58 protein-coding genes, 1 pseudogene and 1 riboswitch (1 of these 60 only partly in view) are annotated in these 56256 nt (G+C 70.9%); of the genes and pseudogenes, 37 read left to right on the forward strand and 22 right to left on the reverse strand.

Going from position 1 to position 56256, the window contains the following annotated elements:
- From IE325_RS44260 to IE325_RS44360, 22 genes are all read left to right on the forward strand, one after another.
- A partial coding sequence (locus IE325_RS44260) for an ATP-binding protein (protein WP_190075881.1) occupies window positions 1-1007 on the forward strand: 1007 nt, incomplete at its 5' end.
- Window positions 1008-1265: 258 nt separating this feature from the next.
- Window positions 1266-2738 carry an FAD-dependent monooxygenase gene (locus tag IE325_RS44265; protein WP_190075882.1) on the forward strand — a complete coding sequence of 491 codons (1473 nt, stop codon included), beginning with the start codon at window positions 1266-1268 and terminating at the stop codon, window positions 2736-2738.
- A 47-nt stretch (window positions 2739-2785) separates the two neighbouring features.
- Window positions 2786-3130, forward strand: a complete 345-nt coding sequence (locus IE325_RS44270) for a TcmI family type II polyketide cyclase (protein ID WP_190075883.1) — start codon at window positions 2786-2788, stop codon at window positions 3128-3130.
- Window positions 3097-4398: a beta-ketoacyl-[acyl-carrier-protein] synthase family protein gene (locus IE325_RS44275; protein ID WP_308437723.1), complete on the forward strand. Its 1302-nt coding sequence runs from the start codon at window positions 3097-3099 to the stop codon at window positions 4396-4398. The genes IE325_RS44270 and IE325_RS44275 overlap by 34 nt, the downstream gene beginning before the upstream one ends.
- Complete coding sequence (locus IE325_RS44280) at window positions 4395-5618, forward strand: ketosynthase chain-length factor (RefSeq protein ID WP_190075885.1); 1224 nt, start codon at window positions 4395-4397, stop codon at window positions 5616-5618. The genes IE325_RS44275 and IE325_RS44280 overlap by 4 nt, the downstream gene beginning before the upstream one ends.
- 44 nt (window positions 5619-5662) lie before the next feature.
- Window positions 5663-5938, forward strand: coding sequence for an acyl carrier protein (locus IE325_RS44285; protein ID WP_190075886.1), 276 nt, complete (start codon window positions 5663-5665; stop codon window positions 5936-5938).
- A gap of 36 nt (window positions 5939-5974) precedes the next feature.
- The gene (fabG, locus tag IE325_RS44290; protein ID WP_190075887.1) at window positions 5975-6760 is read left to right on the forward strand and encodes a 3-oxoacyl-ACP reductase FabG; all 786 of its coding nucleotides are present in this window, start codon (window positions 5975-5977) and stop codon (window positions 6758-6760) included.
- Between the two features lie 33 nt (window positions 6761-6793).
- Window positions 6794-7738: an aromatase/cyclase gene (locus IE325_RS44295; RefSeq protein ID WP_190075888.1), complete on the forward strand. Its 945-nt coding sequence runs from the start codon at window positions 6794-6796 to the stop codon at window positions 7736-7738.
- 2 nt (window positions 7739-7740) lie between these two features.
- A complete protein-coding gene (locus IE325_RS44300) occupies window positions 7741-9969 on the forward strand; it encodes an SDR family oxidoreductase (protein WP_190075889.1) in 2229 nt (742 codons plus the stop codon).
- Between the two features lie 64 nt (window positions 9970-10033).
- A complete protein-coding gene (locus tag IE325_RS44305; RefSeq protein ID WP_190075890.1) occupies window positions 10034-11431 on the forward strand; it encodes an MFS transporter in 1398 nt (465 codons plus the stop codon).
- Window positions 11428-12228: a 4'-phosphopantetheinyl transferase family protein gene (locus IE325_RS44310; RefSeq protein ID WP_190075891.1), complete on the forward strand. Its 801-nt coding sequence runs from the start codon at window positions 11428-11430 to the stop codon at window positions 12226-12228. Before IE325_RS44305 ends, IE325_RS44310 begins: the two co-directional genes overlap by 4 nt.
- A gap of 20 nt (window positions 12229-12248) precedes the next feature.
- Window positions 12249-13790, forward strand: coding sequence for an acyl-CoA carboxylase subunit beta (locus tag IE325_RS44315; RefSeq protein WP_229912531.1), 1542 nt, complete (start codon window positions 12249-12251; stop codon window positions 13788-13790).
- Window positions 13791-13819: 29 nt separating this feature from the next.
- The gene (locus IE325_RS44320; RefSeq protein WP_190075893.1) at window positions 13820-14722 is read left to right on the forward strand and encodes an SCO6745 family protein; all 903 of its coding nucleotides are present in this window, start codon (window positions 13820-13822) and stop codon (window positions 14720-14722) included.
- A 134-nt stretch (window positions 14723-14856) separates the two neighbouring features.
- Entirely contained in the window at window positions 14857-15657 is an 801-nt protein-coding gene (locus IE325_RS44325) for a class I SAM-dependent methyltransferase (RefSeq protein WP_190075894.1), read from the forward strand.
- Window positions 15658-15704: 47 nt separating this feature from the next.
- The gene (locus IE325_RS44330; RefSeq protein WP_190075895.1) at window positions 15705-16625 is read left to right on the forward strand and encodes an NAD(P)H-binding protein; all 921 of its coding nucleotides are present in this window, start codon (window positions 15705-15707) and stop codon (window positions 16623-16625) included.
- 31 nt (window positions 16626-16656) lie between these two features.
- Window positions 16657-17286: an NIPSNAP family protein gene (locus tag IE325_RS44335; protein ID WP_190075896.1), complete on the forward strand. Its 630-nt coding sequence runs from the start codon at window positions 16657-16659 to the stop codon at window positions 17284-17286.
- A gap of 120 nt (window positions 17287-17406) precedes the next feature.
- Window positions 17407-18039, forward strand: coding sequence for a DsbA family oxidoreductase (locus IE325_RS44340; protein ID WP_190075897.1), 633 nt, complete (start codon window positions 17407-17409; stop codon window positions 18037-18039).
- 41 nt (window positions 18040-18080) lie between these two features.
- Window positions 18081-19016 (forward strand): hypothetical protein, encoded by a 936-nt coding sequence (locus IE325_RS44345; RefSeq protein WP_190075898.1) that lies wholly within the window; start codon window positions 18081-18083, stop codon window positions 19014-19016.
- A 29-nt stretch (window positions 19017-19045) separates the two neighbouring features.
- Window positions 19046-19261, forward strand: a complete 216-nt coding sequence (locus tag IE325_RS44350; protein ID WP_190075899.1) for an acyl-CoA carboxylase epsilon subunit — start codon at window positions 19046-19048, stop codon at window positions 19259-19261.
- Complete coding sequence (locus IE325_RS44355) at window positions 19249-20163, forward strand: alpha/beta hydrolase (protein ID WP_190075900.1); 915 nt, start codon at window positions 19249-19251, stop codon at window positions 20161-20163. Before IE325_RS44350 ends, IE325_RS44355 begins: the two co-directional genes overlap by 13 nt.
- Before the next feature lie 28 nt (window positions 20164-20191).
- Entirely contained in the window at window positions 20192-20317 is a 126-nt protein-coding gene (locus tag IE325_RS46800) for a hypothetical protein (RefSeq protein WP_268256405.1), read from the forward strand.
- Between the two features lie 9 nt (window positions 20318-20326).
- On the forward strand, window positions 20327-21583 hold the full coding sequence (locus IE325_RS44360; protein WP_190075901.1) for an MFS transporter: 1257 nt from the start codon (window positions 20327-20329) through the stop codon (window positions 21581-21583).
- A gap of 52 nt (window positions 21584-21635) precedes the next feature.
- On the opposite strand, the gene IE325_RS44365 is transcribed toward IE325_RS44360, so the two are convergent.
- Window positions 21636-22211, reverse strand: coding sequence for a TerD family protein (locus IE325_RS44365; protein ID WP_190075902.1), 576 nt, complete (start codon window positions 22209-22211; stop codon window positions 21636-21638).
- Window positions 22212-22371: 160 nt separating this feature from the next.
- On the opposite strand from IE325_RS44365, the gene arfB reads away from it, so the two are divergent.
- Both arfB and IE325_RS44375 read left to right on the forward strand, forming a co-directional pair.
- On the forward strand, window positions 22372-22806 hold the full coding sequence (arfB, locus tag IE325_RS44370) for an alternative ribosome rescue aminoacyl-tRNA hydrolase ArfB (RefSeq protein ID WP_190075903.1): 435 nt from the start codon (window positions 22372-22374) through the stop codon (window positions 22804-22806).
- Window positions 22807-23033: 227 nt separating this feature from the next.
- Window positions 23034-23915, forward strand: coding sequence for a sigma-70 family RNA polymerase sigma factor (locus tag IE325_RS44375; RefSeq protein WP_190075904.1), 882 nt, complete (start codon window positions 23034-23036; stop codon window positions 23913-23915).
- On the opposite strand, the gene IE325_RS44380 is transcribed toward IE325_RS44375, so the two are convergent.
- On the reverse strand, window positions 23912-24430 hold the full coding sequence (locus IE325_RS44380; protein ID WP_190075905.1) for a GNAT family N-acetyltransferase: 519 nt from the start codon (window positions 24428-24430) through the stop codon (window positions 23912-23914). The genes IE325_RS44375 and IE325_RS44380 overlap by 4 nt on opposite strands.
- Window positions 24431-24500: 70 nt before the next feature.
- Window positions 24501-25076 carry a flavin reductase family protein gene (locus IE325_RS44385; protein ID WP_190075906.1) on the reverse strand — a complete coding sequence of 192 codons (576 nt, stop codon included), beginning with the start codon at window positions 25074-25076 and terminating at the stop codon, window positions 24501-24503.
- Between the two features lie 329 nt (window positions 25077-25405).
- Between IE325_RS44385 and cdgB the strand changes: the two genes are divergently transcribed.
- Together cdgB and IE325_RS44395 are read left to right on the forward strand one after the other, a co-directional pair.
- A complete protein-coding gene (cdgB, locus tag IE325_RS44390; RefSeq protein ID WP_190075907.1) occupies window positions 25406-27061 on the forward strand; it encodes a diguanylate cyclase CdgB in 1656 nt (551 codons plus the stop codon).
- A gap of 120 nt (window positions 27062-27181) precedes the next feature.
- Complete coding sequence (locus IE325_RS44395) at window positions 27182-28120, forward strand: CBM35 domain-containing protein (protein ID WP_190075908.1); 939 nt, start codon at window positions 27182-27184, stop codon at window positions 28118-28120.
- A 6-nt stretch (window positions 28121-28126) separates the two neighbouring features.
- On the opposite strand, the gene IE325_RS44400 is transcribed toward IE325_RS44395, so the two are convergent.
- The 3 genes from IE325_RS44400 to IE325_RS44410 form a co-directional block, all read right to left on the reverse strand.
- Window positions 28127-29056 carry a 1-phosphofructokinase family hexose kinase gene (locus IE325_RS44400; RefSeq protein WP_190075909.1) on the reverse strand — a complete coding sequence of 310 codons (930 nt, stop codon included), beginning with the start codon at window positions 29054-29056 and terminating at the stop codon, window positions 28127-28129.
- A gap of 142 nt (window positions 29057-29198) precedes the next feature.
- Complete coding sequence (gene nagA / locus IE325_RS44405) at window positions 29199-30329, reverse strand: N-acetylglucosamine-6-phosphate deacetylase (protein WP_229912538.1); 1131 nt, start codon at window positions 30327-30329, stop codon at window positions 29199-29201.
- A gap of 104 nt (window positions 30330-30433) precedes the next feature.
- Complete coding sequence (locus IE325_RS44410; RefSeq protein WP_190075911.1) at window positions 30434-31378, reverse strand: ROK family protein; 945 nt, start codon at window positions 31376-31378, stop codon at window positions 30434-30436.
- Between the two features lie 137 nt (window positions 31379-31515).
- Here IE325_RS44410 and IE325_RS44415 point away from each other — a divergent pair, with 137 nt between their 5' ends.
- The 3 genes from IE325_RS44415 to otsB all read left to right on the forward strand — a co-directional run bounded on the left by IE325_RS44415 (window position 31516) and on the right by otsB (window position 34135).
- Window positions 31516-32787, forward strand: coding sequence for an ABC transporter substrate-binding protein (locus IE325_RS44415; protein WP_444546210.1), 1272 nt, complete (start codon window positions 31516-31518; stop codon window positions 32785-32787).
- A gap of 36 nt (window positions 32788-32823) precedes the next feature.
- Window positions 32824-33069 (forward strand): DUF3263 domain-containing protein, encoded by a 246-nt coding sequence (locus tag IE325_RS44420; protein WP_190075913.1) that lies wholly within the window; start codon window positions 32824-32826, stop codon window positions 33067-33069.
- Window positions 33070-33259: 190 nt separating this feature from the next.
- The gene (gene otsB, locus IE325_RS44425) at window positions 33260-34135 is read left to right on the forward strand and encodes a trehalose-phosphatase (protein WP_190075914.1); all 876 of its coding nucleotides are present in this window, start codon (window positions 33260-33262) and stop codon (window positions 34133-34135) included.
- Here otsB and IE325_RS44430 read toward each other — a convergent pair.
- Complete coding sequence (locus IE325_RS44430) at window positions 34078-35484, reverse strand: alpha,alpha-trehalose-phosphate synthase (UDP-forming) (RefSeq protein WP_190075915.1); 1407 nt, start codon at window positions 35482-35484, stop codon at window positions 34078-34080. The two genes, otsB and IE325_RS44430, sit on opposite strands and share 58 nt — an antisense overlap.
- Window positions 35485-35579: 95 nt before the next feature.
- On the reverse strand, window positions 35580-36524 hold the full coding sequence (locus tag IE325_RS44435; protein WP_190075916.1) for a glucosyl-3-phosphoglycerate synthase: 945 nt from the start codon (window positions 36522-36524) through the stop codon (window positions 35580-35582).
- 129 nt (window positions 36525-36653) lie between these two features.
- Window positions 36654-36800, forward strand: a riboswitch (SAM riboswitch).
- 18 nt (window positions 36801-36818) lie between these two features.
- Here IE325_RS44435 and thrC point away from each other — a divergent pair.
- From thrC to IE325_RS44465, 6 genes are all read left to right on the forward strand, one after another.
- Window positions 36819-38105, forward strand: coding sequence for a threonine synthase (gene thrC, locus IE325_RS44440; RefSeq protein WP_190075917.1), 1287 nt, complete (start codon window positions 36819-36821; stop codon window positions 38103-38105).
- Window positions 38102-38377: a MoaD/ThiS family protein gene (locus IE325_RS44445; RefSeq protein WP_190075918.1), complete on the forward strand. Its 276-nt coding sequence runs from the start codon at window positions 38102-38104 to the stop codon at window positions 38375-38377. The genes thrC and IE325_RS44445 overlap by 4 nt, the downstream gene beginning before the upstream one ends.
- Before the next feature lie 452 nt (window positions 38378-38829).
- Entirely contained in the window at window positions 38830-39036 is a 207-nt protein-coding gene (locus IE325_RS44450; protein WP_016436693.1) for a cold-shock protein, read from the forward strand.
- A gap of 358 nt (window positions 39037-39394) precedes the next feature.
- Window positions 39395-41017 carry a chaperonin GroEL gene (gene groL / locus IE325_RS44455; RefSeq protein ID WP_190075919.1) on the forward strand — a complete coding sequence of 541 codons (1623 nt, stop codon included), beginning with the start codon at window positions 39395-39397 and terminating at the stop codon, window positions 41015-41017.
- A 283-nt stretch (window positions 41018-41300) separates the two neighbouring features.
- Entirely contained in the window at window positions 41301-42431 is a 1131-nt protein-coding gene (locus IE325_RS44460) for an NADH:flavin oxidoreductase (RefSeq protein WP_190075920.1), read from the forward strand.
- 135 nt (window positions 42432-42566) lie between these two features.
- A complete protein-coding gene (locus IE325_RS44465) occupies window positions 42567-44012 on the forward strand; it encodes an MFS transporter (RefSeq protein WP_190075921.1) in 1446 nt (481 codons plus the stop codon).
- Between the two features lie 10 nt (window positions 44013-44022).
- On the opposite strand, the gene IE325_RS44470 is transcribed toward IE325_RS44465, so the two are convergent.
- From IE325_RS44470 to IE325_RS44490, 5 genes are all read right to left on the reverse strand, one after another.
- Window positions 44023-44592, reverse strand: coding sequence for a hypothetical protein (locus tag IE325_RS44470; protein ID WP_190075922.1), 570 nt, complete (start codon window positions 44590-44592; stop codon window positions 44023-44025).
- Window positions 44589-45551, reverse strand: a complete 963-nt coding sequence (locus tag IE325_RS44475) for a DUF6461 domain-containing protein (protein WP_190075923.1) — start codon at window positions 45549-45551, stop codon at window positions 44589-44591. Before IE325_RS44475 ends, IE325_RS44470 begins: the two co-directional genes overlap by 4 nt.
- Before the next feature lie 85 nt (window positions 45552-45636).
- Window positions 45637-46176 carry a DinB family protein gene (locus IE325_RS44480; RefSeq protein ID WP_190075924.1) on the reverse strand — a complete coding sequence of 180 codons (540 nt, stop codon included), beginning with the start codon at window positions 46174-46176 and terminating at the stop codon, window positions 45637-45639.
- Between the two features lie 26 nt (window positions 46177-46202).
- Entirely contained in the window at window positions 46203-46403 is a 201-nt protein-coding gene (locus tag IE325_RS44485; RefSeq protein ID WP_190075925.1) for a DUF397 domain-containing protein, read from the reverse strand.
- Entirely contained in the window at window positions 46387-47226 is an 840-nt protein-coding gene (locus IE325_RS44490) for a helix-turn-helix domain-containing protein (protein ID WP_190075926.1), read from the reverse strand. The genes IE325_RS44485 and IE325_RS44490 overlap by 17 nt, the downstream gene beginning before the upstream one ends.
- Before the next feature lie 115 nt (window positions 47227-47341).
- Here IE325_RS44490 and IE325_RS44495 point away from each other — a divergent pair.
- Window positions 47342-47524, forward strand: a pseudogene (locus IE325_RS44495) (hypothetical protein); the annotation flags it as partial.
- Between the two features lie 38 nt (window positions 47525-47562).
- On the opposite strand, the gene IE325_RS44500 reads toward IE325_RS44495, so the two are convergent.
- From IE325_RS44500 to IE325_RS44540, 9 genes are all read right to left on the reverse strand, one after another.
- Window positions 47563-48531 (reverse strand): hypothetical protein, encoded by a 969-nt coding sequence (locus tag IE325_RS44500; RefSeq protein ID WP_190075928.1) that lies wholly within the window; start codon window positions 48529-48531, stop codon window positions 47563-47565.
- Window positions 48532-48554: 23 nt separating this feature from the next.
- Entirely contained in the window at window positions 48555-49388 is an 834-nt protein-coding gene (locus IE325_RS44505; RefSeq protein WP_190075929.1) for an aldo/keto reductase, read from the reverse strand.
- A complete protein-coding gene (locus IE325_RS44510; protein WP_190075930.1) occupies window positions 49385-49987 on the reverse strand; it encodes a hypothetical protein in 603 nt (200 codons plus the stop codon). Before IE325_RS44510 ends, IE325_RS44505 begins: the two co-directional genes overlap by 4 nt.
- A 47-nt stretch (window positions 49988-50034) precedes the next feature.
- Window positions 50035-51573, reverse strand: coding sequence for a hypothetical protein (locus tag IE325_RS44515; protein WP_190075931.1), 1539 nt, complete (start codon window positions 51571-51573; stop codon window positions 50035-50037).
- Window positions 51570-52490: an ABC transporter ATP-binding protein gene (locus IE325_RS44520; protein ID WP_190075932.1), complete on the reverse strand. Its 921-nt coding sequence runs from the start codon at window positions 52488-52490 to the stop codon at window positions 51570-51572. The genes IE325_RS44515 and IE325_RS44520 overlap by 4 nt, the downstream gene beginning before the upstream one ends.
- Window positions 52490-53347 carry an anti-sigma factor family protein gene (locus IE325_RS44525; RefSeq protein ID WP_190075933.1) on the reverse strand — a complete coding sequence of 286 codons (858 nt, stop codon included), beginning with the start codon at window positions 53345-53347 and terminating at the stop codon, window positions 52490-52492. The genes IE325_RS44520 and IE325_RS44525 overlap by 1 nt, the downstream gene beginning before the upstream one ends.
- On the reverse strand, window positions 53344-53940 hold the full coding sequence (locus IE325_RS44530) for an RNA polymerase sigma factor (protein ID WP_190075934.1): 597 nt from the start codon (window positions 53938-53940) through the stop codon (window positions 53344-53346). Before IE325_RS44530 ends, IE325_RS44525 begins: the two co-directional genes overlap by 4 nt.
- 66 nt (window positions 53941-54006) lie before the next feature.
- Window positions 54007-54942, reverse strand: coding sequence for an N-acetylmuramic acid 6-phosphate etherase (gene murQ / locus IE325_RS44535; protein ID WP_190075935.1), 936 nt, complete (start codon window positions 54940-54942; stop codon window positions 54007-54009).
- Window positions 54943-54989: 47 nt separating this feature from the next.
- Window positions 54990-55892, reverse strand: coding sequence for a MurR/RpiR family transcriptional regulator (locus IE325_RS44540; protein ID WP_190075936.1), 903 nt, complete (start codon window positions 55890-55892; stop codon window positions 54990-54992).
- 54 nt (window positions 55893-55946) lie between these two features.
- Here IE325_RS44540 and IE325_RS44545 point away from each other — a divergent pair, with 54 nt between their 5' ends.
- A protein-coding gene (locus tag IE325_RS44545) for a DUF8819 family protein (protein ID WP_190075937.1) crosses the window boundary here: on the forward strand, window positions 55947-56256 show its 5' portion. The gene runs 77 nt beyond the window's last position; 310 of the gene's 387 nt are visible here — the first part of the coding sequence; it begins with the start codon at window positions 55947-55949; its stop codon lies beyond the right edge, outside the window.

Genomic DNA, 56256 nt, shown 5'->3' on the forward strand with positions numbered 1-56256 from the left:
AGGTCGCCGAGCTGTACTCGTCCTCGAAGGCGATCCTGAAGGAGGCCGGGTACGTCGGCGCCGGCACGGTGGAGTTCCTGGTCGGCCTGGACGGCACGATCTCCTTCCTGGAGGTCAACACCCGTCTGCAGGTGGAGCACCCGGTCACCGAGGAGATCGCCGGCATCGACCTGGTGCGGGAGATGTTCCGCATCGCCGACGGTGAGGAACTCGGCTACGGCGACCCGGTCCTGCGCGGGCATTCCTTCGAGTTCCGCATCAACGGCGAGGACCCCGGCCGAGGCTTCCTCCCCGCCCCCGGCACCGTCACGACCTTCGCCCCGCCGTCCGGGCCCGGTGTCCGCCTGGACGCCGGTGTCGAGTCCGGCAGCGTGATCGGCCCGGCCTGGGACTCCCTGCTCGCCAAGCTCATCGTCACCGGCGCGACCCGCGAACAGGCCCTCCAGCGCGCCGCCCGCGCCCTGGCCGAGTTCCAGGTCGAGGGCATGGCCACCGCCATCCCCTTCCACCGCGCCGTCGTCACCGACCCGGCGTTCACCGGCGAACCGTTCACCGTCCACACCCGGTGGATCGAGACCGAGTTCGCCAACACCATCAAGCCCTTCGCCGCTCCCGCCGACAACGACGCCGACGAGGAGACCGGCCGGGAGAGCGTCGTCGTGGAGGTCGGCGGCAAGCGCCTTGAGGTCTCCCTCCCGTCCTCCCTCGGCATGACCCTGGCCCGCACCGGCCTCGCCGCAGGGGCCAAGCCCAAGCGCCGGGCCGCCAAGAAGTCCGGCCCCGCCGCCTCCGGCGACACCCTCGCCTCCCCCATGCAGGGCACCATCGTCAAGGTCGCCGTCGAGGAAGGCCAGGAGGTCGAGGAAGGCGACCTCATCGTCGTACTCGAAGCCATGAAGATGGAACAGCCCCTCAACGCCCACAAATCCGGCACCATCAAGGGGCTCTCCGCCGAAATCGGTGCTTCCCTCACCTCCGGCGCCGGAATCTGCGAAATTATGGGCTGAGTCACCATGTAATTCCGTGCGCACATTTCAGGGATCCCCCGGCAGTCTGCCGGGGGATTTTTCTTTGTGGTGCTGAGCTGCGGGTTTTCCTGGCTCTGACGCTCGCCTCACCTGCTTTTTTCAGGGATGTAGTTGCGCGCTGAGATCTCACCGAGACCTGAATGGATGCGCATTGAATCCCCCTTGGTGAACGAAGAGGATTAGTACTGCTTCGCCGATCCGTGCTGAGCGGCACCTGAGATATCCGAGGAGAGGTAAATGGATGCTGCAGTGATTGTTGTCGGCGCGGGTCCCGCCGGGATGATGCTGGCCGGCGAACTGCGGCTCGGGGGAGTCGATGTCATCGTCCTGGAGCGGCTGACCGAGCGCACCGGGGAGTCGCGAGGGCTGGGATTCACCGCGCGCACCATGGAGGTCTTCGACCAGCGGGGGATGCTTCCCCGGTTCGGGGAGATCGAGACCAGCAACCAGGGCCACTTCGGCGGTCTGCCCGTCGACTTCGGTGTGCTGGAAGGGGCTTGGCAGGCGGCCAAGACCGTGCCCCAGTCGGTCACCGAGCAGCACCTGGAGGAGTGGGCGAGCAGCCTGGGCGCCGACATCCGGCGCGGTCATGAGTTCCTGTCCCTGAAGGACGAGGGCGACGCCGTCGAGGTCGAGGTGCGGGGCCCCGAGGGTGTGCACCGGCTGCGGGCCGCCTACCTGGTGGGCTGTGACGGCGGGCGCAGCGCCGTACGCAAGGCCGCCGGTTTCGACTTCCCCGGCACCGCGGCGACGATGGAGATGTTCCTCGCCGACCTCAAGGGCGTCGACATCCAGCCCCGCATGATCGGTGAGACCCTGCCCGGCGGCATGGTGATGGCGGGCCCGCTGCCCGGCGACGTCACCCGCATCATCGTCTGCGAGCGCGGCACCCCGCCCCAGCGCCGGGAGGTCCCGCCGTCCTTCGAGGAGGTCGCGGACGCCTGGAAGCGGCTCACCGGCGACGACATCTCGCACGCCGAGCCGGTCTGGGTCAGCTCCTTCGGGGACGCGACCCGCCAGGTCACCGAGTACCGGCGCGGGCGGGTCATCCTGGCCGGCGACTCCGCGCACATCCATCTCCCGGCCGGCGGCCAGGGCATGAACACCAGCATCCAGGACGCCGTCAACCTGGGCTGGAAGCTCGCCGCCGAGGTGCGGGGCTGGGCGCCCGCGGGGCTGCTGGACACGTATCACAGCGAGCGGCACGCCGTCGGCAAGCGACTGCTGATGAACACCCAGGCCCAGGGGCTGCTGTTCCTCAGCGGTCCCGAGGTGCAGCCGCTGCGCGATGTGCTGACCGAACTCATCGGCTACCGGAACGTCGCCCAGCATCTGGCCGCCATGGTGAGCGGCCTGGAGATCACCTACGACGTCGGCGGCGGCAGCCACCCGCTGCTCGGCAGGCGTATGCCGCAGCTGGAGCTGGCCGCCTCGGTGCGCGCGACCAGCAGCACCGAACTGCTGCACTCTGCCCGGGGGTTGCTGCTCGACCTGGAGGACAACCCGCGGCTGCGGGCCAGGGCCGCGGCCTGGGCCGACCGGGTGGACACCGTCACCGCCGAGCCCGGCGCGGTCACGGAGGCCGGCGGACTGCGGGGCACCTCGGCCGTGCTGGTCCGCCCCGACGGCCATGTCGCCTGGGCCGCGCCCGGCAGCCACCACGACCTGGGCATGGCCCTGGAGCGCTGGTTCGGCGCGCCCCGCACATGAGCACCGGCAGGCCCGGCCCCACCGTCGATCCACGGAAGAGAGAAGACATGCACAGCACCCTGATCGTGGCCCGGATGGACATCGAGTCGAGTGCCGAGGTCGGCAGGCTCTTCGCGGAGTTCGACAGGACCGAGATGCCGCATCGCATGGGCACCCGGCGCCGTCAGCTGTTCGCCTACAAGGGCCTGTACTTCCACCTCCAGGACTTCGACGCCGACAACGGCGGAGAACTGATCGAGGACGCCAAGACCGACCCGAGGTTCGTGCAGATCAGCGACGACCTCAAGCCGTTCATCGAGGCGTACGACCCCGCGACCTGGCGGTCCCCGGCCGATGCCATGGCCACCCGCTTCTACGACTGGACGGCCGACACGACGGGAGGCCACCGCTAGTGGCACGCCGGGTAGTGATCACAGGAGTCGGAGTGCTGGCGCCGGGCGGTATCGGTGCCAAGAACTTCTGGAGTCTGCTGAGCGAGGGCCGCACAGCAACCAGGGGGATCACCTTCTTCGACCCTTCCGCATTCCGTTCCAGGGTCGCGGCGGAGGTCGACTTCGACCCGTATCTGCAAGGGCTGAGCCCGCAGGAGATCCGCCGTATGGACCGCGCGGCCCAGTTCGCCGTGGTCACCGCCCGTGAGGCGCTCGCGGACAGCGGTCTCGACCTCGGCGGGTTCGACCCGCACCGCACCGGGGTCACCATCGGCAGCGCGGTCGGCGCGACCACCGGGCTCGACGACGAGTACCGGGTGGTCAGCGACGACGGCCGGCTGGACCTCGTCGACCACACCTATGCCCCGCAGCACCTGTACAACTACTTCGTCCCGAGCTCGTTCTCGGCCGAAGTGGCCTGGGCCGTGGGCGCCGAGGGCCCGGCCGCCGTGGTCTCCACCGGCTGCACCTCCGGCATCGACTCGGTCGGCCACGCCGTGGACCTGATCCGCGAGGGCACCGCCGACATCATGATCACCGGCGCGACGGACGCGCCGATCTCGCCGATCACCATGGCCTGCTTCGACGCGATCAAGGCGACCACCCCGCGCAATGACGACCCCGAGCACGCCTCGCGGCCCTTCGACGGCACCCGCAACGGCTTTGTGCTCGGCGAGGGTTCCGCCGCGTTCGTCCTGGAGGAGCTGGACAGCGCCCGCAGGCGCGGGGCGCACATCTACGCCGAGATAGCCGGGTACGCCTCCCGCTGCAACGCCTTCCACATGACGGGGCTGCGTCCCGACGGCCGGGAGATGGCCGAGGCCATCACGGTGGCGCTGGGCGAGGCGCGGATGAACCCCGAGGCCGTCGACTACATCAACGCGCACGGCTCGGGCACCAAGCAGAACGACCGGCACGAGACGGCCGCGTTCAAGCTGAGCCTCGGCGACCACGCCTATCGCAGGCCGGTGAGCTCCATCAAGTCGATGGTGGGCCACTCGCTGGGTGCCATCGGCTCCATCGAGATCGCCGCCTCCGTGCTGGCGATGGAGAACCACGTGGTGCCGCCCACCGCCAATCTGCACACCCCCGACCCCGAATGCGACCTCGACTACGTGCCGCTCACCGCGCGGGAGCACCGGACCGACACGGTGCTCACGGTCGGCAGCGGATTCGGCGGGTTCCAGAGCGCGATGGTGCTGGCCCGTCCCGACAGGAGCGTGTCATGAGCACCAGCACCAGGACCGTGATCACCGGCATCGGCGTGGCCACCCCCAGCGGGCTCGGCATCGACGACTTCTGGGCCGCGACCCGCGTCGGCAAGAACGCCATCGGCCGCGTCACCCACTTCGACCCGACGTCGTACCCGTCCCGACTGGCCGGTGAGATACGGCACTTCGCCGCCGAGGAACTGCTGCCCAGCAGGCTGATCCCGCAGACCGACCGGATGACCCGGCTCGCGCTGGTCGCCGCGGACTGGGCGTTCGCGGACGCGGGCATCAAGCCCGGCGACATCCCCGAGTTCGACATGGGCGTCGTCACCGCCTCGACCTCCGGCGGCTTCGAGTTCGGCCAGAACGAGCTGAAGAAACTGTGGAGCCAGGGCAGCCAGTACGTCAGCGCGTACCAGTCCTTCGCCTGGTTCTACGCCGTCAACAGCGGCCAGATCTCCATCCGCAACGGCATGCGCGGCCCCAGCGGTGTCGTCGTCAGCGACCACGCCGGCGGTCTCGACGCGATCGCCCAGGCCCGGCGGCAGATCCGCAAGGGCAGCAAGGTGATCTTCTCCGGCGGCTTCGACGCGTCGATCTGCACCTGGGGCTGGGTCGCGCAGATCGCCGGCGGCCGCATGTCCACCAGCGACGATCCCGACCGGGCCTTCCTGCCGTTCGACGCGGACGCCGACGGCTATGTGCCCGGTGAGGGCGGTGCCCTGCTCGTCCTGGAGGACGAACTGACGGCCCGTGAGCGCGGCGCGCGGACGGTCTACGGCGAGATCGCCGGCTACGGCTCGACCTTCGACCCGAAGCCCGGCAGCGGCCGTGAGCCCGGTCTGCGCCGCGCCATCGAGGTGGCGCTCGCGGACGCCGGCGTCGAGACCGGGGAGGTCGACGTGGTGTTCGCGGACGCCGCCGGCACCCCGCGACTGGACCGCGAGGAGGCCGACGCGATCAACGCCGTCTTCGGGCGGCACGGCGTCCCGGTCACCGCGCCCAAGACGATGACCGGCCGGCTCTACTCCGGTGCCGCCCCGGTGGACGTGGTCTCCGCCGTACTGGCCATCCGCGAGGGCCTGATCCCGCCCACCGTGAACGTCGAGCCGTCCCCCGAGTACGGCATCGACCTGGTGACCGCCCAGCCGCGCAGCGCCTCGGTGCGCACCGCGCTGGTCCTCGCCCGTGGCCACGGCGGCTACAACTCCGCCGTGGTGGTCCGGGCCGTGGACTGACCCCGGCTCACCGACACAACCGACCCACCGACGAAAGGACCCCCATGTCCGAGCGGAAATTCACCTTCGACGCCCTCAAGCGCATCCTGCGCGAGGGCGCGGGCGCCGACGAGGGCGTCGACCTCGACGGCGACATCCTCGACGCCGACTTCGAGGAGCTGGGCTACGAGTCGCTGGCGCTGCTGGAGACCGGCGGCCGGATCGAGCGCGAGTACGGCATCTCCCTCGACGACGACATCTTCACCGACCACCGCACCCCGCGCGCCCTCGTGGCCGCCGTCAACGAGCTGCTCAAGGACAACACCGTCAGCGCCGCCTGACCCCCGCGCCGTCACCGCTCAGCACTGGAGAGAGACATGTCGCAGCAGGACAAGCCGGTCGCCCTCGTCACCGGAGCGACCAGCGGAATCGGGCTCGCCGTCGCCCGCCTCCTGGCCTCCGGCGGCCACCGGGTGTTCATCGGCGCCCGCAACGCCGAGAACCTCGCCGCCACCGTCAAGCAACTGCAGGACGACGGCCTGGAGGCCGACGGAACCACCCTGGACGTGCGGTCGGTCGAGGACTGCCGGGCGTTCGTGCGGGCCGCCGTGGAGCGCTTCGGCACCGTGGACGTGCTGGTCAACAACGCGGGGCGCAGCGGGGGCGGGGTCACCGCCGACATCGCCGACGAGCTGTGGGAAGACGTCATCGACACCAACCTCAACAGCGTCTTCCGGATGACCCGAGAGGTGCTGGAGACCGGCGGGATGCGGCACAAGGACCGCGGCCGGATCATCAACATCGCCTCCACCGCGGGCAAGCAGGGCGTCGTCCTCGGGGCGCCGTACTCCGCGTCCAAGCACGGCGTCGTCGGCTTCACCAAGGCCCTCGGCAATGAGCTGGCCCCCACCGGCATCACCGTCAACGCCGTCTGCCCCGGCTATGTGGAGACCCCGATGGCGCAGCGCGTCCGGCAGGGCTACGCGGCCGCGTACGACACCAGCGAGGACGCGATCCTGGAGAAGTTCCAGGCGAAGATCCCGCTCGGCCGCTACTCCACCCCCGAAGAGGTGGCCGGACTCGTCGGCTATCTGACGTCCGACAGCGCCGCCTCGATCACCTCCCAGGCCCTCAACGTCTGCGGTGGCCTCGGCAACTTCTGAAACCGCCCGACCCCGAACCCGAGGAGTATGAGCATGCCGAAGCCCGGCCCGCGCGAGGTGGAGCACGAGATCACGGTCTCGGCGCCGGCCACCGCCGTCTACCGGCTGATCGCCGAGGTGGAGAACTGGCCGCGGATCTTCCCGCCGACCATCCACGTCGACCATGTCGAGAAGGGCGACCGCACCGAACGTATCCGGATCTGGGCCACCGCCAACGGCGAGGCGAAGAACTGGACCTCACGCCGCACCCTCGACCCCGAGGAGCTGCGGATCGGCTTCCGCCAGGAGGTCTCCGCGCCGCCGGTCGCCGAGATGGGCGGCACCTGGGTGATCGAGCCGGTCTCCGACACCGTCTCCCGGATACGGCTGCTGCACGACTACCGGGCCGTGGACGACGACCCGGCCGGGCTGGCGTGGATCGACGAGGCCGTCGACCGCAACTCCCGCAGCGAGCTCGCCGCACTCAAGGAGAACGTCGAACGCGCCGTCGCCAGCGAGGAGTTGACGTTCTCCTTCGAGGACACGGTGCAGATCGCCGGCTCCGCCAAGGATGTCTACGACTTCGTCAACGACGCCCATCTGTGGGCCGAGCGCCTCCCGCACGTGGCCAGCGTCCGGCTCGACGAGGACACCCCCGGCCTGCAGACGCTGGAGATGGACACCCGGGCCAAGGACGGCTCCACGCACACCACCAAGTCCTACCGGGTGACCTTCCCGCACCGGAAGATCGCCTACAAGCAGGTCACCCTGCCGGCGCTGATGACCCTGCACACCGGTTACTGGACGTTCGCCGAGAACGACGCCGGGGTGGCGGCGTCCTCGCAGCACACCGTCACCATCAACACCGAGAACATCACCCGCGTACTCGGCGCCGACGCCACCGTCGCCGACGCCCGCGAGTACGTCCAGGCCGCCCTGAGCACCAACAGCCGGGCCACCCTCGGGCACGCCCGGGACTACGCGGAAGCCAGGGCCTGACCATGGCCGGGGACCGTATCGCGACCGATGTGATCGTGGTCGGCGCGGGCCCCGTCGGGCTGATGCTCGCCGGGGAACTGCGCGGGGCCGGCGCGGACGTGGTGGTCCTCGAGAAGCTCACCGCGCCGACCACCGAGTCCAGGGCGTCCACTCTGCACGCCCGGACCATGGAGATCCTCGAGAGCCGCGGCCTGCTGGCGCCGCTCGGCGACATACCGAACGACCGCAGAGGCCACTTCGGCGGCATCCCCCTCGACCTCACCCTGCCCGGCCGCCACCCGGGCCAGTGGAAGGTCCCGCAGACCCGGATCGAGGAACTGCTCGGACAGTGGGCGCGCGGCCTGGGCGCGGACATCCGGCGCGGTCACGAGCTGACCGGGCTGACCATGACCGCCGACCACGTCGAGGCCGCCGTACGCCTCCCGGACGGGACGACGACGTCCCTGCGGGCCGGGTACGTCGTCGGCTGCGACGGTGAGCACAGTGCCGTACGCCGCCTGGGCGGCTTCGACTTCCCCGGGTCCGACGCCGAGCGTGAGCTGCTGCGGGCCGACGTGGCCGGGATCGACATCCCCGACCGCCGCTTCCAGCGGCTGGCGGGCGGACTCGCCATCGCCGCCCGGCGTCCCGACGGAGTGACCCGGGTGATGGTGCACGAGTTCGGGGCCCGGCCGCGCGGCGGGCAGCCCGGGTTCCAGGACATCACCGACAGCTGGAAGCGCGTCACCGGGGAGGACATCGGCCATGGCACCCCGCTGTGGGTGAACTCCTTCGGCGACGCCTCCCGGCAGGCCGCCCGCTACCGCGACCACCGGCTGCTCCTTGCCGGGGACGCGGCCCACCAGAAGATGCCCATCGGCGGACAGGCCCTCAACCTGGGCCTCCAGGACGCCGTCAACCTCGGCTGGAAACTGGCCGCCGAGGTCCGCGGGCGGGCCCCCGAGGGCCTGCTCGACAGCTACCACGACGAACGGCACGCCGTCGGCCGCCGGACGCTGAACAACATCCGGGCCCAGGCCCTGCTGCTGCTCGGCTCCGCCGAGGTCGAGGCGGTCCGGCGGATCTACGCCGAACTGGCCGCCGGAAGCGAGAACGTACGCACCCACCTGGCCGGAATGATCTCCGGCCTGGACATCCGCTACGACGTCGGAGGCGGCCGGCATCCCCTGCAGGGCCGCCGCCTGGCACAGCGGGACCTGTTCCGCGCGGGGCGCGGCCTGCTGCTGCTCACGCCGGGCGCGGAGGAGCTGCGCACGGTCGCCGCGCCCTGGGGAGACCTCGTGGACACGGCCGCCGCCCCGCCCGGGGACGTACCGCCGGACCTGGGCGCGGTCCTGGTCCGCCCGGACGGACACGTGGTGTGGACGGACGCCGAGGACACCGCCATCACGACAGCCCTGACCCGCTGGTTCGGCACGCCGAAGCGGCAGTCCGACAGGACGACGACGAGGAATCGGAGTACAGACATGAGCAGCAGGCTCACGGGCAGGACCGCGCTCGTCACCGGAGCGAGCCGCGGCATGGGACGGGCCACCGCCCTGCGCCTCGCACAGGAGGGCGCGCTCGTCGCCGTCCACTACAGCACCAGCGAGGAGGCGGCCGAGGAGGTCGTCGAGCTGATCGAGAAGGACGGCGGCCGGGCCTTCGCCGTACGCGCCGAACTGGGCGTCGCCGGTGATGTCCACGAGCTGTTCCTGGGCCTGGAGAACGGGCTCCGGGAGCGCACCGGGACCACGGACCTCGACATCCTGGTCAACAACGCCGGTGTCATGGGCGGCGTCAAGCCCGAGGACACCACGCCGGAACAGTTCGACCGGCTCTTCGCCGTCAACGCCAAGGCGCCGTTCTTCCTGATCCAGCGGGCCCTGAAGAACATGCGCGACGGTGGCCGCATCATCAACATCACCTCCGGCCTCACCCGCTTCGCGAACCCGGACGAGATCGCGTACGCCATGACCAAGGGCGCCGTGGACCAGCTCGCCCTGCACTTCGCGAAGCTCCTCGGCCCGCGCAACATCACCGTCAACAGCGTGGCGCCCGGCATCACGCGCAACGGCAACCCGGTGTTCGGCATACCGGAGGCGGTGGAGCAGATGGCGCAGCTGTCCGCGTTCAACCGGGTCGGCGAACCGGAGGACGTCGCCGACGTGGTGGCCTTCCTCGCCACCGACGAGGCCCGCTGGATCACCGGCTCCTTCGTCGACGCCACCGGGGGCACCCTGCTCGGCTGAGCCGGCGGGGGGCGTGCGCCGCCCCCCGCCCCGCTGTCACCGACCCCTACGGCGGAACGGGACCATGACCTCTTCGACGCCTTCCCCGACCCTCACGGCCGGCGAGCGCTTCAGCCCCGCGCTATGGGCGCTGCTCTTCGTGCTCGCGGGCAACATGCTCATCGACGCCCTGGAGGTGTCCGTCGCCCTGGTGGCGCTGCCCGCCGTGAGCGACGACCTCGCCCTGTCCGTGCCGCAGGCACAGTGGGTGGTCAGTGGATTCGCCGTCGGCTTCGGCGGGTTGCTGCTGTTCGGCTCCCGCCTGGTCACCCTCCTCGGCCGCCGCCGGGTCTATCTCGCCGCCCTGCTGCTCTTCGCCGTCGCGTCCCTCGCGGGCGCCGCCGCGGCGAGCGGGCCCCTGCTCATCGGCACCCGCCTGGTGAAGGGCTTCTGCGCCGCACTGACCGCGCCCACCGGGCTCGCCATCATCCTCGCGGTGTTTCCCGAGGGGCCCGTGCGCGCCAGGGCGGTGTCGGTGTACTCCTTCTTCGGGGCGGCCGGCTTCTCCGCCGGTCTGCTGCTGTCGGGGCTGCTCACCGAGACGAGCTGGCGCTGGGCGTTCGCGTTCCCCGCGCCGGTCGTGCTGCTGCTGTTCGTTGTCGGAATACGCCGCATTCCACGCGACGAGCCCGCCTGGGACACCGAGGGACGGTACGGCGTCCCGAGCGCGCTCGGCCTCATCGGCGCCACGCTGCTGCTGGTGTACGCGATCGTCTCGGTGCCCGCCACCGGCTGGACGCATCCGAGGACGCTCGGCGCGTTCGTCCTGGCGGCATTGTGCGCGGCGGTCCATGTCCGAGCCGAACTAACAGCAGCCAAGCCCCTGTTGAGCCTGGACCTGCTCCGTCACGCCGCCCTGGTCCGCTCCGCGCTGGGCGCCGCCGCGCTGAACGGCTCGTATCTGGGCCTGCTCCTGCTGAGCACGCTGCACCTTCAGCAGCGGGCGGGTTGGAGCCCGTTGCAGACCGGGCTCGCCTTCCTGCCGGCCAGCGTCCCGCTCGCCCTGACCGCCCTGCACTCCGGCCGCCTCGCCGCCCGCTTCGGCCCGGCAAGGCTGATCGCGGCCGGCGCCGCGGCGGCCCCGGCCGGCTATCTGCTCTACCCGCGCGACGCTCCCACGCAGGTGGACTACGTCATCGACGTACTGCCCACGATGCTGCTCGTGGGCACCGCGTTCGTCCTCGCCTTCGCGGCCTTCCATCTCCAGGCCACCAGCTCGGTCCCCGCACCCCGCCAGGCGGAGGCGAGCGGCCTCTACCAGACCGCCGTCCAACTGGGCGCCGCCCTCATGCTCGCCCTGACCTCAGCGCTGTACGGGGCGGGTTATGGCGCCGCGCTGACGCTGATCACGGCTGTCGGTGCGCTGGGCTTCGCGGTGGCTGTGAGCGGGTTGCTGCCGGGGCGACGGGGGGTGGGACGGTGAGCACTGCCGAACCCCGCCCTCCGCAGACCCAGTTCACCCTCGGCCCCGACCGGCTCGACCTCTACTTGGTGCGCACCCCGCAGGGCCGCGAGGCCGCGCTGCTCGACCGCTCCGAGCTCGATGACGCCGAACGACGCAGGGCGGGCTCCTTCCGGCACCCGGCGCACGCGCTGCTCTACACCACCGCCCACATCGCGCTGCGCCGGCTGCTCGGCCGTCAGCTGGGCGTCGCGCCACGCGACCTGCGGTTCCTCCGGGAGCCCTGTCCCGGCTGCGGTGCGCCACACGGGCGGCCCGCCGTCGCGATGGCCGGACCGCCCCTGCACTTCTCGCTCTCGCACAGCGGCGGCCTCGTCCTCATCGGCGTGGCGGCCGTCGCCGTCGGTGTGGACGTTCAGCGGCTGCCGCGCGAGGAGACCGTCGAGGTCGCCTCGGCTGCGCTGCATGCGGGGGAGCGGGCCGAACTCGGGCGGCGGGTGCGGGGTGCGGACAGGACAGGGCACTTCGGCCGGCTGTGGACCCGCAAGGAGGCGTACCTCAAAGCGATCGGCACGGGGCTCCACCGCTCCCCGGCCCGTGACTATCTCGGCGCCGACAGCGCCGTGCATCCGCCCGGATGGACGGTGCTCGACGTGGCCTGCCCCCCGACGCACTCCGCGGCGGCCGTCGTACGCGGGCGGCGTCCCCGGTTCGTCGACGTCCACCGGCTCGACGGGCGGTGGCTGTGCACCCCGGACACCCCGGACGCCCTGGCCATCGCCACCACCATCAGCACCCACGGAGAGGTCACCACCTGATGCTCACCGAAGACAGCCTCATGCATCGCACCGAAGAACTGACCGCGATCAAGGAGTCGGCGCGGGGCGGACCCGACCCGGCCGCCACCGAACGCCAGCACGCCAAGGGCAAGCTGACCGCCCACGAACGTATCGAACTGCTCCTGGACAAGGGGTCGTTCACCGAGGTCGAGCCTCTGCGGCGGCACCGGGCGAGTGGCTTCGGGCTTGAGCACAGGAAGCCGTACAGCGACGGTGTCGTCACCGGCTGGGGCACGGTCCACGGCCGTACCGTCTTCGTCTACGCGCATGACTTCCGGATCTTCGGAGGCGCGCTCGGCGAGGCGCACGCGCAGAAGATCCACAAGGTTCTGGATCTGGCCGAGGCGGCCGGTGCCCCCGTGGTCAGTCTCAACGACGGTGCCGGGGCCCGGATCCAGGAGGGCGTCACCGCGCTGGCCGGGTACGGCGGCATCTTCCAGCGCAACACCAGGTCCTCGGGCGTCATCCCGCAGATCTCGGTGATGCTCGGCCCCTGCGCGGGCGGCGCCGCCTACAGCCCCGCGCTCACCGACTTCGTGTTCATGGTCCGTGAGACCTCGCAGATGTTCATCACCGGCCCCGACGTCGTCAGGACCGTCACCGGCGAGGAGATCACCCAGAACGGCCTCGGCGGCGCCGACGTGCACGCCGCCGTCTCGGGCGTCGCGCACTTCGCCTACGACGACGAGGAGCACTGCCTGGAGGACGTGCGGTATCTGCTGTCGCTGCTGCCCGCCAACAACCGGGAGCTGTCACCCGTCGTGCCGTGCGCTGATCCGGCCGACCGGCCCGGCGACGTGCTGCTCGACCTCGTGCCCGCCGGATCGGGGCAGGCGTACGACATCCGCAAGGTCATCGAGGAGATCGTCGACGACGGCGAGTTCTTCGAGGTGCACCCGGCCTGGGCCACCAACCTCGTGTGCGCCCTGACCCGCCTCGACGGCCATGTCGTGGGCGTCGTCGCCAACCAGCCCGCTTCCATGGCGGGCGTGCTGGACATCGAGGCCTCCGAGAAGGGGGCGCGGTTCGTCCAGTTCTGCGACGCCTTCAACATTCCTCTGGTCACCCTCGTCGACGTACCGGGCTTCCTGCCGGGCGTGGACCAGGAGCACAACGGCATCATCCGGCGCGGCGCCAAGCTGCTGTACGCCTACTGCAACGCCACCGTGCCGAGGATCTCGCTGGTGCTGCGCAAGGCGTACGGCGGCGCCTACATCGTCATGGACTCCCGCTCCATCGGCGCCGACCTGACGCTGGCCTGGCCCACCAACGAGATCGCGGTGATGGGCGCGGAGGGCGCCGCGAACGTGGTCTTCCGGCGCGAGATCAACGCCGCCGACGACCCCGAGGCCGTACGGCAGGAGCGGATCGCGGAGTACAAGGCCGAGCTGATGCACCCGTACTACGCGGCCGAGCGCGGCCTGATCGACGACGTCATCGACCCGCGCGAGACCCGGTCGGTGCTGATCCGCTCGCTCGCCATGCTGCGCGCCAAGCACGCCGACCTGCCGTCCCGCAAGCACGGCAACCCCCCGCAGTAGGCAGCGCCAGGAAAGGGAGACCCGACACCGTGACCCCCTCGCTCGGGCCGGCGGCCCGGCAGTGCCAGAAGGCGCTGAACACCCTCCACTCCACCGTGTACTTCAGCCCCGACCTCGGCGGCGAACTGGCCGGCCGCGGTGTCGACGACCCGATGGCCTGCTATCTGGCGGGCCGGGCCGCGGCACTGGGCCGGGTGGGGCCCGGGGTGGTCACCGCCGTGTTCCACAACTTCCGGTACGACATGATCGCCGGCCATCTGCCCGCGCTCTGGGACCGGGTGGCCCCCGACCAGGCACTGGCCGCCCGGCTGCGCGCGGCCGACGCCACCCTGCGCCGGGCACTGGGCGCAGAGGCGCTCACCGCCCGCCCGATGCGGGACGCGGCCCGGCTCGCCCTGCGTGCCGTCGAGGGGTGCGGCCGACCGGGACGCCCGCTGTACGCGGCCCACGCCGACCAGCCCGTGCCCGAGGCACCGCATCTGGCGCTCTGGCACGTGGCGACCTTGCTGCGTGAGCATCGCGGTGACAGTCATGTCGGCGCGTTGAGCGCGGCGGGCCTGGACGGGATCGAGGCGCTGGTCTCGCACTGCGCGAGCGGGGAGGGCATGTCCCGCGAGGCCGTCATGGGCCCGCGCGGCTGGACCAAGGAGGACTGGGACGCCGCCGAGGAACGGCTGCGCGAGCGCGGGCTCATGGCCGCGGACGGGACGCTGACCCCGCGCGGTGTCCGGCTCCGGCAGGACCTGGAGGAGGAGACCGACCGCCGGGACCTCGATCCGTACCGGCACCTGGGCGAGGCGGGGGTCGCCGAACTCACCGACCTCGCCGAGGAATTCGTCCGGAACGTGGTCGCGTCCGGACTGTTCCCACCGGATGTCGAGGCCTTCTTCCTCCCACCGAACCGTGGGCCGCACACGACCCCTCACACATGACCCCGCACACGACTCCGTCTGCGGATTTGACACAGACGTGACAGAGCCGCAGACGCATTTGATACGGGACTTCTTGAACCCGATCGCGGCGCGGAAGAGGCTGAAATGGCATCCGAATCGGAAAGGCAGTGGACATGGCCGACGGTGCTCCGGAGCACTCGTACAGCACGGGATCGCTGACCCGGGGAACATTCTCCCAGCTTGACCAACTGCGGTTGTTCGAGAGCAAATACGACCCGGTGACCCGCGCCGTCATCGAGTCGCTCGACGTACGGCCGACCTGGCGCTGTCTGGAGCTGGGCGCCGGCGCCGGTTCGATGTCGTACTGGCTGGCGGGGCAGGTGCCCGAGGGCGGCGTGCTCGCGGTGGACATCGACGACAGCAGGCTGGACGCCGACCAGGCACCTCAACTGACCGTCCGGCAGGCAGACATCACCGCCACGGAGTTCGAGGAGGGTGGCTACGACCTGGTGCTCGCCCGGGCCGTGCTCGAACACCTCAAGGACCCCGACGAACTGCTGACCCGCGCGGCACGCTGGCTGGCGCCGGGCGGCTGGCTCGTCGTGGAGGACTTCTACTACCTGCCCGCCGAGCACGCCGCGACCGCCGTGGGACGCACCCTCGTCGCCGGATATGTGCGGCGCATGCGCGAACAGGGCGCGGACCTGGGATGGGCACGGCACCTGCCGGCCTCGCTGGCCCGGGCCGGGCTGGAGTCGGTCGGACTGCGGCTCACCCCCGCCGGTCCCGGCCAGACCCCCGCCGACGACGAGCTGATCGGCCTGCGGCTGAGGCAGGAGGGCCATGCGCTGGTCGACGCCGGTGTGGTCACCGAGGACGAACTCGCCGAGTTCATGGGCCTGCTCGGCCGCCCGGAGGGCCGGGACATGACGACGCTGATGGTCTCGGCATGGGCACGCCGCCCGGCCGAGTGAATGCCGGCCACCACCCTTACCGTCCCTTACCGCACGGGGGAGCACCCATGCCCGAACAGCCCGTACAGCCCGAACAGCCCGTACAGCCCGAACCGTCCGTACAGCCCGAGCAGCCCGTCGTCCTGATCACCGCCGCGACCGGAAACGTAGGCCCGCACGCGGCGGCCCATCTCCTCCAGGCCGGTGCCCGGGTCCGCGCGCTGGTCCTCCCGGACGACCCCAATATCGGCCGGCTGCCCGAGGGGGTCGAGATCCACCGCGGCGATCTCGGCGACCCGGACACCCTCGACGCCGCCCTGGACGGGGTCGACGGCGTCTTCCTGATGTGGCCGTTCTTCTCCCTCCCCGTCGACTCCGCGCCCACGGTGCTGCGGAAGATCGAGGCCACGGCCCGCCGGGTCGCCTTCGTCTCGTCCGTCGGCGTGCACATCGGCCTGGAGCCCGTCGACAACAACTGCCACGCCTACATCGAGAAGCTGCTGGAGGGCACGACGCTGGAGTGGACCTTCCTGCGCACCACCGGCTTCCACTGCAACTCCGCCATGACCTTCGCCGACCAGGTCCGCACCGGCGACATCGTGCGCTTCCCGTACGGCGCCGCCACCCGCACCTCCGTCCACGAGGGGGACCTCGCCGCGGTCGGGGCGAAGGCGCTCACCGCCGAGGGCCACGCCCGCAAGGCGTACCTCGTCTCCGGCCCCCAGGCACTGTCCCAGGCGGCGCAGTTGCAGGTCATCGCCGAGGTCACCGGGCGCGAGCTGACCTGGGAGGACATCGAGCACGACGCCGCCCGCAAGGCCATGGTCGACGCCGGCTGGCCGCCCTCGTACGCCGACGGTGCGCTCGACTACTTCGAGACGCTGACCAGGACGCCGGAGGTCGGCTCGAACGTCGTGGAAGAGGTCACCGGCAGGCCGGCCCGCACCTTCCGCGACTGGGTCGTCGAGCACACCCACCTCTTCCACTGACCCCCGTTCACGGAGGACCACGGAGCTTTCGATGACCCGAGCGCCCGAGCCCGGCTTCACCACCTTCGACACCCTGACGACCCAATCGCCCGACGCGGCCCGCGAGTTGGCCGAGGCCCTCATCACCGAGGCCGCCACACGACTGCGCCACAGCCCGGGATTCCTCTCCTCCCGCGTCCACGTCGGCGACGACCGCCGTACGGTGATCCACCGCGGCCTCTGGCGGGACGCCGCCGACCACCACGCCGCCGCCGACCGCCTCAAGGAACTCGCGGACCGGCCCGGGGTACAGACGGCGAAGACCTTCGCCGGCACCCCCGCCCCCGGACTGCACGGCCCACGGACCGGCGTGCTGCCGGGCCGCGTGGCCGTGGCCACCCGCCATCTGCGCGACCCCGAGTCCTACCCGGCCCTCATGGACCTGCTGAACCGCAGCGGTGACTGGAAGCGCCACCACCGCGGCTTCATCACGGCCACCCCGCACATCAGCCCGGACCAGCTGACCTTCGTCAACTACGCGACCTGGGAGGACGAGGACTCCTACCGCGCGTGGATGGCCGATCCGCGGATCTCCGAGGGGCAGGAGGAGATCGCCCGGCTGGAGGCCGCGCCCGCCGAGTACGTGCTCTGCGCGGTGGTCGCCGACATCCGAGCCGCGTAGTCCCGCACCACCGGACCCGCACCACCGGACCGGTACGACCCGACCCGACCACCGGACCCGTGCCACCGGACCCGCACCACCCGCCCCGTACACCTGAGAACCCGAAGGACCGCAGACACCATGACCGCCGTCGGCAGCAAGCCCCTGCGGGTCGAGATCGCGCTCGACCTCACCTGTGTCCACTCCTACCTCGGCTTCAACCGCTTCCAGCGGGTCGCCGCCCGGCACCGGGCGGCGGGCGGTGGACTCGACGTGGTGTTCCTGCCCTTCCAGGTGTCGCCCGAGGCACCGCCGGAGGGCCGCCCGCTGTCCGAGGTGCACCTCGCCTTCTTCGGCAGCGCCGAGCAGGCCGCCCGGGCCACCGCGGGCATGGCCGCCGTCGGCGCCCAGGACGGCCTGGAGCTGAACTTCGAGCGGGCCGTGCATGTGAACACCTTCGAGGCCCACCGCCTCCTCGCCACCGCGGCCCACCAGGGCCTGGGCGAACCGATGGCCGAGCGCCTGTTCCGGGCCTACCTGACCGAAGGGCTGAACATCGGCGACCGCGCCGTACTGGACCGCCTCGCCGCCGAGACCGGCGTACGGCCGACCCCGGACGGAGCCGAGGAACTGCGGGCCGAACTCACCCGGGTGCGGGCTCTCGGCATCAGCTCCGTACCGCAGTTCCGCTTCACCGACACGATCCTCCTGGCCGGCGCCCAGCCCGAGGAGGCCCTGCAGCGGGCCTTCGAGGCAGCCGCGGCCGGCAACTGAAATCAGCGCCTCCCCCCTTTCCTCCCCACCCTGGAGAACCCATGAGATCAGGACGTACCCGCCGCACCCTCGCCACCGCGGGCGTGCTGCTGGCCCTCAGCCTCACGACGGGGCTGAGCGGCGCCGCCGTCGCAGAGCCCCTGGCCACCGCCCGCCCCGCCGCGGTGGAAGAGGCGGCTCCGCAGACCCTGGAGCTCAAGTCCTCGACCGACGGACTGACGGCGCCGACCACCGCGCACCCCGGCCCGACCACGTTCCGGGTGTCCACCACCGACCCGGCGTCGGGCTGGATATCGCTGGTCCGTCCCAAGCCCGGCGTGACCTTCGAGAGTTTCCGCGCCTCCATCCTGAAGATGATCAACGCCGTGGGGCCCGACATCGTCGAGGGCAGTGCCGAGATGCGGCAGAAGGCGGAGCTGCTCGGCGGCACGGTGATCCACCCGAACCTCCCGGCCTCCTTCACCAGGACCCTCACCCCGGGCACGTACTGGTTCTTCGACTACCGGAACATCCGGGCCGAGAACCCCCGTCACAGCGTCCTCACGGTCGGCGGCACCACCGGCACCGGCACCGCACCGGCCCCCGCCGCCACGCTCACCGGCCGGATGACGGACGGTCAGCCGCGCTGGAACCTCGACGGCACCGTGCGCGCGGGCCGCCCGATCCTGTTCCGCAACGCCATGCCCGACGGCCAGTACATCGAGGCCATCTTCTTCCGCCTCGCCGCCGACGTCACCGAGCAGGACGTCCGGGACTACGTCGCCGACTTCGGCGACACCGGCCAGTTCCCGGACTACCCCGGGCCCCTGGACCTGGAGCAGGGCACCGGCGGACTGCCCATGGACTCCGGACAGAGCTCGCTGCTCGAACTGACGCTCCAGCCGGGCCGCTATGTCGTGGTCGATTTCTTCAGCGACGCCAAGGACGGCAGCAGCCTCATCAAGCGCGGCCATTGGAAGATCTTCGAAGTCAAGTGATCCCGCGCATCACGACGGAGGCCACGCCCATGAACCTGCGCATCGACTACGGCACCCCCGACGCCGACGAACTGGCCGCGCTCACCGCGGTCCTGCTGGCCCTGTCCGAGGCGCCGGCGCACGACACCGACACGGACGGGCGCCCTCACATCGCCCGCTGGCGGCGCCCGGAGCGCATGTCCGGCCACCGCACCCCACGCAGCTGGCGGAGCGCCACCGTACGCACCAGCGGATGGGCGGCGTGACCGAGCGGCGGGCGCCCGAGGTCCGGGACATCACCCTCGACGCCGACGGCGTCGAGGTCTCGGGCCTGGTCGCCGTCCCGCCCTCCGGGCCGTCGCGGGCCGTGGTGGTCGCCGTGCACGGCGGCGGCATGCGGGCCGGCTACTTCGACAGCCGGTCCCGCCCCGGGCTGTCCCTGCTGACGCTGGGCGCCGAACTCGGCTGCACCGTGCTGGCCCTGGACCGCCCCGGCTACGGACTGTCCGCCGCCCGTCTCCCCGAGGGCCAGACGGTCGAGGAACAGGCGGCCGGCCTGCACGCAGCCCTGGCCGACTTCGCGACCCGCCACGACACCGGTGCGGGCTTCTTCGTGGTGGCCCACTCCTACGGCGGCAAGATCGCCCTCGCCACCGCGGCGCGGGAGGGCGGCGACACCCTCATCGGCCTGGACATCTCCGGCCTGGGCAGCCGGTTCGCGGTCGCCCCGCACCAGTTGCCCGGCGCCGAGGGCGGCGGTGACTGGCGCCGGCACTGGGGTGCCCTGCGGCTCTATCCGCCGGACGCCTTCCTGCTCGGCCGGGCGCTGGTCGCCCCGGTGCCGGCCAGGGAGGCCGAGGAGGGGCCGCGATGGCCCGAACGGTATGCCGGGTTCGCCGCCCGGGTACGGGTGCCGGTCCGGTTCACCTTCGCCGAGCAGGAGCGGTGGTGGCGGTGCGACGACGAGGCGCTGGCCGCGCTACGGAGCCCGCTGGCCGCGCCCCGAGTGGTGATCGACCATCAGCCGGACGCCGGGCACAACATCAGCCTCGGCTGGGCGGCCCGTACGTATCACCTGCGGGCGCTGGCCTTCCTGGAGGAGTGCCTGCTGGCGCGGGACGTGATGTTCCCGGCGGCGACGGAGGAGCGCGATGCCGCGCTGCGCTGAGAGCCGGACGACAAACGGGGAGACGAGAGTGGACGAGAACCCGGATCACCAGGACCAGCGCGGCGAGCAGCGCACCCACCCCCCGAGGCCGGCGTTCCTCGCCGGTGAGGACGGGGAGCGGCCCGACCCCCACATCTTCCGCGGAACGGACTGAGCCGGCCTGATGAGGGCCACCCTCGCCGCCGCGTTCCAGTCCCTGACGATCCGTAACTTCCGGCTGTTCGCGGCGGGCCAGATCGTCTCGGTCGGCGGTACCTGGATGATGGTCGTGGCCCAGGACTGGCTCGTCCTGTCCCTGACCGGGGACTCGGCCTCGGCCCTGGGCATGATCACCGCCTTGCAGTTCGCGCCACTGTTGCTGTTCACCCTGCACGCCGGGGGCCTCGCCGACCGCTACGACAAGCGCCGGCTGCTGCTGGCCGCGAACCTCGCCTCCGCCCTGCTGGCCCTGCTGCTGGGCGCACTGGTACTGGCCGGAGCGGCGCGGCTGTGGCACGTCGCCCTGTTCGCGCTGGGGCTCGGCCTGGTCAACGCCGTAGAGGTGCCGGCGCGGATGTCGTTCGTCAGCGAACTCGTCGGCGCCGATCTGCTGCCCAACGCGTCCGCGTTGAGCGCCGCCTACTTCAACTCCGCCCGGGTGCTGGGCCCGGCGGTGGCCGGCCTGCTGATCGGCTGGTGCGGCACCGGCCCGGTGATGCTGCTGAACGCGGCGACCTACCTGGCGACGATCACCGCACTGTGCCTGATGCGCCCCGCCGAACTGCACCGCAGCGCCCACCGCCCGCCCCGCGCCCCGGTCACCGACGGCATCCGGCATGTCATGACCCGCCCGGACCTGCTCCTGCCGATAGCCCTGGCCGCGGTGGTGGGCATGTGGGGCTTCAACTTCCAGCTCACCCTCCCCCTGCTGGCCAAGACGGTCTTCCACGCGGACGCCACCGCCTTCGGCCTGCTGACCACGTCCCTGGCGGCCGGCTCCCTCCTCGCCGCCTTCGTCACGACACTCCGCCGGGGCAGACCCCCACTGCGCCGCGTCATCGCGACAGCCGCCGGATTCGGCGCACTGGAACTCCTGTCGGGCCTGGCACCGACCTTCACCACGGCCGCCATCCTGCTCTTCCTCACCGGCTTCGCCTCGGTGACCTTCGCCCAGTCCACCAACCACCGCATCCAACTGGGCGCGGACCCCGCCTACCGGGGCCGGGTACTGGCCCTCTACACCCTCGTCTTCCAGGGCACGACCCCGCTCGGGGCCCTCCTCCTGGGCGCGCTGACCGAATCCCTGGGAGCCCGAGCCGGCCTCCTGGCAGGCGGCGCGGTCACATTACTGGCGGCAGCGATCGCCCACACGATCCACCGCACCTCAGCAAAGGCACCGGCCCCGACACCCCACCCACCCCTGGACCGGAAGCCGTCCTAGACACGCCGGAACCCCCGGCCGAAGCCGGGGGTTCCAGTGGGGCAAGGCCAGATCAGACGTTGACGCCGAAGTCCTGGGCGATGCCCACGAGACCCGAGGCGTAGCCCTGACCGACAGCGCGGAACTTCCACTCCGCGCCATTGCGGTACAGCTCGCCGAAGACCATGGCGGTCTCGGTGGCCGCGTCCTCCGAGAGGTCGTAGCGGGCGATCTCGGCGCCGCCGGCCTGGTTGATAATGCGGATGTACGCGTTCCGCACCTGGCCGAAGTTCTGCGAGCGGTTCTCCGCGTCGTAGATCGAGACCGGGAAGACGATCTTGTCGACGTCGGCCGGGAGGCCGGCGAGGTTCACTTTGATCGCCTCGTCGTCGCCCGCGCCCTCGCCGGTGCGGTTGTCACCGGTGTGGACGATGGTCTGGTCCGGCGTCTGCTTGTTGTTGAAGAAGACGAAGTGACCGTCCGAGTAGACCTTGCCCGTGGGGTTGACCGCGATCGCCGAGGCGTCGAGGTCGAAGTCCGTGCCGGTGGTGGTGCGGACGTCCCAGCCGAGGCCCACGGTGACGGCGGTCAGGCCCGGAGCCTCCTTGGTGAGCGAGACGTTGCCACCCTTGGACAGGCTTACAGCCATTGTTTGGGAGTCCCTTCCCTCGTTGCGGTACGGCTAGAAGCTACAGCTACCCCTATGAACGCAGACAGGGGTACCTCAAGTTCCAGGTGTCTTTACTTTCTTTGCCAAAGAGCACCCGTAGGGGATATTCACGTGACGTGGACCGGACAGTCGCGCGACCATGTACGACATGTCTGGTCCCTACGTCATCCGCGGCTCCGTCTCCCTCCCCGAGGCCGAGCTCATGTGGCGTTTCTCCCGATCGAGCGGCCCGGGCGGCCAGCACGTCAACACCAGTGACTCCAAGGTGGAGCTGAGCTTCGACCTCGCGAAAACGGAGTCACTGCCCGAGGTCTGGAAGGCACGAGCACTCCAGCGCCTCTCCACCCGACTCACCGACGGCGTCCTCACGGTCCGGTCCTCGGACCACCGCTCCCAGTGGCGCAACCGCGAAACAGCAGCCGTACGCCTGGCAGCCCTCCTGGCCGAGGCAACGGCCCCACCCCCCAAGCCCCGCAAGCCCACCCGCATCCCCCGAGGCATCAACGAACGCCGCCTGAGGGAAAAGAAGCAGCGAGCACAAACCAAGCGGGGCCGAACGGGCAAGGACTGGTAGGCACGCACCGGCACCCGCGTATGCCGTCTGCGGGTGCGTGGGGGCTGGTCGCGCAGTTCCCCGCGCCCCTGGGGCGTTGCAGTCCCCGACCCACCCCACAACCGTCGGCGCTACGTGAACCCCCACCGAACCCGCGCGGGCCGCCGCAGGCGCACGACGTCACACCCGCACCTCGAAATCCGTCATCCCACTGACGACGGACCACGACGAGAGGCGGCGGCCACCCCATGCCCACCGACGACGACACCGACTACCTGGCCCACCGCTTCGAGGCCCACCGATCCCACCTCCGAGCCGTGGCGCACCGCATGCTCGGCTCGACCACCGAAGCAGAGGACGCGGTCCAGGAAACCTGGTTCCGAGTCAGCCGCACCGACACCAGCACGGTCGACAACCTCGCCGGCTGGCTCACCACCGTCACGGGCCGGGTCTGCCTGGACATGCTCCGCTCCCGAAAGTCCCGCGCGGAACAACCCCTCGACACAACGTCACCCCCTCCGACCCCCACCGCCCCCACCGACCCCGAACAGGACGCCCTCCTCGCCGACTCCATAGGCGTAGCCCTACTCGTCGTACTCGACACCCTCACCCCCGCCGAACGCCTCGCCTTCGTCCTGCACGACCTGTTCGCCGTGCCGTTCGAGGAGATAGCGACCGTCCTCGACCGCACCCCCGCCGCCGCCCGCCAGCTGGCCAGCCGCGCCCGACGCCGAGTGCAGGGCGCAGAGCCGCCCGAGCACGACCGGACCTGCACCCACAGGCAGCGCCAGGTCGTCGAGGCCTTCCTGGCCGCAGCACGGGAGGGCGACTTCGAGGGCCTGCTGGACGTCCTGGACCCGGACGTCGTCGCCCGCACCGAGGCCGGCGTGACGACCGGCGCCGCGGCGGTGGCACGGGGCGCGTCGACGTTCGGTTCGGCGGCGCTCGCCGCGAGGCCCGCCCTGACCGTCCGCCACGCCCTGATCGACGGCACGACGGCGGTCGTGGCCCTGGCCGACGGCCGACTGGAACGCGCCCTGAAGTTTGCGTTCGTACGGGATCGAATCACCGTGATCGACATCGTGACGGCCCCCGACCGCCTGGCCCGCCTCGACATCGACCTGATCTAGCGCCCGCCCGGCCCGGACCGCGTGTCCGATCGCCCCACCCGCCCGAGATCCAGCACGCCCACCACCTCGTCCTCCGCCGTCTCCCCGGTGTCCCGGAACCCGAGCCCGCCGTAGAACCCCTCCGGCCCGCCGGGCCCGGGATGCCAGGTGACGTACAGAAGATCCCCACCCCGGCGGCGGATCTCCGCGCCCACGGACTCCACGGCGAACCGCCCGTACCCCCGCCCCTGTTCCCGCGCGTCGATGTTCAGCCGCCAGAGCCCGGAGCGCCGCACGCTCCCGTCGCCGTGCCAGTCGATGTCGAAGAAGGCCATCAGGAACCCGACGGCACGGTCGCCGTCGACGATGAGCCGGGGCCAGGCGACCCCCGGAGGATGCACATACGCCTCGGCGAGGGACTGCATCACGGGGGAGGACACGCGTTCCTGATCGGGCCGGACCCGTATCCCGGTCGCGGTATCGAAATTCGCAGGTGTGATGATTTCAAGACGAAGATCAGAAGTGGTCGAAGTCACCCCGGAACGGTAAGCCGGAAGATCACTCAAGGGCCAAGGAATTACGCCCGCCCACCGCTCCGCACGGAAATCAGCCCAACTGCCGGTAGCGCCCCCGGAAATACGTCAGCGGCCCCCCGTCCGCACTCGGCAGCGAGGCCGACAGAACACGCCCGATCACCAGCGTGTGGTCACCGGCGGGCACCCGCTGCTCGGTCCGGCACTCCAGCGTCGCGAGCGCGCCCCCGACCAGCGGGGCCCCGCTCTCGGTGCCACGGACGTACGGAATGTCGGCGAACAGCAGCCGATCACTGACCCGCCCCTTCATCGCGAACCGCCCGGCGATGTGCCGCTGGCTCTCCGTGAGCACCGACACCGCCCACAGCGGCTGCTCGGCGAGCAGGTCGTCCATGCGGGAGCCCTCACGCAGGCTGACCAGCACCAACGGCGGATCCAGGGACACCGACATGAACGCCGTGGCTGTCATGCCGACGTCCTCACCGGCCGGGGCGTGCGGGTCGTCCGGGTCCAGGGGCGGCTCCAGCGCGGTCACCAGGACCACACCCGCGGCGAGCCGCGACATGGCGGCTCGAAACTCGTCGTTGCTCACTCCCTCAGCATGGAGGAGGGAGGTCGAGGGCTGCGCGGCAGGGGAAGTGTTCGGCACGCCGAAAACGCTAATGTCGCTTCCCTGCACCTCACATCGGGCCTGCGCCCGAGAACGGACCTAGGACTCCCGACGGACAACCGGCGGAGTCCGGTCGCACCGGGGTCACAGTTGTGCGGAACTTGGGTTCAGTAAACGCACAGGAAAAACGCAGAAACTCCGCTCAATTGTTCACGTTTAGCTGTGACTTGAGTCACAAGAGCCATTAATTGTTGACCCTGTGTACCGAGTGGGCAGCGCGCTGTGATTCAGTGGCGGGGAACTGGCAAGGGAAGTTACGCCGAAGTAGAACCCTTGATTCGCTGCGAGGTCTCGGGGGGAGGGCGAGCATGGAGACCGAGTCGGAGCCGTACGTCCGTCTTGCGACCCTGCGGCAACTTCACCAGGTCATGGCTGACATGAACACGGCCCGTAGCCTGGCGGACACACTTCAGACCGTCGCCGACGGCGTCGTCACCGGCCTCGGCTATGAACTCGCGTGCGTCAACCTCGTACGCCCCGACGGCGACCTCGTCGTCGCCGCCTTCGCCGGCAATCCCGCAGCCGAGGCCCTCATCACCGGCCGTGTCGGCTCGCGCGATTCCTGGGAGCGCCGGCTGAACATGGGCGAGCACTGGGGCGACCTGGTCTTCATCCCGCACACCGAGGGCTGGATCCTCGACGACGACGACGTACCGCAGTGGTACACCGACGGCCCCGCGCCCCGTTTCGAGGACGAGTGGCACCCGAGCGACCGGCTCTTCGCGCCGATGTACACGCCCGGTGTGCAGGGCGGGGCGTGCGGTGAGCTGATCGGCGTCCTGTCCGTGGACCGGCCGCGCAACGGCCGGCTGCCGGGCGCATGGGGCCGCGAGGCCCTGCAGATGTACGCGTTCCAGGCGGCCATCGCCATCAGCAACGCACGTCTACGCGCGAATATGCAGCGGGCATTGGTCAGGCTGGAGCGCGACCAGCAGGCCCTGCGCGCCAGCGAGGAAAGCTTCAGGCAGGCCTTCGAGTACGCCCCCTCCGGCATGGCCATCGCCGAGATGGGCGGCGACCAGCACGGCCGCATCCTGCGCACCAACGACGCGCTCTGCCGCCTCCTCGGCCGCCCCGCCTCCGCGATGCGCCGCTACTCCTTCTCCGACCTGGTCCACCCCGAGGACATCGGCACCCTGCTGCGGACCTCGGCGGAGGGCGGCCGCGCGGAACTCCGCCTCGGCCGGCGCGACGGCACCTACGTCTGGGTCTCCCTGCGCAACTCCGTCGTCGCCGACGCCGCCGACGGCCCCCGCTTCCTCCTCACCCACGTCGAGGACATCGAGGAGCGCAAGCGCCGCGAGCTCCAGCTCGCCCACCGCGCCTCCCACGACTCGCTCACCGGCCTGCCGAACTCCGCCGAGCTGCGCGCCCGCCTGTCCGCCCGGCTCTGCAGGCGCGCCGCCCACGCGGGCGCCCTGGAGTCCATGGACGCCGCCTACGGCCACCCGGCCGTCTTCGACGCCAACGGACACGGCTTCGACTTCCCGGGCGCGGCCGCGCTGGAGGCCTTCGACCACCATGTCCACACCGTCTCCCCGGACGAGGGCGAGCGCGACGACGGCACCAAGGGGCTCGCGGTCCTCTTCTGCGACCTCGACGGCTTCAAGTCGATCAACGACCGGTTCGGGCACAACGCGGGTGACGCGGTTCTCATCGAGGTCGCCCGGCGCCTGACCCGCCAGGTACGCGACGGCGACACCGTCGCCCGGCTCGGCGGCGACGAGTTCGTGATCCTCGCCGACGGACTCGGCCGCGCCGACGCCGCCGACCTCGCCGTACGCCTGCGCAACGAGATCATCCAGCCGATCCGCGCCGAGGGCCGCGCCGTACGGGTCGGGGCGAGCTTCGGCATCGGGTGGGCACACTGCGGGATGACCGCGGACGAAGTGTTGAAGTCCGCTGACGAGCGGATGTACGTAGAGAAACGATCTCGTCCCAAACAGCACAGACGCGCGGGATGATCCCCAGGTCAGCGAGCTGATGCGATCCGAGTCACCCGTTTGGGCCATCAGGAGCGGGTAGGCTCGCCATTCTGACCCCACGTATCGCATCTGCCCGCACCTGGTGAGGAGACCCAAGGGATGACGTCCGGCAACAACGGGGCGAGCACGCCCGAGGACGACGACCCGTTCGGCTACCTCTACGCCGATGGTCAGGCCAATGGCGCCCAGCCGCCCTCCGGCGGCGGGGGCTACGGCTACCCGGGCTCGGTCAACCGTGTACGCGCGGTCGGACAGCGCCAGTACGGCCAGCAGGCCCCGGCCCCGCAGATCCCCCAGCAACAGGGCACCTACGGCCAGCCGAACGCCCACTACGCCGCCCCGGAAACCCTCCCCGGCGGCGCCCCCACGACGGCCCAGCCGGCGTACAGCGGCGGCTCGGGGTCGGGCCGCGGTGGCGGCCCCAACACCAAGGGCCTGCTGATCGGCGCGATCGCGGTCGTGGCGGCGGTCGTCATCGGGATCAGCGTGGCGATGCTGGGCGGGGACGACGACAAGGGCAACGAGGCCGACGGTTCCGGCTCGACGCCGACGCAGAGCCAGAGCGCCGAGTCCAGCCCGTCGGCGAGCAGCAGTGCGGAGGAACAGGCCGAGCTGCCGAAGATCGACGCGAAGGCGCTGCGCTTGGAGGGCGGCGCCACCACGGCGTCGGAGTTCAAGGGCGCCAAGGCGGAGGGCGGCGTCTATGTGACCGGTTTCAACCAGGTCGGAGCCAAGGTCACCTGGACCGTCAACGGCATCGAGAAGGCCGGCACATACCGGCTGTACGTGCACTACGGCGTCCCGGGGAAGGACGCCGACGCGACGCTGGTGGTCAACGGCACGGCCCAGTCACGGGTCCTGAACATGGAGAACTTCGGCAACACCCCCGAGGGCGACTGGGAAAAGGGCTGGAAAGACACGTGGTCCAACGTGAACCTGAACAAGGGCACGAACACGATCACGCTTGCCTGTAACGACGGCAACCAGTGCGACGCGGTCCTTGACCAGATGTACCTCACCGGGGAAAGCGGCAACTGAGCAGAGTCAGGCCGCGCTGACCTCCCCGCTCACCGCCACCCGCCCCAGCAACTCCTCGTACGTCCCCCGGTCGAACTCCCCGGCCACCGGCGCCAGGACGCTCGCCGCGCTCAGTGCTGCCGCGCGGGCCAGTCGGTCCGGCCAGGGGAGCTTCTCCACCAGGCCCGACAGCAGGCCCGCGACCGCCGCGTCGCCGGCGCCTGTCGGGTTGCCGTGCAGGGAAGCGGGCGGGACGGCCCGCCAGCGGCCTTCCGGGGCCAGGGCCAGCAGGCCCGACCTGCCGAGGGAGGCGACCACGGCGCGGGCGCCCCGGCGGCGGGCGTCCTGCGTCGCGCGCAGCGGCTCGTGGGAGCCGGTCAGTTCGGCCAGTTCGTCGGCGTTGGGCTTGATGATGTCGGGGCGGGCGGCGACACCCCGGCGCAGTGCCTCGCCGGCCGTGTCCAGCAGCACCGGCACCTCCGCGGCCTTCGCGGCCCGTACGAGACCGGCGTACGCCCCGACCGGCACGCCCGGCGGCAGGCTGCCGCACAGGGCCACCGCGGAGGCGGACGTCAGCAGGTCCTCGTATGCCTCCTGGAAGGCGGACCACTCGGCGGGTGTGATCGTCGGGCCGGGCTCATTGAGCTGGGTCGTGTCGCCCGTGTGGGCGTCGACGACGGCGATCGTGCGGCGGGTCGGGCCCGTCACGGGCACCAGCGCGTCCACCACGCCCCGCGTCCCGGTCAGTTGCTCCTGGACCACCAGGCCCGTCGCGCCGCCCGTGAACCCCGTGACCGTCACCTCGTGCCCTAGGGCCGCCAGCACGCGGGCCACGTTCAGGCCCTTGCCGCCGGGGCGTTCGGTCACCTCGGTGACGCGGTGGGAGGTGTGGGGTCGTAGCGCCGGTACGCGATAGGTGATGTCGAGAGCGGTGTTCAGCGTGACCGTCAGAATCACCTGGGCCGACCTCCCCCGAAGAGTTCAGAACGCGTGTGCCGTCCGTCCGCCGGAAGTTCCCCGCGGAGATCCCGATCATGCCAAAAGGGCGGCGGCCGTCCCAGTCTCGCAGGACAACCACCGCCCCCAACAGGCGGACACATCACCCCAGTTGGGGATCGACCACCCATTCTCCCCGGCGCATCACGCCCTTGAGGTCGAAGGCGGAGTCGAGAATGACCAGGTCGGCGTCCTTGCCGGGCTCCAGGGAGCCGATGCGGTCGTAGCGGCCCAGGAGCTTCGCGGGGTTCGCGGACAGGGCCGACACGGCGTGCTCCACCGGCAGCCGGTCCACCGTCACCGCCCGCTTGAAGGCGCGGTCGAGGGTGAGGGTCGAGCCCGCGATCGAGCCGCCTTCGACGAGGCGTGCCACTCCGTCGGCGACCTCCACCTCCAACGGGCCCAGCATGTAACGCCCGTCGCCGAAGCCGGCCGCGTCCATCGCGTCCGTGATGAACGCGACCCGGTCCGCGCCCGCGTGATGGAACGCCAGCTGAAGGGCGGCCGGGTGCAGGTGGGTGCCGTCGTTGATCAGCTCGACCGTCACCCGCTCGTCCTCCAGCAGGGCCGCGATCGGGCCCGGCTCACGGTGGCCGAGGGGCGGCATCGCGTTGAAGAGATGGGTGGCGACCGTCGCCCCCGCCTCGATCGCCGCCACCGTCTGCTCGTACGTCGCGTCCGTGTGCCCGATCGCCGCGATGACGCCGTGTTCGGCGAGGAGGCGTACGGAGTCGATGCCGCCCGGCAGTTCGGTGGCGAGGGTGACCATCGCGGCGTGGCCCCGCGCGGCGTCGATCAGCTTGCGGACCTCCGCCGGGTCGGGGTCGCGCAGCAGCTCCTCGGAGTGCGCGCCCTTGCGGCACGGGGAGATGAACGGGCCCTCGAAATGGATGCCCGCGATATCGCCCTGCTCGGCCAGCTCGGACAGCAGGCCCGCGCGCCGGGTGAGGAAGTCCATGTCGCCGGTGACGGTGGAGGCGACGAGGGTGGTGGTGCCGTGCAGGCGGTGGGTGTGGATGCCTTTGACCACGTCGTCCGGCGTGCCTGAAGTGAAGGAGGCTCCTCCTCCACCGTGGTTGTGGATGTCCACGAAGCCGGGCACTACGTGGTGGCCGGTGAGGTCGATGCGGTGGGCGTTCTCCGGGGCCGCGGCGGCGATTCGGGTGCCGTCGATGATCACCTCGCCGTCCTTGACGGTTCCCGTCGGCGTGACGACGTTGGCGCCGGACAGGATGAGGGGGATCTTGTCCGTCGCGGGGTGCGGGTGCGTTGTGGCTGGTCGCGCCCCGCGGCGGAGCCGCATATTGGCGCTGTCCCGCGCCCCTGGGTGGGCTGTCATCAGGCCGATTCCTCCGTACGGTCGGTTTGGTCGAGGAGATCCCAGGCCAGGAGGCCGGCACCCAGGCATCCGGCGGTGTCGCCGAGGGCCGCGGGGACGATGGACGGCAACTTCTGGAAAGTCACCCGGCTCCGGACCGCGTCCCGCAGTGGTGTGAACAAGGTTTCCCCCGCCTCGGCCAGGCCGCCACCGATGATCAGGGTGCGGGGGTCCAGCAGGGTGAGGGCGGTGACCAGGCCGTCGGCGAGGGCGTCGACGGCGTTCTGCCATACCCGTACGGCGTTCGGGTCGCCGGACGTGACGGCCTTGGCGCAGTCCGCGGCGTCCACCTCGGGGTCCCCGACCGCGGCGGCCCACGCCTCGCTCACCGCCGCCGCCGACGCGAACCGCTCCAGACAGCCGTGCTGCCCGCACGGGCAGGGGGCGCCGCCGGGCCGTACGACGATGTGGCCGATCTCGCCCGCGAAGCCGTGCGCGCCCGACTCCACCCGGCCGTCGACCCCGATCGCGCCCGCGATGCCGGTGCCGAGGGCCACGAAGAGGTACCGGTCGGCGCCCCGGCCCGCTCCGATGCGGCCTTCGGCCAGCCCTCCGGTGCGGACGTCGTGGCCGAGGGCGACGGGGATGCCGCCGAGCCGTTCGGACAGCAGCCGGCGCAGGGGTACGTCGCGCCAGCCGAGGTTGGCCGCGTAGGCGGCGATGCCCCGCTGCTCGTCGACGATGCCGGGGACGGCGACGCCGGCGGCGACCGCGGGCTCGCCGAAGCGCTCTTCGCCGTACGCGCGCAGTTCGGCGGCGAAGTCGAGGATGCCGTCGATGACCGCGTCGGGCCCGCGCTCGCGCCCGGTCGGGCGGCGGGCTTGATGGAGCAGCTCGCCGCTCGTCCCCGCGAGCGCGGCTTTCATCCCGGTTCCGCCCACATCGAGGGCGATGACGTGTCTCACGGGGGACAGTGTCCCTTGCGCACCCGCGAGAGGTCTAGTCCACTTACGTGGTGTAGACCTTAGGGGGCAATATGTATGACGTTTCGAAATTTTCGAACTTGGGTGTGGGGCGGTACCGCGTGCAGCGGCGTAGTCGTATTCGTGATCGTGGTCGTACGGGAGTGGTCGCGGCCGTGTCCGCGCTGGGGCTGACGGCGGCCCTGGGCGGCTGCGGGCTGACCGGAGACTCCGGCGGGGTGACGCTGAGACTGGTCGCCGCGGACTACGGGGACAGCGAGTCGAACAGCTCCCAGAAGTACTGGGACAAGCTCGTCGAGGCCTACGAGGCCGAGCACCCCGGCGTCACGGTCGACGTCACCGTCTACTCCTGGAGCGACGTCGACGCCAAGGTCAAGGAGATGGTCGACGCCGGGAAGGCGCCGGACATGGCGCAGATCGGCGCGTACGCCGACTACGCCGCGAAGGGCCTCCTCTACGAGGCCGACGAACTGCTCTCGATCCCCGTCCAGGCCGACTTCGTCGCGCAGTTCGCGGACGCGGGGCAGGTGAAGTCGGTGCAGTACGGCATCCCCTTCGCGTCCTCCACCCGCCTGCTCTTCTACAACAAGACCCTCTTCCAGAAGGCCGGACTCGACGCGCCGAAGACCTGGAAGGAACTGGCCGCCGACGCCGAGGCCCTCAAGGCGCAGGGCGTGAAGTACCCGTACGCCCTGCCGCTCGGGCCCGAGGAGGCGCAGGCCGAGACGATGCAGTGGCTGCTCAGCGGCGGGGGCGGCTACACCGACAACGCCTCCGGCACCTACAGCATCGACTCCGCGGAGAACGTCGCCACCTTCAACTGGCTCAAGAACGACCTGGTCGGCAAGGGGCTGACGGGGCCGGTGGCGCCGGGGAAGCTGAACCGGGCGGCCGCGTTCTCCGCGTTCGCGGACGGTGACGTCGGCATGCTCAACGGCCACCCGTCCCTGATGCAGACGGCCGCGAAGAAGGGCGTCAAGTTCGGCATGGTGCCGATGCCCGGCGTCGACGGGCCGAGCAAGGTCTCCATGGGCGTCGCGGACTGGATGATGGCCTTCAAGGAGAACGGCCACGCGGACGAGGTCGGCGACTTCCTCGACTTCGTCTACGACAAGCAGAACGTCCTCGACTTCTCCCGCGAGTACAACCTGCTCCCCGTCACGAACTCCGCGTCCACGGTGATGACCGCGGCCGACGAGGACGCCGACCTCAAGCCCTTCCTCGAGGAACTCCCCCTCTCCGAGCTCTACCCGGTCGGCCGGACGTCCTGGGCGGCGATCAGCGCGGACGTCAAGAAGCGGATCGGCGGCACGGTGGCGGCGGGTGGCAGCCCGTCGGCGATCCTGGGGCAGTTGCAGCTGGCGGCGACGCGGGCGGAGAGCGCGGAGTAGCCGCCGCTGTCAGTGGCGGGGGTTACGGTGCGACCCATGGACCAGGACCCGACGAAGCCCGCCCTCGCGGACCGCGAGCGGGCCATCCTCGCGCTGGAACGCCGGGGCTTCACCGGCCCCGGCGCGAAGGAGCGCGCGATACGGGAGGAACTGGGCCTGGCCCCCGTCCGCTACTACCAGCTCCTGAACGCCCTGCTGGATGATCCGCGGGCGCTGGAACATGATCCGGTGACGGTGAATCGGTTGCGGAGGGTGCGGGAGGTTCGGCGGGGGGAGCGGTGAGTTTTCTTCGCCCCCGCCGCCCCTACCCGTCCCGCCCTGGGGCTCCGCCCCAGACCCCGCTCCTCAAACGCCGGAGGGGCTGACTACCCAGCAGTCCCCGGGGACGGGACGCGTAGGGGCGGCGGGGGCGAAAAAATCAGCGCCCCGCCAGCCGCGCGTGCGAGCGCACCCCGCTGGATAAGGTCCCCCCATGGACAGCCACAAGGATCTGCCCACCCCCACCACCCAACCCGGCCGGGACGGACTCGCCGCTCTCCTGGCCCGTCCCTCCCGCGCCCTCATCGCCCTCGACTTCGACGGCACGCTCGCCCCGATCGTCCCGGACCCGGAGCAGGCCAGGGCCCACCCCGACGCCCTCCCCGCCCTGGCAGCCCTCGCGCCGAAGGTCGCCGCCGTCGCCGTGGTCACCGGGCGGCCCGCCGACGTCGCCGTGCGGTACGGCGGTTTCGGTGGGGTTCCGGGGCTGGAGCATCTCGTCGTGCTGGGGCACTACGGTGCCGAGCGCTGGGACGCCGTGAGCGGAAAGGTCACCGCACCGGACCCCCACCCCGGTATCGCCGCCGTCCGTGCCGAGCTGCCCGCGCTGCTGGAGGGCCACGGCACCTGGATCGAGGACAAGGGACACGCCGTGGCCGTGCACACGCGCCGCGCGGCCGATCCGCAGGGCACGTTCGACGCCCTGCGCGCCCCCCTCACCGATCTCGCCACCCGCAACGGCCTGATCGTCGAACCGGGACGGATGGTGCTGGAACTGCGTCCTCCGGGCATGGACAAGGGGGTCGCGCTGAGCCGGTACGTGCGCGAGCTCGGTGTCGAGTCCGTCCTCTACGCCGGCGACGACCTCGGCGACCTCCCCGCCTACGCGGCCGTGGAGGCGCTGCGTTCCGACGGCACCTTCGGCGTCCTGGTGTGCAGCGGCAGCGAGGAGGTCACCGAGCTGTCGCAGCGGGCGGATGTCGTGGTCGACGGGCCGGAAGGGGTCGTACGGCTGTTGCGGGCGATCGCTGATCAGGTGGACCGAGGCCCCGGCCCCGGCTCCGACCCCTCCTCCAGCGCGCGCAACTGATCCAGGAACCACTGCGCCGGCGGCAACGCCGTTGCCGCCGCGGCCAGCCTCTTCGAGCGTTCCGCCCGTTCCTCCGGCCGCATCGTCAACGCCTCGTGCAGCGCCCGCGCCGTGTCGATCACGTCGTAGGGGTTGACGGGGATCGCGTCCTCGCCCAGTTCCTCGAAGGCGCCGGCCTCCCGGGAGAGCACCAGCGCGCACCCCTCGTCGGAGAGGACGGGCATCTCCTTCGCGACGAGGTTCATGCCGTCGCGAATGGGGTTGACCAGCGCCACGTCGGCGAGTCGGTAGGCGGCCAGGGAGCGGGCGAAGTCGTCCTTGACGTGGAGGACGACCGGGGTCCAGTCCGGTGTTCCGTAGCGGGAGTTGATCTCCGTCGCCAGGCGCTGGACCTCCGCCGTGTAGTCGCGGTAGACCGCCAGGTCCTGGCGGGAGGGGTACGCGAAGGCCACGTGCACGACCTTCTCCCGCCACTCGGGGTGGTCGTCGAGCAGTTGGCCGTACGCCAGCAGGCCGCGCGCGATGTTCTTCGACAGCTCGGTGCGGTCGACCCGGACGATCGTCTTCCGGCCCTCGCCGATCTCGTCGCGCAGCGCCTCCATCCGCTCGGCCACATCGGCCTGATGCGCCCGCGCCCGCAGGAAGTCCGCGTCCGCCCCCAGCCCGTGCACCCCGACCCGCGTGCCCCCGAGCCCGCCGGCGAACCGCTCCGCGCACGCCTCGAACGCGTCCGCCCACCGGCGGGTCAGGAAGCCGAGCCGGTCCGCGCCGAGCATGCCGCGGAGGAGCTGGGTGCGGATGTCGTCCGGCAGCATCCCGAAGTAGTCGGCCGGCGCCCACGGCGTGTGCGAGAAGTGGCCGATGCGGAGGTCGGGGCGCAGGTCGCGGAGCATCCCGGGCACCAGGCACAGGTGGTAGTCCTGCACCAGCACCGCCGCCCCGGGCGCCGCCTCCGCGGCCAGCGCCTGGGCGAAGGCGCGGTTGTACGTCTCGTACGCCGCCCACTGCCGCCGGAACTCCGCGTCGAAGACCGGCTCCAGCGGCGTCTGGTACAGCATGTGATGGACGAACCACAGGACCGAGTTCGCGATGCCGTTGTACGCGTCCGCGTGCACATCGGCCGGGATGGGCAGCATGCGCACGCCCTCCTCGCCGGCCCCGCGCCGCACCGCCTCCCGGTCGCCGTCGGACAGCGCCGAGCACACCCACAGCGCGCCCGCGTCCGGCCCGATCGCCGAGAGCCCGGAGACGACCCCGCCGCCGCCCCGCTTGGAGTGCAGCGAGCCGTCCTCGCCCACCGAGTACGAGACCGGACCGCGGTTCGAAGCGACCAGCACCTTGGAAGCCATACGCCACAACCTAGCCCGCCTCGGAAACGCTCAAACGTACGCTTCCGCTCAGTAGCCGAAGCCCGTACGCCCTGTATACGGCCGGTTTCCGGCGTTTACGCGACCTTCCGTGTCGCGTACTCGGCGATCTCCACCATCGGCGGCCGTTCCTCGGTGTCCACAGAGTACGTACGTGGCTCGAAACCGTCCCCGCCCCGCTCGAACTGGGTGAGGGAAGGGCGGACCAGATGTCCGCGCGCCAGCCTCAGCTGTGCCGTGCGGTAGATCGCCGCGGACATCCGGCCGAGCGCCTGTCCGTCCTGGTGGCGGTGCTTGCGCACCCCGACGTCCACCTGGGCCAGCGCGTCCAGGCCCACCAGATGCAGGGCGTCGACCAGCATGCCCAGCTCGACGCCGTATCCCACGGGGAACGGCAGCTGCTCGAGCAGCGACCTGCGTGCCGCGTACTCGCCGCCCAGCGGCTGTACGAAACCGGCCAGCTGGGGCCAGTGCATGTTCAGCAGCGGGCGGGCCATCAGTTCCGTGACCCGGCCGCCCTGCCCGGCGGCGCCGCCGAGGGGGCGGTCGTACATCGCCTTGACCAGATCGACTCCCGGGTCGGTGAGCAGCGGGCCGACGATGCCGGAGACGAACTCGGAGGAGAACTCCCTCAGGTCGGCGTCGATGAAGCAGACGATGTCGCCGGTCGTCACCAGCAGGGAGCGCCACAGGACCTCGCCCTTGCCGGGTACGGCCGGGATGCGCGGCAGGATCGCGTCGCGGTGGACGACCCTCGCACCGGCCGCCGCGGCGACCTCCGAGGTGCGGTCCGTGGAGCCGGAGTCGACCACGACGATCTCGTCGACCAGCGGGATCTGCCGGACCAGGTCATGGACGATGACCGCGACGATGTCGCCGACGGTCTCCTCCTCGTCGAGCGCGGGCAGGACGACGGAGACCGACTGGCCCGTACGCTGCTTGGCGGCCAGGATCTGGTGGACGGGGCGATCGGCGGCGGACCAGGAGCGGGTGCTCAGCCAGCGCTCGGCTTCTTCCAGCACGGTCGGTGGCTCCTCACATGTGTCTCGCGGTTCGGACGACTATCTCAACTGTCCTGGCCTTCGGTTACAGTCTTGAACAACGCCGATGACCATCGCATGTCCGAGGTCACCGAGCTGACAACCGAATACCGCTCATCCAGAGGGGCAGAGGGATACGGCCCGATGAAGCCCCGGCAACCCTCCAGCCGGTCTTTCCACGTCGTTGTGGTGAGGCTCCCGGCTAGGGAAGGTGCCAAATCCGTCTCACGGCGAGATGCGTCGTGAGGAAGATGAGGAGAAAGGGCCTCGCCTCACATGGCTGCGCAGACTGTTGCAAGCACCACTGAATCCACCGTAGACCTCGGCCCCGCCGCGGCGCTCTCCTGCCGCGAGTGCGGTCATCGGGTACCGCTCGGCCCGGTCTTCGCGTGCGAGGAGTGTTTCGGCCCGCTGGAGATCGCCTACGACTTCTCGGCCTACGACGCCGAGGAGCTCCGCAAGCGGATCGAAGCGGGTCCCGCGAACATCTGGCGTTACGCGCCGCTGCTGCCCGTCCCCGCCGACGTGGCCACCAAGCCGAACATCAACCCCGGCTGGACCCAGCTCGTCAAGGCCGACAACCTCGCGCGTGAGCTGGGCGTCGACACCGGCAAGCTGTTCATCAAGGACGACTCCGGCAACCCGACGCACTCCTTCAAGGACCGCGTCGTCGCCCAGGCCATCGAGGCCGCCCGCGCCTTCGGCTTCACCACGCTCTCCTGCTCCTCCACCGGCAACCTCGCCGGTGCCGTCGGCGCCGCGGCGGCCCGCGCCGGCTTCCGCTCCTGCGTGTTCATCCCGCACGACCTGGAGCAGGGCAAGGTCGTCATGGCCGCGGTCTACGGCGGCGAGCTCGTCGGCATCGAGGGCAACTACGACGACGTGAACCGTTTCTGCTCCGAGCTGATCGGCGACCCGGCGGGCGAGGGCTGGGGCTTCGTCAACGTCAATCTGCGGCCCTACTACGCCGAGGGCTCCAAGACCCTGGCGTACGAGATCTGCGAGCAGCTCGGCTGGCAGCTCCCCGACCAGCTGGTCGTGCCGATCGCGTCCGGCTCGCAGCTCACGAAGATCGACAAGGGTCTGCAGGAGCTGATCAAGCTCGGGCTCGTCGAGGACAAGCCGTACAAGATCTTCGGCGCCCAGGCGGAAGGGTGCTCGCCGGTGTCGACGGCCTTCAAGGCCGGCCATGACGTGGTCCGGCCCCAGAAGCCGAACACCATCGCCAAGTCCCTCGCCATCGGCAACCCGGCCGACGGGCCGTATGTCCTCGACATCGCGCGCCGCACGGGCGGGTTCGTGGAGGATGTGACGGACACACAGGTCGTCGAAGCGATCAAGATCCTGGCCCGCACGGAGGGCATCTTCGCGGAGACCGCCGGTGGTGTGACGGTGGGTGTCGCGAAGAAGCTCATCGAGAACGGGGTCCTCGACCCCACCAAGACCACCGTCGTGCTGAACACCGGCGACGGCCTGAAGACGCTGGACGCGGTGGCCGGTACCGGTCTGACCGCCACCATCCGCCCGAACCTGGACTCCTTCCGAGAGGCTGGCCTCGCATGAGCGTGACCGTTCGTATCCCCACCATCCTGCGCACCTACACCGGCGGACAGGCCGAGGTCGCCGCCGAGGGTGCCAACCTCGGTGAGGTCATCTCCGACCTGGAGAAGAACCACACCGGCATCGCCGCTCGGGTGCTCGACGACCAGGGCAAGCTGCGTCGGTTCGTGAATGTGTACGTCAATGACGACGACGTGCGTTTCGAGCAGGGGCTGGAGACGGCCACGCCCGACGGGGCCGGCGTTTCCATCATCCCGGCCGTCGCCGGAGGCTGATCGGAGCTGACCGAATGACCGAACATTACCGTCGGTAACACCGGTCACCGAGAGTTCATTGAATTGCCCCCTCCGTGAGAGAAGCGGAGGGGGCAATTCTGTGTGGTTGAGCGGGGTACAGTTGGGGAATGTGCCGCCGATCTCCGAGTCGGCTGCCCTTGATTTCTGCCGCGGGCCCGACAAGAAGTAGCCAAAGTGTGCGGGTTTTTTGCGGCTTCTGTTCCTTTTGTCAGGTCCGACTTGACCTGAAGTCAGGGGAATTGTCCCCACATTCCCGACCGGTCGTGCCCGGATTTCTCGTCCGATTGACCTGTTGCAGACGGCAGTTGGGCAGATACATTCAGCCGCGGTCGACGCGTTCCGGCGCACGCCCCCGACCGATGGGGGGTGAGGTCTGACCCGGATCCGCGAAGTGTGGATCTGTGCAAGGGCCAGTAATAGGGGAGTTAGGCATGGCTCAGGGCACCGTCAAGTGGTTCAACGCGGAGAAGGGGTACGGCTTCATCGCGGTCGACGGTGGTGCGGATGTTTTCGTCCACTACAGCGCGATCCAGATGGACGGGTACCGCACCCTGGAGGAAGGCCAGCGGGTCGATTTCGAGATCTCGCAGGGTCAGAAGGGGCCTCAGGCGGACATGGTCCGGCTGGCGGCCGGCTGAAGCACGCGTCGACTAACAGCAGCGACGTTCTTCTTCGAAGGGCCCGCACCTCCCGGGGTGCGGGCCCTTCGCCGTGCCCGGACGCGGGGGTTCGATCCCCGAGAGCCGCTTGCGCCCGCCCGTCGCCCGACCGCCACCCCTCATCGAGCGCTCGCTTCGCGAGCGCGCCTTGCACTCTCATGGGTCGAGTGCTAATCATTGGCGTTAGCACTCTGAAGGTGAGAGTGACAAAGAAGGACCGGGTCGGTGAGGCCCGCAGGCCGGGTGGGGCAAGGAACCACAAGGCATGTGAGCCGTCCGTCGCGGGCGCGGGCGCGGTCCGAAGGAATCACCCCCAGTCCTGGAGGGACCACTTCACATGGCCAAGATCATCGCGTTCGACGAGGAGGCGCGGCGCGGCCTCGAGCGCGGCATGAACCAGCTCGCGGACGCCGTGAAGGTGACGCTCGGCCCCAAGGGTCGCAACGTCGTCCTCGAGAAGAAGTGGGGCGCCCCCACGATCACCAACGATGGTGTCTCCATCGCCAAGGAGATCGAGCTCGAGGACCCGTACGAGAAGATCGGCGCCGAGCTGGTCAAGGAAGTCGCCAAGAAGACGGACGACGTCGCCGGTGACGGTACGACCACCGCGACCGTTCTCGCCCAGGCCCTGGTCAAGGAAGGCCTGCGCAACGTAGCCGCCGGCGCCAACCCGATGGCCCTCAAGCGCGGCATCGAGCGTGCCGTCGAGGCCGTCTCCGCCGCCCTGCTCGAGCAGGCCAAGGATGTCGAGACCAAGGAGCAGATCGCCTCCACGGCCTCCATCTCCGCCGCCGACACCCAGATCGGCGAGCTCATCGCCGAGGCCATGGACAAGGTCGGCAAGGAAGGCGTCATCACCGTCGAGGAGTCCCAGACCTTCGGTCTGGAGCTGGAGCTCACCGAGGGTATGCGCTTCGACAAGGGCTACATCTCGGCGTACTTCGCCACCGACATGGAGCGTATGGAGGCGTCGCTCGACGACCCGTACATCCTGATCGCCAACTCCAAGATCTCCTCGGTCAAGGACCTGCTCCCGCTCCTGGAGAAGGTCATGCAGTCGGGCAAGCCGCTGCTGATCATCGCCGAGGACGTCGAGGGCGAGGCCCTGTCGACCCTGGTCGTCAACAAGATCCGCGGCACCTTCAAGTCCGTCGCGGTCAAGGCCCCGGGCTTCGGTGACCGCCGCAAGGCGATGCTGAACGACATCGCCATCCTCACCGGCGGCGAGGTCATCTCCGAGGAGGTCGGTCTCAAGCTGGAGAACACCTCCCTCGACCTGCTGGGCCGCGCCCGCAAGGTGGTCATCACCAAGGACGAGACCACCATCGTCGACGGCGCCGGCTCCACGGAGCAGGTGCAGGGTCGCGTGAACCAGATCCGCGCCGAGATCGAGAACAGCGACTCGGACTACGACCGCGAGAAGCTCCAGGAGCGCCTGGCGAAGCTCGCGGGCGGCGTGGCCGTCATCAAGGCCGGTGCCGCGACGGAGGTCGAGCTCAAGGAGCGCAAGCACCGCATCGAGGACGCCGTTCGCAACGCGAAGGCGGCCGTCGAGGAGGGCATCGTCGCCGGTGGTGGCGTGGCCCTGCTCCAGGCCTCCGGTGTCTTCGAGAAGCTGGAGTTGGAGGGTGACGAGGCGACCGGCGCTGCCGCCGTCAAGCTCGCCCTTGAGGCTCCGCTGAAGCAGATCGCCGTCAACGCCGGCCTTGAGGGTGGCGTCGTGGTGGAGAAGGTCCGCAACCTCACCCCGGGTCACGGCCTCAACGCCGCGACCGGTGAGTACGTCGACCTGGTCGCCGAGGGCATCATCGACCCGGCGAAGGTGACGCGTTCCGCGCTGCAGAACGCCGCGTCGATCGCTGCGCTGTTCCTCACGACCGAGGCTGTTATCGCCGACAAGCCGGAGAAGGCCGCCGCGCCTGCCGGTGGCGGTATGCCGGGTGGTGACATGGACTTCTGATCTGCCTGAGGGTTGATCAACGTCCTTACTGAGGGCGGTGCCTGCTGTTGCGAGATTCGCGACAGGGGGTGCCGCCCTCGGTGCGTTCGCGGGTGCGGGTGAGTGGGGGCTGGTCGCGCAGTTCCCCGCGCCCCTTAAGTACGTGCACTGGACCCCTCTCAAAACCGATCTCCCCTCCCGGGAATGCGCGACCTCACACGCACCGTTGCTTCATGAGGTGCAACAATGCGTGCGCACATACCGCTCGGTATAGACCGTCGTCCCTTTCCCAGGAGCTCTCCCTATGACCGTCACCCAGCCCGCCGCCGCCTCCCGTGCGGCGCAGATTCTGTCCCGGCCTACCTCGATCAATGGCCTCACCGTTCCCAACCGCATCGTGATGGCGCCGATGACGCGGATGTTCTCGCCGGGCGGGGTGCCCGGGGAGGACGTGGTGTCGTACTACTCGCGGCGGGCCGGGGCCGGGGTGGGGCTTGTCGTCACCGAGGGGACGTATGTCGGGCATGAGTCGGCCGGGCAGAGCGACCGGGTGCCGCGGTTCCACGGGGAGGAGCAGCTGGCCGGGTGGGCGAAGGTCGCGGACGCCGTGCATGCCGCGGGTGGGGCGATCGTGCCGCAGTTGTGGCACATCGGCATGGTGCGTCAGCAGGGGCAGCCGCCCTTCGCCGAGGCCCCGGCCGTGGGGCCCTCGGGGCTGCGGATCGGTGCGGACGAGGCCACCGGCCGGGCCATGACCCGGGCCGACCTGGACGATGTCATCGGCGCCTTCGCCGAGGCCGCCGCGGACGCCGAGCGGATCGGGTTCGACGGTGTGGAGATCCACGGTGCGCACGGGTATCTGGTGGACCAGTTCCTGTGGGAGGGGACCAACCGGCGTACGGACGCGTACGGCGGTGACCCCGTCGCCCGTACCAAGTTCGGCGCCGAGATCGTCGCCGCTGTGAGGGAGAAGGTCTCCGCCGACTTCCCCGTCATCTTCCGTTACTCGCAGTGGAAGCAGGAGGCCTACGACGCCCGTCTCGCCGAGAGCCCGCAGGAGCTGGAGGCCATCCTCGCCCCGCTCGCCGCGGCCGGTGTCGACGCCTTCCACGCCTCCACCCGTCGCTACTGGGTCCCGGAGTTCGACGGCTCCGACCTCAACCTCGCGGGCTGGACGAAGAAGCTGACCGGCAAGCCCACCATCACGGTCGGCTCGGTCGGTCTGGACGGGGAGTTCCTTGGGGCGTTCGTCGGGCAGGGTTCCGCGCTGAAGGGCATCGACGATCTGCTGGACCGGCTGGAGGCCGAGGAGTTCGACTTCGTCGCCGTCGGGCGGGCGCTGCTGCAGGACCCGGAGTGGGCCGCGAAGGTGCTGGACGGGCGGTTCGGTGAGCTGGCGGCGTATGACGCGGCTTCGCTGAAGACGCTGAGCTGACGGTCGGTCCCTAGGGTCACCCCCTCTCCGGGGGGTGACCTGCGTCGCTTGAGTAAGTCAATCAACTGACTTAAGGTTGCCTGGGTCAATCAGACACCCTTCACCTTGCTCGAGCGCCGACGGAGGCTCCCGCCCATGTCCCACCCCCCATCGCCTAGGTCGAACGCCGTGGTGGCGGTGCTGGCCTTCGCCGGGATCGTCGTCTCGCTGATGCAGACGCTGGTCATCCCGATCGTCCCGGAGCTGCCGAAGCTGCTGGACGCCCCGGCGTCCGACACCGCGTGGGCGGTGACCGCGACGCTGCTGGCCGCGGCCGTCGCGACGCCGGTGATGGGGCGGCTCGGTGACATGTACGGCAAGCGGCGGATGCTGCTGGTCAGTGTGGTGCTGCTGGTGACGGGGTCCGTCGTCTGTGCCCTCAGTGACACGCTGGTGCCGATGATCGTCGGGCGGGTGCTCCAGGGGCTGGCCTCCGGTGTCATCCCGCTCGGCATCAGCATCATGCGTGATGAGCTGCCCGCCGAGCGCCTCGGCTCCGCCACCGCCCTGATGAGCGCCTCCCTCGGTATCGGCGGTGCGCTCGGGCTGCCCGCCGCCGCGCTGATCGCGGACAACTTCGACTGGCACGTCCTGTTCTGGACGTCGGCCGGTATGGGTGTCGTGGCGCTGGGGTGTGTGCTGCTGTTCGTGCCCGAGTCGAAGGTGCGTACCGGCGGACGCTTCGATCTCGTCGGCGGCATGGGCATGGCGGCCGGGCTGGTGTGTCTGCTGCTGGGGATCAGCAAGGGTGCCGACTGGGGCTGGACGAGTGGTACGACGCTCGGGCTGTTCGTCGCGGCCGTCGTGATCCTGCTGGCCTGGGGGTGGTGGGAGCTGCGGACCGAGCAGCCGCTGGTCGATCTGCGGACGACCGCCCGCCGTCAGGTGCTGGTCACCAATCTCGCCTCGATCGCGGTCGGCTTCGCCATGTTCGCGATGAGCCTGGTCATCCCGCAGCTCCTCCAGCTCCCCGCCCAGACCGGCTACGGCCTCGGCAAGTCGATGCTGGTCGCGGGTCTGTGTATGGCGCCCTCGGGGCTGGTCATGATGGCGACGGCCCCGGTCTCGGCGGCGATCTCGCGCGCGAAGGGTCCCAAGGTGACGCTGATGATCGGCGTGCTGATCGTCGCCGCGGGCTACGGCCTCAACATCGTCCTGATGTCGGAGGTCTGGCACTTCATCCTGGTCGCCTGCATCATCGGCGCCGGTGTCGGCTTCGGCTACGGCTCGATGCCCGCCCTCATCATGAGTGCCGTGCCCGCGTCGGAGACGGCCGCCGCGAACAGCCTCAACACGCTGATGCGCTCTCTCGGTACGTCCACCGCGAGCGCCGTCGCCGGTGTGATCCTCGCCCAGATGACGACGAACCTCGGCGGCTACGCCCTCCCGTCCGAGAACGCCTTCAAGGTGGTCCTCGCGGTCGGCGCCGGGGCGGCCCTGCTGGCGTTCGTCGTGGCGTCGTTCATTCCGCGGCAGGGGTCGCCCGTCACGGACGGGCCTGTGGCGCAGGCGGCGGAACCCGCGGGCGCCACCGCCAAGTAGCGGCTGACGCCTACAGGTTGCCCAGCGGCTCGATGTCGACCTTCACCGGTGTGCCCCACACCCGCAGCACCTCGTAGTCGGTGAACTCGTGCACCAGCCGGTAGGCCATGGCCGGGCGCGGTCCGCGGCGCTGGGCGGCGAGATACAGCTCGGCCTCCCGGCGGTCGCGGCGCGGTGTGCCGCACAGCTGCCACTCCTGGCCGTTCCACAGCTCCGGCAGCCAGCGCTGCTGGGGCTGTGGACGGTCGCCGCGCACGCCGTAGCGGGAGGGGACGGGGTGCTCGGGGGAGTAGGGGGCGGCGGGGCCGTTGAACTCGGCGCGGCGGGCCGCCCGGCGGCGGGTCTCGCAGAGCAGACAGAGGTCGGGGGCGGCGGTGTCGACCGGGCCGTTCGGGTGCTCCGGGCAGCGGGTGGTGGGGGCGGCGCCCGTGACGCTCTCGTCGAGAAGGTCCAGGGCGCGGCGCAGGTCGGCCTTGACCTCGTGGAGTCTGGCGTCCGGGGTGTCGGCGGTCAGCGCTTCGCCGTGCTCGCCGAGCAGACGGAGAGCACGGCCGAGGGCGGTCAGCTGGGCGTGGTTCATGGGGTGGCTCCGAAATCCGGGAGTTCGACCCAGTGGTCCGGTGGGCCGAGTATCGCTCGGGCGTCGGTCGGGCGCAGACCGGCGTACGCGAGCGAGTAGGCGACTGCCTGGTTGCAGTAGACGTACGAGAACAGGACCTCCTCCGGACCGTCGTCCACGTCCGGGTCGCCGCCCGGGTGCAGGTCCGAGCCTTCGCAGACGCCGTCCCGGTGGATGCTGCCCTGGTTGCCGCTCTTGGGGTTGGCGTACAGGCCGTAGCAGACGGTGCCCGCGGACAGGCGGGTGAGGATGCCGGACCTCGCGGGGCCGTATCCCCACGGCTGCGTGACGACACAGCCGCCCGGCACCGTCGTCACGCCGACGAGCCGCAGGGTCTCGTCCATGTCGTAGTCGTACGGATCCTCCAGTACGCCGGCCATCAGCTCGGCGTCGGCCGGTGTCGCCTCCAGGCGGCGTATCGCCTCCTCGGCGTCGATACCAGCCACGCACGCCAGCCCCAGGCCTTCGTAGTAGATGTCGCCGAGGGCTGCGATGAGTCGGCGGCCCTCGTCCGCCACCGCACGCTCGGCCTCCGTCAGACCGGCGGTCTGAACCCCGGGCAGACCGGGCTCCGGTCCGGCAAGGCTCAGCCGCCCCGGCGTCCACCCGCCGTGCCCCGTCCACCCCAGGTCGGCTCCGGCGGCGGCCAGCACTCGCGCGTTCTCCGAGCGGCCCGCCACCACCGCCTCCCACAACGCCGTGGTCCCGCCCTCCAACGCGTCCACGTCCGCCACCCGCCGCGCCAGTTCCGCGACGACCTCCGGCGAGCCGAACACCGCCGCCCGGTGCAGGGGCCGCGAGCTTCCGCCGGCCCACCTCTCCGGATCGGCCCCCGCGTCGAGACGCCGCTTCACGTCTGCGTGATCCCGCCAGCCCAGATAGTCCATGCCCGCCCAGGCGCCGGCGTCCCTGCCCGTCATCCCCTGCCCCCTCCAGCCCGCCGTCTCTCCCTACTCACACCATCGCAGACAGCACTGACAACGGGCGGCGGGCCGTGGGGGTTCGTCAGCCCATGCTCTTCGCGCCGTCCAGGGCCTCGCGGATGATGTCGGCGTGACCGCTGTGCTGGGCGGTCTCGGCGACGATGTGCAGCAGCACCCTGCGGGCCGACCACCGCGCACTCGGCTCGAACCACGGGGCCTTCGGCAGCGGGTGCGAGGCATTGAGGTCGGGCAGGCTCTCGACCAACTTGTCTGTCCGCGCCGCCACTTCCTCGTACGCCGCGAGTACGCCGGCGAGTGTCTCGCCGGGCAGCATCTTGAAGTCGTCGGCCCGCTTCGCGAAGTCCTTCTCGGTCATCGCGGTGAAGTCGGGCATCGCGGACGGGCCCCGCTCGATGAACTCCGCCCAACCCCGCTCCACCGACGTGACGTGTTTGATCAGTCCGCCGAGACACAGCTCACTGGCCGTGGTCCGCTGCCCCACCTGCTCGTCGGTGAGGTCACGGGTGGTGAAGCGCAGGAAGTGGCGCTGCTTGGAGAGCGCCTCCAGGAGGTCGGCGCGCTCGTCGATGACGGTGGTGTTGTTCTTCGTGGTCTCGTTCATGAGGCCCACGGTAGGAACTGATTAGGTCAGATCCTGACCGCATCGATGAACGCCGCCCATGTTGATGCTCGGAAGATGAGTTTCGGACCGTGGGGGTTCTTGGAGTCGCGGACGGGAACGAGGGTGGGGTGGCCGTCGGCGACTTCGAGGCAGTCGTTGCCGCCAGCGCTGTACGTCGACTTGCGCCAGGTGGCCGTGCTCAGGTCGTAGTTAGGGGTTTTCCTCATGGTCGTAATCCTGCGCCAAGGCCTCAATCAGGGCCAGGGACTTCTCCCGCGAGAGTGCGCAGGCCACGAGGAGATCGAACCTGAACCTTTGTTGGGCGACCGTGGCCGGGTCGTCCTCCAGCCGTCCGGTGCCGGGCCCCTCGTAGTAGACCAGCGGAGGAGCGTCCTCGAACTCCATTAGTTTCAGGGCGCCTTGAATCGCCGGGTGCGCTCCCTCGCTGAGCGGCACCACCTGCACGATTGCCCGGTTCCTGCGGGCCAGATCGGCGATGTGGCGCAGGGCCTCCGCCATCACCGTCCGGCCGCCGGTCTCCCGGCGCAACGCCGCCTCGTCGAGCACCGTCCACAACACGGGCTTTGTTGGGTGGTCGAGCAGACGGATGCGCTCCATCCTGCCTTCCGTCCACTCCTCGATGGTCTCTTCCGTGGCGGTCGGGTCGTACGCGCGGTTCACGGCTCGTGCGTACGCCGGGGTCTGGAGCAGACCGGGGATGAGCAGCGGCGCGTACTGTCTGATCGCCGCAGCCTGCGCTTCGGCCTCCGCCGCCTCCGCGAAGTGGTCCTCATACTTCGACTTCGCTGCCGCCCCGCAGTTCCGCTCGAAGAACCCGTCCGTTTCCAGCACCTTGTCGATCAGCGGGGCCATGTCGGGCCGCAAACGCCGTGTGCCGGACTCCAGTTGGCCGACGAACGTGCCGCTCACGAACAGTTTCAGGCCCAAGGCCGCTTGGCTCAGACCCTTCTTCTCGCGGGCGTGACGTAATTCCGCGCCAAGCATGGCGCGCGGCGATGACGACGGATCAAGGTCCTTCGGTCCCGGCATGGCGGCTCCCGGTTGAACATCGCAGCTGTTGGTGCTCCCCGTCTGGCCAGGTTAGAGCCGTGACCGCCACGCTGTGTTGTGAATCGCAAACTATGCGTAGAGAGGTGAGTTGAGCGTGCGGTCGACTCAAGAAGTCGTGGCGTCCCTGCGAGAGGCGCTGAGTGACGTGGGTGTCGTGCTGCCGTCCCTGGGCGTGGACCCGGTCACCGGGGCCAGTAAGGACCCGTACGCCTTGGTCCAGTTGGGCCGGTGCAACGTACGGACGGCCGAGCGGTTGGTCGCGGCGTTGCGTGGGGAGGCGATGGAGCCGGAGGGGAGACTGCCGCGTTAGCCCTGCTATTTGCCCGGGAGGAGCGCCAGGGCCTCGGTCATGCGTTTCCAGCCGCCTGTCACGGTCCCTCCGATGGCCGCGCCGAGCGCGATGAGGACTGCTTGGGGGAATGCCGGCAGGCCGAGGGGGCGGGCGGCGGTCCAGGCGGCGAGCCCTCCGCCGGCGATGGCCGTGATCACCAGCACCATGTGGGCCGACTCCATACGGGCGTTGCGGGTGAGGGACACCGGCTCGACCCCCTCCAGTTCCTCCTCGGGGAGAAGGCTGCCGACCCGGCCCTCGGCGTACCGTTCGCCGATCGTCACGAGTTTGCGGGCGAGTTCCGGGAGCGCGGTGTCCGGGGCGATGTCCAGCCGGTACAGGTCGTTCCGGAGGGCACCGGCGACTTGGGCGGCATGCCGGCGGGCGGCAGTGTGCCGTACGGAGTAGGCGGACATGGTGCGGCGGGTGCGGCTCGCGCGCAGCAGCCATCGCTCTATCTGGCGGTGCAGGCGGTCGAGTTCGCGCAGCTGCTTCGGCCTCTCGGCGTCGGTGGCGGCGTGGGCGCCGGCGCAGACGATGACCGCGGTGGTGGTCAGCTGGATCAGCCGGTTGCGGGTGGTGGCGCCGCCCGCCGGGGTCCGGTCCATCACCGCGATCATCGCCGAGCCCGCCACCACCATGGTCAAGATGGCCGCACCCACGGAGCCCACCGGGGCGTACGCCGGGGCCGTGCCGTGCAGCCAACGGCCCACCGCGGCTGCCGAGGCGAACGAACCGATGGCGATGAGGCACAACACCACTGACCACAGGGAATCGACGAGTGTCTCCTTTACCGTTTCCCTGATCACCGTTCGGGTCAGCGGGGCTTCCGCGGGCTCGACGAGGGACAGGCGGTCGAGCGACGTATCGAAGGCGGCGAGTTTCTGGGCCGCCGCTTCTCTCCGCCGTTGTACCTCCGCGCGTGCCCAGTCTTCCGCCATGGGATCGGACAAGGCAGCCACCTCCCGAGCCGTCGTCAGCCGTTCAGTCGCTCGTACTGTTCCCGCGTCAGCCGTACGGCATCCGCCGCCACGTTCTCCTCCAGGTGCGCCACGCTCCCCGTGCCCGGGATCGGGACGATCACCGGGGAGTGGGCGAGGAGCCAGGCGAGGGCGACCTGGGTGGGTGTGGCGTCGAGTTCCTTGGCGATCGCGGCGATGTCCGCGGACCGTCCGCCCGACTGGCCCGCTGCCGCCGGCCGCCAGGGCAGGAAGGCGATCCGGGCCTCCTCGCACGCGGTCAGTACGGGCTCGTGCTCGCGGTCGAGGATGTTGTAGCGGTTCTGGACGCTGGCGATGTCCACGACGGCGCGGGCGGCGGCGAGTTCGTCGACGGTGACCTCGGAGAGGCCGATGTGGCGGATCTTGCCCTCGGCGCGCAGGTCGCGGAGGGCGCCGAGCTGGTCGGGGAGGGGGACGTCCGGGTCGAGGCGGTGGAGCTGGAGCAGGTCGATGTGGTCGAGGCGGAGGCGGAGCAGGGCCTCGTCGACCTGGGCGCGGAGGTCGGCGGGGTCGCCCGCGTGGCGCCAGCCCTCGCCGGTGGTGGTGTGGCGGATGCCGACCTTCGTGGCCAGTACGAGGTCGGCCGGGTACGGGTGCAGGGCCTCGGCGAGGAGATCCTCGTTGGCGCCCCAGCCGTAGAGGTGGGCGGTGTCGATGAGGGTGACGCCGAGTTCGACGGCGCGCCGGGCGACCGCGACGCACCTGGTGCGGTTCTCGGCGGTCTCCGGCCGCAGATGCATCGCCCCGAAGCCGAGGCGTCGTACGTCCAGTTCGCCGCCGATGCGGTACGTCGTGCCCGGTGCCGTCATGTGGTCACGCTAACAGGGGAGTTGAGCCGGGGCCTTTCCTGTAGGAGTACGGCCGTGAGGCCCGCCGCGACGGTCAGAGCCGAGGCCCAGAGCCAGCGGGACGCGTGCCATGACTCGCCGTACGGCACGGCGAACAGCTGCTCCCGGGCGGGGCTCAGGGCGAGGGCGAGGGGCAGCAGGACGCTGCCCGGCGCGGCCAGGGCGCTGCCGCGTTCCCCGCCGGAGCGGCGCAGGCCGAGCGCGGACAGCAGGATCGTGGCCGTGGCCAACGCGGCTGCCTCCAGGGCCAGTCCGGGCAGCGGCAGCGCGATCCGGTCGTACGGGTGCATCGCGGCCCGGAGTAAGAGTGCGCACGTCGTCCAGGTCATGGCCGACGGCACGCACACCAGCGCCAGCCGCAGCAGCCGCCGTACCGTCGCCGGGAACGGCACTGTCGCGGTCGTGTCGGCCGCCGGGTCGTCCAGCGCGAACGCGACGGGGAAGACGCACAGCACCGCCGCCACGCGCAGCAGCAGGGCGGCGTCGCCCGGTGCGAGGTGGGTGGAGAGCGCGAGCGGGAGGACGGCGACCGCCAGGGGCGTGGCCGTGCCCAGTGCCATCGGTGTCCGGGGCGTGAGGCGGAGCAGGTGCGGTACCAAGGCGGTGGTCAGCGGGCCGCGCACAGGGTGCCCTCCGAAGCCTGCTCGGCGTTCGCGGGCGCCGATACGCCCAGCAGCCGCGCGGCTCGTTCGGTGCTCGTACGGTCGTCCGTGAGGGCGGGCCAGGACGACTTCAGGCGGTCGCCGACCTCGGCCGTGGGCCGGTCGAGCAGGTCGAGGACGACCCGGACCTCGGGGTCGCTGACGGACAGGGCCTGGGACGACTCCAGCGTGGTGAGCGTGACGCCGCCGAAGCTGCGCCGGTCCAGGGAGCGCAGGGCGTCGGCTGTCTCCGGGGTCGCCTGCGCCGCGAGCCAGAGCACCGTCACGGCGCGGGCCCGGCACAGCATCGATCCGGTCGGTGCGCCTTCCCGGCCGGGGCCGGAGACCACGCGGTCGGCGAACCGCACCGCGAAGGACAGCATTTCGCCGCCGCCGATGTCGTCCGTGCCCCACCCGGTGCCGACGGTGACGGCACCGGGTGTGCGGTGCCGGGTGTCGTCCTGCGCCCACGCCTGAAGCGGCGGCGTGGCCGATACGCCCTCGCCGCCACCGGCGAGGAAGAGCCGTTGGCGTACCGCGTACGGACCGGTCCGCTCGGCGGCCGGAACTCTCCCGAGGATGCCGTCGGTGACCCGCCGCCAGTCCTCGGCGCGGTTCAGGAACTCGGGGAACGCGCAGAACGTGACCTGCCCGGCGACCCGGCAGCGCTGCCGGTCTCCCGGGTGCCGCTCGGCGTCCGCACGGCGGGCGGCGAGGTCGTCGGGAAGCGGGCGGTACTGCACGGCGCCGGTCACGACGGCCGTGGCGACCAGCAGGACCAGGGCCGCTCGTGCCGGGAGCGGGCGCGCTCCGGAGCGGAGCAGGGCCAGCAGGACCAGTACGCCGGTCACGGCGGCCAGATAGGCGAGATGGGTCAGCGCCGGGCGGTGCATCAGACCGGCGGGCAGCGGTGCCGCGAACTCGCTCTCCACGCCGACCGGGCCCACCCACTTCATGCCGCGTGCGCCCAGCGCGCTGCTCAGGACCAGAGCGCCGAGGAACAGCACCGCGAAGGGGCCCGCCGTGGCCGACGGCGTGAAGCGGGCGAGCGCCACCCCGGCACAGCCGGCGAGGAGGACCACTACCGGGCCGGTGACGAGTTCGACCGGCGACGGGCTGCCCACGGCGGTCGGCGCCGTCGCGGCGTAGAGGATCCGGGCCCCCGTCAGCACGGCGGCCACCAATGCCGGCGGGACGGCGGCGGCGAGGTGGGCGAGCGTCCTGCGCCACAAGGGCAGCGCGAGCACCTCGCACAGCGGCTGTGCGCCGTGCCGGTGCATCCGGGTGGCCGCGAGGTTCGTCCCGATCAGCGCACCCACGGCCGGGAGGAGCAGCGTCACCTGGGTGTAGCGGTCCTCGTCCTGGAGCACCGGGTACTGGCCGCTCCATCCCTCGCTCCACGCCTCGTACGCCCAGAGCGCGGCATACAGCAACACGGCGACCAGGAACGCCGGATGCCGCAGCGCCCGCGCCGACTCGACGCGTGCCATGGCCCTGGCGCTCATGCCGCGTCCGCCGGTGTCCGGTCGCCGTCACCGTCGCCGTTACGGTCGCCATCACCGTCGCCGTCGAGGAGCAGGAGGTAGCCGTCCTCGATGGTCGGCTCGACCAGTGACGCGCCCGTCGGCGGGACGCCGATGTTGCGGAACGTGCCGACGCCGGTGCGCCAGGCGGCGAGGGCGCCGGGTGCGCGTTCGCCGCTGCTCCAGACCCGGCCCCGGGCCAGCAGGGCGAGTTCGGCCGGGGTGCCCTGGAACCTCACGGTGCCGTGGTCGAGTACGACGACCTTGTGGCAGAGGGCCGCCACGTCCTCCGTCTGATGCGTCGACAGCAGCACGGTCCTGCCCTCGCCGAGTCCGGCGATGAGTTCACGGAAGCGCAGCCGCTGCTCGGGGTCGAGCCCCACGGTCGGCTCGTCGAGGATCAGCAGCTCCGGGTCGCCGACGATGGCGGCCGCAAGGCCGACACGCTGCCGCATACCGCCGGACAGCTTCCGGATACGTCGGCCGCGGTCGGCGGTCAGACCGACCTCCGCCAGCACCCTGCGGGCCTCGGTGCGCCGGGCCTGACGGTCGCTGATCTCCTTGAGGATGCCGACGTAGTCGATGAAGTCGTACGCGGTGAAGTGGGAGGGCAGCCCCGGGTTCTGCGGGAGGTAGCCGAGGCGTCGGCGCAGGGCCTGCCTGCCGGTGGGTGTGAGGGGGTCGAGGCCCAGGACGGACAGCGTGCCCGTGTCCGGGGTGCTCGCCGTGGCCAGGGTGCGGAGCAGGGTGGTCTTGCCTGCGCCGTTGGGCCCCAGCAGGCCGGTCACTCCCCGCCCCAGGGACAGGGACACTTCGCGGAGTGCCGTGCGGCGTCCGTAGCGCACGCCGACGCGGTCCAATCCGACCTGCTGTGCCGCGGAACGTTCCTCGGATTCCATTACGCCAGTCCCCTTCTGTCGAATCCGTCGCGCAGCACGATGAGCGCGCCGACGCCCAGCAAGGTCACGGCCGCCATGCCCAGTTGCGTCCCCGGGAGGAGCAGGCGGGTCGCCGCGGGCAGGGCCGTGTTGTAGGTGGCGACGAGCCAGCCGGCCCAGGCCGCGAGCGTCAAGGTGATGGCCGGCAGGGCGTCCATGCGACTCGACAGGGCGAGGCAGACCGCCGTCAGCATGAGCGACGGGACGAGCCAGCCGAGCGTGTACGGGAACGGCAGCGGCAGGCCCACGGCACCCGCGGCGCTCAGCACCAGACTCAGCACCTGCACCGCGGCCGCCCGCAGCAGCACGACGCGGAAACCGCCCAGCGGCGAGACCGCCAGCCATACGTACGCCGGGTCGAAGCGCCGCCCGGTGACCGCGACGACGCCGATGGCCGACAGGGCCGGTACCAGCGCGAAGAACAGCAGGGGCGCCGAGGCCGACTCGCTCCAGCGCGCGGCGGCCACGGTCAGCAGGACCAGCAGGGCGGCGCCGCCCCACCAGGACCAGCGCAGCGCGGGCATCGCGGCACACAGCCGGGCGGCGTCCTCCGGGACTCCCAGGCGCAGCGCGCAGCGTTCCAGCTGGCTCCGTGTCGGTTCGTCGGTGGCGAGGTCGATCCGCTCCCACAGGGAGGACAACTCCGCCTCGTCCGCGAGGAGGGGGGACAGCCGCGCACGGCACTCGGCGCACCGGTCCACATGGGCCTCGACGAGGTCCCTGGACTCGGGGGAGAGCGGCCGGGTGGCGTAGGCCTGGAGCAGGCCCGTGTTGAGATGCCGCCCCGGATCCCCCGCCGTTTCGTCGTACGTCCTCACAGCGCCCGCCTCCCTCTTCCTCTTCCCGTTCCTGTCAGTCGTTCCTTGAGCAGCCTTCTGGCCCGGGAGGCACGGGACTTGACCGTTCCGGCGGGGATGCTCAGGCGCTCGGCGGTCTCCTGGACCGTCAGTCCTTCGAGCGCCGTGGCCCGGACGACGGCCCTGAGATCGGCGGGCAGGAACTCCACGGCGGCCAGCGCGCCGTCGCCCAGCTCCGCCATGAGCTCGTCCTCCGCGGAGACCGCGTGGCGTCCCGGCAGGCCCGCGAGGCGGCGCAGGAGGCGGCCCCGCCGTTCCTGCGCCCGCTGCGCGTCGATCAGCCGACGCAGCCCGACGCGCCACAACCACCCGCTGACGTTGCCGACTTGGCCGAGAGGTCCGGTGCTCCGGCGTCGCTCACGCCGCCGCCAGACCTCCACGAAGACGTCCTGGACGACCTCGTCCACGAGGACGGAATCGGCGCACCGTTGCCGCAACCGCCCCCTGAGCCAGGGCGCGAACCGGCGGAACAGCTCCTCGAACGCGGCCCTGTCCCCCTCGGCCACCGCGTCCAGGAGCTCGGCATCGCTCCGCGCACCCCGTCGTTCGGACATCACACCCCCTCGTCGAATCGAGGGCGGTGCCCGGTTCACCCGTGGAGTGTGACCTGCGTCATATGGTCAGGTCCCGGCCGCACTCAGCGCCATCCGGAGATGACCGTCCGCCGCCGCCAGAAGCGCGTTCGCCGTGGCCCCGTCCACATCGGCCAGCACGATCAGGATCGCCGTCTTCACCTCGCCGCCCGCCTCGGTCAGGGCGTGCTCGATGGCGGCGTCGTCCGCGCCGGTGGCGAGGGCGACGATACGGCGGGAGCGGGCGCGCAGCTTGTCGTTGGAGGCGCGGACGTCGACCATGAGGTTCCCGTAGGTCTTGCCGAGCCGGATCATCGTGATCGTCGACAGCATGTTGAGGACGATCTTCTGCGCGGTGCCGGCCTTGAGCCGGGTCGAGCCGGTCAGCAGCTCGGGGCCCACGACGATCTCGATGCCGTGCTCGGCGGCGGAGGCGAGGGCGCTGCCCGGATTGCAGGACAGCCCGATCGTCAACGCGCCCTGCGCACAGGCGTGTTCGACCGCGCCGATCGCGTACGGGGTGCGGCCCGAGGCCGAGATGCCGACCACCGAGTCGGCGGGCGTGAGCGCGAGGGCGTCCAGGTCGGCGCGGGCGAGGTCCGCCGAGTCCTCGGCACCCTCGACCGAGGTGACCATCGCGTCCGGGCCGCCCGCGATGAGGCCGACGACCTGGGTGGGGGTCGTGTTGAAGGTGGGCGGACATTCGGAGGCGTCGAGGACACCGAGGCGGCCGGCGGTGCCTGCACCGGCGTAGATCAGCCGCCCACCGCGTGCCATGCGCTCGGCGATGGCGTCGATGGCGGCGGCGATGTCGGGGAGGCGCGAGGCCACGGCGGCGGGTACGGAGGCATCCTCGCCGTTCATGAGCCGGGCGATGTCGAGGGTGGGGAGCTGATCGATCTCGGCGAGCTCGGGCCGGAAGGCCTCGGTGGGGAGGGAGTCGAGCTGGGCGCGGAGGTCGCGGGGGGTGGATGCGGAGGTCATGAGGCAGACGGCTCTTTCGGAGTTTCCAGTGCGGTGACGTACCTCTACTAACGACGATGCCGATGCGCCAGCGCCTCGTAGCTCGCGGCCAGCGCGGGCGCCGCCGTCTCATAGGTCCGCTGCGCCACCCCCACGAACAGGCAGTCCACCACCAGCAACTGACTGGTCCGGGACGACATCGCCGCCGGCCGCAGCTCGCTCTCCCGCGCCGTGGACGTCGTAAGGATGTGATCGGCGTACTGGGTCACCGCCCCGTCCGGCCGCCCGGTGATGGCGACGGTCGTCGCCCCGTGCTCGAAGGCGACCCGCAAGGGCTCGATGACGTCACCGGTCGACCCGGAGTGGGTGATGGCGATGGCCACGTCACCGGCGCGCAGCTGCACCGCGTTCGTCACGGCGAGATGCGGATCGCTGTGGGCATGGGCTATCAGCCCGATCCGCAACAGTTTCTGGACGAGGTCCTGCGCGACGAGCCCGGACGCCCCCACCCCGTACACATCGATCCGGCGGGCCCCGGCGGCGGCCGTCACCGCCGCGCCCAGCTGGACCGTGTCGAGTCCGGCCGCCGTGTCCGCGAGGGTCTGCTGCTCGTCGTACGCGAGTTTCGCCACGACGTCCGCGATGGGATCGTCCACCGCGATGTCGGTGGTGATGGCCGGTGCGCGGCCCGACTGCTGCTGGGCGGCGAGGCCGGCGAGGGCGAGGCGGAGGTCGCGGTAGCCGGGGTAGCCGAGGAGGCGGGCGGTGCGTACGACCGTGGCCTCGCTGGTGCCGGTGAGTTCGGCGAGGCCGGTGACGGTGAGGGCCGCGCAGCCCGCGGGGTCGTTCGCGACCGCTTCGGCGACGCGCTGCATGGAGCGGGTCATCGACGGGGCGAGGGTGCGCACCTTGGCGGCGAGGGCGGCGGGCGCGGGAGCCCGGTCGAAAGTTTCCTTCAGTTCGTTGGGCACACTTGAAAGGTATTTTCAGACCGGGGTGTGGTCAAGAGTGCGCACAATAGGAGCATGGAAGCCGTCACTCCGCTGGAACAGGCGCTGCACACCGCCCGCGCCCTCGTGCTCGCCGACCTGGTCGCGGGCGAGGTCGCCGAGGCGGACGTCGTGTCGTTGGTCGAGGAGGCGGTCGTACAGCGGCGCTGGTGGGTGGAGCAGTGGCCGGACGGCGTGGCGTATGTGGCGGGGCTGGTCGCCCAGGACGTACAGGACGCGCTGCTGGACCGGTACGGCCGCTGGCCGCTGTGCCCGGTGTGCGGCGGCGGCGACCCGCACGCGCTGGAGGTCGAGCCGGAACTGGGGCCCGATCCGCACTGGGTGT

This window comes from Streptomyces lanatus (assembly GCF_014655715.1).
In the GTDB taxonomy this organism is placed as follows: Bacteria; Actinomycetota; Actinomycetes; order Streptomycetales; family Streptomycetaceae; genus Streptomyces; species Streptomyces lanatus.

Bases quoted from the DNA above. Each gene is read 5' to 3' on its own strand.
- IE325_RS44265 (WP_190075882.1), top strand. From the start codon at position 1,266: ATGGATGCTGCAGTGATTGTTGTCGGCGCGGGTCCCGCCGGGATGATG.
- IE325_RS44270 (WP_190075883.1), top strand. From the start codon at position 2,786: ATGCACAGCACCCTGATCGTGGCCCGGATGGACATCGAGTCGAGTGCC.
- IE325_RS44280 (WP_190075885.1), top strand. From the start codon at position 4,395: ATGAGCACCAGCACCAGGACCGTGATCACCGGCATCGGCGTGGCCACC.
- IE325_RS44285 (WP_190075886.1), top strand. From the start codon at position 5,663: ATGTCCGAGCGGAAATTCACCTTCGACGCCCTCAAGCGCATCCTGCGC.
- fabG (WP_190075887.1), top strand. From the start codon at position 5,975: ATGTCGCAGCAGGACAAGCCGGTCGCCCTCGTCACCGGAGCGACCAGC.
- IE325_RS44295 (WP_190075888.1), top strand. From the start codon at position 6,794: ATGCCGAAGCCCGGCCCGCGCGAGGTGGAGCACGAGATCACGGTCTCG.
- IE325_RS44300 (WP_190075889.1), top strand. From the start codon at position 7,741: ATGGCCGGGGACCGTATCGCGACCGATGTGATCGTGGTCGGCGCGGGC.
- IE325_RS44305 (WP_190075890.1), top strand. From the start codon at position 10,034: ATGACCTCTTCGACGCCTTCCCCGACCCTCACGGCCGGCGAGCGCTTC.
- IE325_RS44315 (WP_229912531.1), top strand. From the start codon at position 12,249: ATGCATCGCACCGAAGAACTGACCGCGATCAAGGAGTCGGCGCGGGGC.
- IE325_RS44325 (WP_190075894.1), top strand. From the start codon at position 14,857: ATGGCCGACGGTGCTCCGGAGCACTCGTACAGCACGGGATCGCTGACC.
- IE325_RS44330 (WP_190075895.1), top strand. From the start codon at position 15,705: ATGCCCGAACAGCCCGTACAGCCCGAACAGCCCGTACAGCCCGAACCG.
- IE325_RS44335 (WP_190075896.1), top strand. From the start codon at position 16,657: ATGACCCGAGCGCCCGAGCCCGGCTTCACCACCTTCGACACCCTGACG.
- IE325_RS44340 (WP_190075897.1), top strand. From the start codon at position 17,407: ATGACCGCCGTCGGCAGCAAGCCCCTGCGGGTCGAGATCGCGCTCGAC.
- IE325_RS44345 (WP_190075898.1), top strand. From the start codon at position 18,081: ATGAGATCAGGACGTACCCGCCGCACCCTCGCCACCGCGGGCGTGCTG.
- IE325_RS44350 (WP_190075899.1), top strand. From the start codon at position 19,046: ATGAACCTGCGCATCGACTACGGCACCCCCGACGCCGACGAACTGGCC.
- IE325_RS44355 (WP_190075900.1), top strand. From the start codon at position 19,249: ATGGGCGGCGTGACCGAGCGGCGGGCGCCCGAGGTCCGGGACATCACC.
- IE325_RS44360 (WP_190075901.1), top strand. From the start codon at position 20,327: ATGAGGGCCACCCTCGCCGCCGCGTTCCAGTCCCTGACGATCCGTAAC.
- IE325_RS44365 (WP_190075902.1), bottom strand. From the start codon at position 22,211: ATGGCTGTAAGCCTGTCCAAGGGTGGCAACGTCTCGCTCACCAAGGAG.
- arfB (WP_190075903.1), top strand. From the start codon at position 22,372: ATGTACGACATGTCTGGTCCCTACGTCATCCGCGGCTCCGTCTCCCTC.
- IE325_RS44375 (WP_190075904.1), top strand. From the start codon at position 23,034: ATGCCCACCGACGACGACACCGACTACCTGGCCCACCGCTTCGAGGCC.
- cdgB (WP_190075907.1), top strand. From the start codon at position 25,406: ATGGAGACCGAGTCGGAGCCGTACGTCCGTCTTGCGACCCTGCGGCAA.
- IE325_RS44395 (WP_190075908.1), top strand. From the start codon at position 27,182: ATGACGTCCGGCAACAACGGGGCGAGCACGCCCGAGGACGACGACCCG.
- IE325_RS44420 (WP_190075913.1), top strand. From the start codon at position 32,824: ATGGACCAGGACCCGACGAAGCCCGCCCTCGCGGACCGCGAGCGGGCC.
- otsB (WP_190075914.1), top strand. From the start codon at position 33,260: ATGGACAGCCACAAGGATCTGCCCACCCCCACCACCCAACCCGGCCGG.
- IE325_RS44430 (WP_190075915.1), bottom strand. From the start codon at position 35,484: ATGGCTTCCAAGGTGCTGGTCGCTTCGAACCGCGGTCCGGTCTCGTAC.
- thrC (WP_190075917.1), top strand. From the start codon at position 36,819: ATGGCTGCGCAGACTGTTGCAAGCACCACTGAATCCACCGTAGACCTC.
- IE325_RS44445 (WP_190075918.1), top strand. From the start codon at position 38,102: ATGAGCGTGACCGTTCGTATCCCCACCATCCTGCGCACCTACACCGGC.
- IE325_RS44450 (WP_016436693.1), top strand. From the start codon at position 38,830: ATGGCTCAGGGCACCGTCAAGTGGTTCAACGCGGAGAAGGGGTACGGC.
- groL (WP_190075919.1), top strand. From the start codon at position 39,395: ATGGCCAAGATCATCGCGTTCGACGAGGAGGCGCGGCGCGGCCTCGAG.
- IE325_RS44460 (WP_190075920.1), top strand. From the start codon at position 41,301: ATGACCGTCACCCAGCCCGCCGCCGCCTCCCGTGCGGCGCAGATTCTG.
- IE325_RS44465 (WP_190075921.1), top strand. From the start codon at position 42,567: ATGTCCCACCCCCCATCGCCTAGGTCGAACGCCGTGGTGGCGGTGCTG.
- IE325_RS44470 (WP_190075922.1), bottom strand. From the start codon at position 44,592: ATGAACCACGCCCAGCTGACCGCCCTCGGCCGTGCTCTCCGTCTGCTC.
- IE325_RS44475 (WP_190075923.1), bottom strand. From the start codon at position 45,551: ATGACGGGCAGGGACGCCGGCGCCTGGGCGGGCATGGACTATCTGGGC.
- IE325_RS44480 (WP_190075924.1), bottom strand. From the start codon at position 46,176: ATGAACGAGACCACGAAGAACAACACCACCGTCATCGACGAGCGCGCC.
- IE325_RS44485 (WP_190075925.1), bottom strand. From the start codon at position 46,403: ATGAGGAAAACCCCTAACTACGACCTGAGCACGGCCACCTGGCGCAAG.
- IE325_RS44490 (WP_190075926.1), bottom strand. From the start codon at position 47,226: ATGCCGGGACCGAAGGACCTTGATCCGTCGTCATCGCCGCGCGCCATG.
- IE325_RS44505 (WP_190075929.1), bottom strand. From the start codon at position 49,388: ATGACGGCACCGGGCACGACGTACCGCATCGGCGGCGAACTGGACGTA.
- IE325_RS44510 (WP_190075930.1), bottom strand. From the start codon at position 49,987: ATGGCACTGGGCACGGCCACGCCCCTGGCGGTCGCCGTCCTCCCGCTC.
- IE325_RS44515 (WP_190075931.1), bottom strand. From the start codon at position 51,573: ATGAGCGCCAGGGCCATGGCACGCGTCGAGTCGGCGCGGGCGCTGCGG.
- IE325_RS44520 (WP_190075932.1), bottom strand. From the start codon at position 52,490: ATGGAATCCGAGGAACGTTCCGCGGCACAGCAGGTCGGATTGGACCGC.
- IE325_RS44530 (WP_190075934.1), bottom strand. From the start codon at position 53,940: ATGTCCGAACGACGGGGTGCGCGGAGCGATGCCGAGCTCCTGGACGCG.
- murQ (WP_190075935.1), bottom strand. From the start codon at position 54,942: ATGACCTCCGCATCCACCCCCCGCGACCTCCGCGCCCAGCTCGACTCC.